Raw genomic sequence first — 57,671 nt, forward strand, 5'->3', positions numbered from 1 at the left:
TTTAATTGTGCGTGCCCAAGGCACATTACTCCAATTTATCTTGTGACCTAGGCGGGCGATGACTTCATTGATGACTGCGGCACCTGGGCCTTTGCACTCACCATTTTCGACATAAATAACAGGATGCCTATCGCGGCAGTGTGCTTGCCAGACAACGGCAGAGGTTTCTGCCCTTGCTTGGGGCAGAAATAAGCATGAAATGACAATGATCAGTATCAGCCTCATACATCTTGCCTATTAAAATGCTCAGTTTTAATTATCGGGCTGGACAGTTAATTCGACTAGGTTTTATTTTTGAGTCGTTTAGCTGCGCAGGTTTGGTCAATAATTGATTGTAGTGCTTATACATCCACTGTGCTTTTTAAGTAATTATAAATTCACTCTATTTTGTAACCAAACGGTTTGGCCTGTTAAATCTGACCAAACCTTTTCTGGGGCTCATTCGCTGCTAGGAAACTTACCTATCCGACTCAAGATAGGGCGTTAATTGGGTTTCAATAGCCTCAATTTGAGTTTCGGCGTAGGCAAGTTCGGATTCGGTTAAACATGATTTTGCGGTGTTTTGATGGAGTCGTTGAGCGCTATTCATCCCGTATTTACCAAAATGACGTAGCAATAAACTAGACCAAATAAACATTTGTATAGGTTTATTTAATTGTTCTGCGCCGTAAATATTGACCAGCTCCCGCATAGCAATTTCATGACCTAGCTCTGCCGATTTGACGTACCAAGCTTCTGCCGCTTGTAGAGCCTCTTGAGTGGTTTTTTCACCACTTAAAAATGATTCAGCCTTATAGAAATAAAAATATTGTTGTTGCTCAGCGGGGATTGGATGCTGATGCAAGAAACTGTCACGTAGACGCTCAGCCTCTCTTATCTCTAAGGTACCTAGTTGCTGACTGAATCTGGCTAATTCTTTTAGGTGATCTGCTCTATTGCTCATGGCCGCGAGCTGGTAATACATTAACGCTTTAATTGGTTGGCGACTCACGCCTAAACCTTGCTCATAAATCTTGCCTAAGCCTAGCAGTGCGTCTTCATTCCACTTAAGTGCGAATTCTTCAAAGTCAATTTTAGCCTGTTGGTAATCACTTTCATTTTGTGGCGCTTTCAGTAAAAGATGAGCAAATTCAATCTTAGCGAAGTCATTACCTCTAGCGACAGATTGGCTTAACCAATGGCGCGCCTTGTCATAGTCGACAGCAAAATCTTCACCGTAGAGGAAACGTTTACCAAGATAATACTGGCGGAAATCATCGTCTGCGGCGCGCTCGCTAAGTAATGCCTCTGCACGCGCTAAATCTTTAGGTCCACCTTGGCCTGCAGCAAGCATATGCCCTAGATCATCTTTTGCTAATTCATAATCAGCGGCTGCGGATTTCTCAAAGTATTCACGTGCTTTGATATAGTCCGAAGTGACGCGCTCATCATGCCAGTAGAGTGTGGCTAAATGGTAATAGGCTCTTTGGTTTTCTTGTGCGGCGGCTTTTTCGAACCAGTAAATTGCTTGGCTAGCATCGGGATCGAGAAAGGGCTGGCTTAGATACAAGTAAGCAAGCTCATATTGAAACTCGGCTTGCCCCGCTTCGGCATTAGGTTTGAGCTGTTCTGCCTGTGCGATTAACTCATCGAGTGTTTGCGACTCAGAAGAGAGCAAATTAGGTAGTGTGAGCATGGGTAAATATTGAGGCTCTATTTCGGCGGCTTTTTTATACCAATCGTTAGATGCCTTGGGATCGGCGGGAACTTGTGGGAATCGACCGGAATAAAGTTCGGCCATAGCAATGGCGGCAACGGCTAAGCCTTTATCGACTGCCTGCTGAATATAATCTAGGCCAGAGTTGACTTCGCCTTGGTTAATCAGTGTTAAGCCATGATTGAGTAGCGCAGTAGGATCACCTGCGGCAAGTGCTTTAGCTTGCACTTGTTTTTTTTGATATTTAGCGAAAAAAATAAACAGTACAATAAAAGCAATAATTATGAGTATCAACAACATAGTAGTCCATCACTATCGATATTTGGGAGTATAGTAAACGTAAATTTTTACAAGAATGCAAGTTTACAATTTGGGCTAGGCTGATCGACTAAGCCGACCAATCCCATGGGCATTAGCGTTATTTATCTTGTAGATGGATCTCTCTAATGGGGCAGGCAATCTCGATTCCTGCCTGCTTAAGGGCGTTATAAAGAGCGAGGTTCACCTTATATTTATGCTGAAAATAGCTTTGTGTGGGCACCCAGTAACGAACCCCCATTTCAATTCCATTAGCATTAAAACCATTGATGCCAATATTAGGTGTGGTCTCTTGATAAACATAGGGATTATTGCTTAATAACTCAGTAATCACACTAATGGCTCGTTCGGGATCTGTGTTGTAACTGAGATTGAACTGGGTTTCGACTAGCTTATTGCTGAAGGAGTTGTGCAGGATTTCGCCGACGATATGCTTATTAGGAATGCTGATTTGCTCACCTTCCTCATTGGTCAGTATGGTCATGCCTAAGTGGATACGTTTAACAACGCCGCTTTCCCCTTTAATTTCGATAGTATTGCCTACCACAAAAGGGCGGGTGACGATAATAGTCACGCCTGCGGCATAGTTCGCTAGCATGCCTTGTAAGGCTAAACCTGCACCGAGGGAGGCGGCACCAATTGCCGCAACCATAGGGGTAATACTGATGCCGATCTTGCCGAGGGCGATAATCCCGACCATGACTATGATCAAAATGCGGATAAGATTGCTGACAAAATTGCTTAGGGTGATATCGATATTGTGTTTGTCGAATTGCTTAGCGATTAATCGTGATACTTTACTGGCTACCCATAAACCTAACAAAAAGATCAGCAAAGCACCTACGAGTTGAAAGCTATAGGTGACTAAAAACTCGGTGATGAGTTGATAAACGCCTTGTAGTTGCTGCAATTCTTGATCGAGTCCAGGTGTTATCATTATGATATCCTTGTAATAAAATTAACTGTGCGATTATAGCGTAGAAATTCCACCAAATACTTTTCGCCCTTCATGTGTGAAGCGTATCATGTAATCGTGGTTGGTTTAATGAGTCGATAGGGGGAGTCAGGTATGCTGTTCGCCTATCCAATAATGGAGTCGAGTGTTTATGAAAACGCTGTTGTTATGTTTGTCTTGTCTGTTAACCCCAATCTGGGCGTATGCTGCGAGTTATGTTGCCGGAGATGCGATTAATCCCATTTCACTTCTCGACCAAAATGATAAAACCATTAATGTGACTGATGAGACTCAAGTGCTGCTCTTTAGTCGCAGCATGAAAGGCGGTGATGTGATTAAGGATGCACTTACGCCCTTGAGCGCGACTCAAATGCCAACGGGTTTAGTTTATGTTGCCGATATCAGTGGTATGCCTTCTTTGATCGCTAAATTTGTGGCTGTGCCACAGATGCAAGATTTACCTTTTGCGATTGGGTTAGATAGGGATGGTGAGATCAGTCGTTTATTACCTGATAACAAAGATATGGCCACTATGATATTACTCAAGCAGCGTAACATTCTGGACATTGCCTATTTTGATTCCAGTGAAGCCTTGAACCAAGCCCTCGCAAAACTCAATCAGCCGCAGTAACAACTCGATTTAACGGACGTATTTTAAGGCATCCATTCGTCTTCTTTTCGCTGTGTGATTGTTACTTCAAGATAACTGTTTTTAGATGGATATTTTGGCTCCAGCCAGTCTATCCATCTCCCTTCCGATAACGTCGTAAAAAATTCACTTTTTATTCTGATAATGAACACAAATTTACCTTAGGGTTTGTGTGCATAATTATTTGTTTTATAGCGCCTTTTTTTGATGGTTCAGCTCCTTAAAGAGTTGGGGCATAAAAAGTTATTAATTCAGCATAAAAATTCGTTGCGTAAAGCGAAAAAATATCGTTTACTGCGCACGTTTTTACTACATCACACTTACTGTTATCTATCTGACCCAAAGGAGACTCTGGCCCAATGAGCCAATTTCAATCTATTGATGTTGCTGACTATTATGATATGGACACATTCAAGCGTATTGAAGCGTTTGCCAAAGACAAAGCAACCCCGTTCGTAGTGATCGATACAAGTATCATAGCGAAACAATACGATGACATGGTTAATAGTTTTCCTTACGCCAACGTTTATTATGCAGTTAAGGCAAACCCCGCGGCCGAGATCTTATCTTTACTAAAAGATAAAGGGTCAAACTTTGATATTGCCTCGATTTATGAGCTAGATATGGTCATGAATGTCGGTGTGACAACCGATCGAGTCAGCTATGGTAATACAATTAAAAAGCGTCAAGATGTGCGTGCATTTTATGAGCGTGGCGTGCGTATGTATGCATCTGACTCAGAAGCTGATTTGCGAATGATCGCTGAAGAAGCACCGGGTTCACGTATTTATGTGCGCATTCTGACCGAAGGTACAGATACCGCTGATTGGCCGTTATCCCGTAAATTCGGCTGCCAAAACGAAATGGCCTATGAGCTATTAGTATTGGCACAGGAATTAGGCTTAGAGCCTTTTGGTATTTCTTTCCATGTGGGTTCTCAGCAACGTGACATAGGTGCTTGGGATTCCGCTATTGGTAAAGTGAAAAGCATTTTTGACCGTCTGCGTGATGAGCACAATATCACCCTGAAGATGATCAACATGGGTGGCGGTTTCCCTGCTAACTATATTGATAAAACCAATCAATTGGGTGTGTATGCCGAGCAAATCACTCACTTCCTGAAGGAAGATTTTGGTGATGATTTACCACAAATTATTTTGGAACCAGGTCGTTCGTTGATCTCTAACGCGGGGATTTTAGTGTCTGAAGTGGTACTGATCAGCAAAAAATCTTACACAGCGTTAGAGCGTTGGGTGTTTACCGATGTGGGTAAATTCTCTGGCTTGATTGAAACGATGGACGAGGCGATTAAGTTCCCGATTTATACTGAGCGTCAAGGCGAGCTGGATAAATGCGTGATTGCCGGCCCAACCTGTGACAGTGCAGATATCATGTATGAGCACTATAGCTATGGCTTACCAAATGACTTAGCCATTGGCGACCGTATGTATTGGTTAACCGCAGGGGCTTATACGACGACGTATTCAGCAGTATGCTTTAACGGTTTCCCACCGCTGAAGGATTACTATCTGTAAGCGATTGTGGTGACATTAATAAGGGCGCTTAGGCGCCCTTATTTGTCTTTAGAGTAATAGCGGGATTACTCGTGGGATTTGAGGATCTGATAAATTTCCTCTTTTAAGTGTAACTTTCTGCTTTTGAGTTCTTTCACAGTGGGGTTGAAATCACTGGCGACACGTTTTTCCAGTTGTTTGATTTCCTCGTCTAACTGATTATGCTCATTAAACTTACGTTGAAAATGAGCATCTTGGGTTTTCAGGGTGGAAATTAATTCTCTGTACTCTGGAAACATCGGCATTCTCCTTGTCGTCATTTACTACACTTCAGGTTACGCCTTAACCCTAACCTTATACTAAGTCGTTAAACGTGACTTAGATCACTTTTAGCGGTCACTTAGATTAATACTAATGGATGATTTATTTTAATCTATTTTAAATCAGTATCTTAGGCGTTTGTTGCCACAACCTCTGGCATGAGTTCAGGATCTGGTTCACACTTTGTTTGGTATAAATCAGACTGACATTCGAAATATGGGCAAATTTGCTATCTTGTGAGCAGATGCTGGTGTAGTTGGTAATTTCATTACGACTAAACAATTACTTCTTGCCGATAATTCTGTGATCAAGTTAACCTTCACCGCTTCGATACTAGGTTAAAGTCGATTTTATAAGAATTTAATTATCAAAAATGAAAGGGGTTTTCACAATGGCTGATGTATTTCATTTAGGTTTGACCAAAGCGATGCTCGATGGTGCAACCTTAGCAATCGTTCCTGGTGATCCAGAGCGTGTAAAACGTATTGCCGAACTAATGGACAATGCGACGTTTCTTGCTAGCCACCGCGAGTATACAAGCTATTTAGCGTATGCCGATGGCAAGCCAGTAGTCGTGTGTTCAACCGGTATTGGTGGTCCATCTACTTCTATCGCAGTAGAAGAACTTGCACAATTAGGTGTGAATACCTTCCTGCGTGTAGGGACTACAGGCGCAATCCAACCTCATGTTAATGTGGGTGATGTGATTGTTACTCAAGCTTCAGTACGTTTAGATGGCGCGAGCTTACATTTTGCACCTATGGAATATCCAGCGGTTGCAAACTTTGAATGTACCACAGCTATGGTTGCAGCGTGTCGCGATGCTGGCGTTGAGCCACACATTGGCGTAACAGCTTCTTCTGATACTTTCTACCCAGGCCAAGAGCGTTATGACACTGTCACAGGCCGTGTAACGCGTCGTTTCGCGGGTTCAATGAAAGAATGGCAAGATATGGGCGTACTGAACTATGAGATGGAGTCTTCCACTTTGTTCACTATGTGTGCCACTCAAGGTTGGCGTGCAGCCTGCGTTGCTGGTGTGATTGTAAACCGCACCCAACAAGAAATTCCTAATGAAGCCACAATGAAGAAAACTGAAGTGAGTGCGGTTTCTATCGTGGTTGCAGCAGCGAAAAAATTGTTAGCTTAATTTTTAGTAAGCTAAGCAACACTCCCTTGCAAAGTGAGTGCTCAGAATAAAAAAGGTGCCAATGGCACCTTTTTTGTTGCTTTAAAACTATGCCGATACCGATTAGAAATGGTATTGAGCAATCACAGAGTAAGTGTCTTGATCGACGCCTTTCACACCGTATTTATTGGTCCACAGATCGTATTCGATACCCACCAATAATTTATTGGCTTGATGATCACCGAACAGGCTCTTACCGAGATCGTATTTTAGCTGTGGGTTGAAATGGAAGTTTTCCTCGTAGCCGTTATCGTCGGTGGCAAATACCCAGTCGATAAAGCCATCGAGTACTATGTTGGCAGATCCAACAGGGATATCGATACGAAATACAGGAGTGAACTGCCAGCCGTCACTATTGTTACCAGTGCTCATACCATCGCGGCGATAGGTATTAAAGTTAAGATAAGTGAAGTATGGTACTGCTACGTCAACCCCTAAACCGTAAAGTAAGCTGTGGACTGGGCCTTCACCTTCTTCATAGGTTAACGCTAGAGACAAGTCTGTTATTGGGCCAAAGGCGATTTTATCGCCAAGAATTTTACTGGCACTAAAACGTGGCGAAATTTCACCATAGGTAGTGCTTTCCATGCCTGTATCGTTACCTTTGAAATAGATAAAATCTTGGAAGGCAAACCAATCACCGTATTTCCAGCCGCCAGCCGTTTCTAGGGTGATAGTGGCTTGTTTATCTGATGGCGCTAAATCGTAGTCTTCGCCATAGAGGGCTGTTGCACTGAAATCCCACCACTGTACTAAGTCACCCGCAAATGCTTGAGGAGAAAGCATTAGTGCTAGGCATAGGCATGTTTTTTTCATTGTTATTTCCTGTTGTATAGGTCGAAGTTAATTCGTGTCTTACTCAATCCGCTCTCTGACCTATGGCATGGTTTGATGGGTAAGTTCAAACCTAGCGCGAGTGTACGTCAAAGGACTTGCTCAAAAGTGGGGGCAATATATGCAAAAATTTACATTTATTCAAAGTTTTTATCGAATGTTGTTGTCAAAATCACATAATCATTAGTGAAGGATTTTATTTTTAGATAATTGATTTTTAATGTTTTTTATTGTTATTGCGCCGCTTGTGGATTGGGAGCTTGCTATCTTTTTGAATTGATTGTGCTTAATTTTAAAACAACCTAACGGCTTTCGTGGGCGGATATGGGAGAATGAGGATTAAGTCATAGGTGGTTGAGTGTGCGTTTTGATAGGGTAAATTTTGACATATTATGTCGATTATCCGAAACTCTGCTGTTATAGTGCAGTAAAGGACACTCTCATTTCAGGGGGAAATATGGAGTTTTCAAATCCGATTTTAGTGTGGGCAGTGATTGGTTTAGTGTTAATGCTCGCCGAAATAGTGGTTCCAGGTGGCATAATAGTGTTGCTGGGTGCGGCTTGTTTAGTTGTGGCAGGTGCGTTAGGCATAGGACTGGTCGAAGGTGTCGTGCAGAGCATGACCCTGTGGTTTATCTCTGCCATTGTGTTGTTATTGGCTTTCAGACAAGTCACTCAGAAGCTCGTTGGTGGTGATTCCCATGTGGATAACACGGATGAAGCAATCGAACTATACAATCAAATTGTTCGCGTAAAGCAGACCATAGGTCCTGGGCAAACACCTGGGCGGGTGGAGTTTCAAGGTAGTGAATGGCCAGCGCTTGGCGATGGCAGCATTATTGAGGCGGGTACCGAAGTCAGAATTATTTGTCGTGAAAATATCGCTCTAGTCGTTGAGCCTATTTCAATAGAAGCTTCCAAAAACTAAAGGATGGAATCTATGTTTGTATTTACCTTAGTCATTTTATTTATCTTTTTTATTCTTTATAAGTTGATGTTAATTGTGCCGATGCGTGAAGTGCATGTCATTGAGCGTCTTGGCAAATTCCGCGCAGTATTAAGCCCTGGATTTCATTTTTTGATCCCTTTTTTCGATCGCGTCTCCTACCGTCACGATACCCGTGAGCAAGTATTAGATGTGCCGCCACAGAGTTGTATCTCCAAAGATAACACTCAACTTGAAGTGGACGGCTTGGTCTACCTAAAAGTGATGGATGGCAAATTGGCGAGTTATGGTATTGAAAACTACCGTAAAGCAGCGGTGAATTTAGCTCAGACCACTATGCGATCTGAAATCGGTAAGCTGAGTTTGAGTGAGACTTTCTCAGAACGTGATAGCTTAAATGAATCAATCGTGCGGGAAATAGATAAGGCTTCCGAGCCATGGGGAATCAAGGTATTGCGCTATGAAATTCGTAATATCACGCCTTCACGCCATGTGATCCACACTCTTGAGAAGCAGATGGAAGCTGAGCGTCGTAAACGTGCCGAAATTACCTTAGCGAATGCCGAAAAAGCCGCGATGATCAATATGTCTGAAGGTGAGCGCCAAGAGGCCATAAACCTGTCAGAAGGTCAAAAACAGAAACGGATTAATGAAGCTAAAGGTACAGGTCAGGAGATCGCTATCATAGCCAAAGCAAAATCCGAAGGTATGGCAATGATCTCGCAAGCATTAGCCGTCAATGGCGGTACAGATGCGATGAATATGCTATTAAAAGAACAGTTTATTGCTCAAGTTGGTAAGATCCTCAATGATGCACAAGTCTCTGTTGTTCCCGCTGAAATGGCAAAACTTGAAGGTTTCTTCGAAGGTATGGAGCAAGTCACTCAGACTATGAGTGGCCAGAATAATCTTGGCAAAGGAGCGCGATAATGAATATTCCAGTAGATACAGATTTGATTGTGATGGCGATTTGGGGCCTGATATTTGCCATTTTTGTGATTAAACTATTTCAATCGATCCGCCTAGTACCCACTAAATCGGCTTTTATTGTTGAGCGTTTAGGTAAGTATCACAGTACGTTAGATGCGGGGTTCCATACTTTGATCCCCTTTGTGGATAAAGTGGCTTTTATTCATGATTTGAAAGAAGAAACCATCGACGTACCGCCGCAGGAATGTTTCTCGAGCGACGAAGTAAACGTTGAAGTGGATGGGGTGATTTATATCTCTGTGACTGACCCTGTGAAGGCCAGCTATGGTATTACCGATTATCGTTATGCAGCAATTCAGTTGGCGCAAACGACGACGCGCTCTGTCATAGGGACACTTGATCTTGATCGTACGTTTGAAGAGCGTGATGTGATTTCAGCCAAGGTAGTGCAAGTCTTAGATCAAGCGGGTGCCCTGTGGGGAATACGTGTGCATCGTTATGAAATAAAAAATATCACACCACCTGAAACCGTTAAAAATGCCATGGAAATGCAAGTAAATGCCGAGCGTGAGCGCCGTGCATTATTGGCCAAGAGTGAAGGCGACAAACAGAGTAAAATTAACCGTTCTGAAGGGGTTAAAGCTGAAACGGTAAACCGTTCTGAAGGTGAGATGCAGCGCCGGATTAACGAAGCCGAAGGTAAGGCTGAGGAAATTTTAACCATTTCCCGTGCGACGGCGGAATCGATTGAGCGTTTAGCCTCTGTGATTGCCGCGCCGGGTGGTCACAATGCCCTGCGGATGCAACTCGGTGAGCAATACTTTAAACAGCTCGATGGCTTAAGCCAGAAGAATAGTCGAGTGGTGTTACCGGGTAATATGGTGGATTTCGATTATTGGATGAATAGCATAGGCTTAACGGAAGAAAAACCGAGCTAAGGCTGTGGTTAAAATCTGAAACTAGCTAGATCATTAAGGTCAAATACTCAGGTATTTGGCCTTATTTTTTGGCTCTAATTGGATGATATAACAGTTTGTGTTGCGAATTGCGGGGAGATCATACAGCTTCTGTTGAATGAACCGCCAGAAGCTGCAGTTGGGCATAGATAAATTTTTCATTGAATGGAAGGCTAATAAGCTAGGCGTTCATGAATTTGGGAATGGGCGTGGGTTTCAATGAGCTTGGCAATTTGGTTTTGTTCTAATTGCTGAAGCGCAGAAATTTCGTCATAAATCTTGTCTTGAACATCCAGCGGCATGCGCACATGTTCCATAAACATCCTAATTCCCAGCATGTCGCCACTCTTGAACAATTGGCTGAATTCGGTGGCTTCTATCTCGATTAATGCATTCATAATACTTCACCCTGAGGTTGGATTTGACACAGATACAGCGGTCTTGCTGTTAATTAAGAGATACGCCTAAGTTTGATCTAGGTCAATTAAACTGCATATTAATCTTTCTTAATAAAGGATTTTTTTGTTTACAAATAATGGGTTATAAATTTAGTAGATCAGCAAATTTGAAATGAGTTGTTGTTTAAAACTGAGTTTTTATGGGCAGGCAGAATCAATGAGTGAGTCATGTTATACGGATAAAAAAATAGCGACGAGCGATAAAACGCTGGCCGCTATTTATTCTTAATAGTCTATCAGGAGTAGGCTAAAGCCTTATTTAGGAATCGCCAGAATCTGGCAACCATTAATTCCCGCTTTTTGCAGTGTATGACGTTTACGCTCTGCATCACGTTTACGCTCGAAGGGGCCTAAAGCAACCTTGTACCATACGCCAGTCGTACCTTCGACTTGTCTCACTTGCGCCTCTAAACCTTGGAAAGCGATGACGGCTTTCATCTCGTTCGCCTGTGATTCTTGGCGGAAAGAAGCACACTGCAACTGATATTGCATCGGTGTTCTGCTCGCAACAATATCGGGAATATCGACCTCAACATGCTTATTTTCAAGCTCGTTGAGATAGGTCCATTCTTCCTTTGGTTGTGGTGGCAGAGCATTAGGATCCTTCTTTGGCGGAACAATAAGCTCAGCAGTTTCAGTTGTCTCTACTGGGATAACGACCGCTTGGCGTTCAGGTTCTTTGACCTTAGGAGTGAGCACTGCTGTCTCTTGAGGCTTAACTTGTACTTCCGTTTTTTTGGTTGGAGCGGGTATCGGCTTCACTTCTTGCTTAGCATTATCTTTAATGCTTGACAGGAAATAGACGAAACAACCCACAGCGAGTATGACAAAGCCTATCAAGGTCAGCGGCAGCTTCTTACGCGGCGCCGATTTAGATTGTGAAGGCTTTGCTCGAGTTGGGCGAGTCGCGCGGATTGGGCGCGGTTTAGCGCCCGACTGCGGCCTTCTATTGGCATAATCGCGATTACTCATAGCTTACATCCGCTCTAAGGTTTCAATACCGAGTAGATTTAGGCCTTTTTGTAACGTACGAGCCGTCAGTTGCGCGAGTAATAAACGGCTGTTCTTTTGCGCGTCATTATTGGCGGCAAGCACTGGACAAGCTTCGTAAAAGCTAGAGAAAGCACCCGCTAATTCATATAAATAAGCACACAGTACGTGCGGCTGACCTTTATCGACAACACGATTGAGGATCTCACCGAACTGCGCCAACTTATTACCGAGATCTTTCTCTTTTTCATGCTCAAGCACGATTTTCGCTTGGCTGAGATCCAGATCGGTTACTCGCTTGAATATGCCCGCAACACGGGTGTAGGCGTACAGCAGGTAAGGTGCGGTATTGCCTTCGAAGCTGAGCATTTGTTCAAAGCTGAAAATGTAATCGCTGGTGCGGTTTTTCGACAAGTCAGCATATTTAACGGCGCTGATCCCAACGACACGGGCAATTTCAGTCAGCGTGGCCTCATCCATATCAGGATTTTTGCTACGAACGAGTTCTAGCGCGCGCACATTGGCTTCTTCTAACAGGTCAACTAACTTAACTACACCGCCGCTACGAGTTTTGAATGGACGGCCATCTTCGCCGTTCATAGTGCCAAAACCTAAGTGTTCTAACGACATATCTTCACGGACAAACTTAGCCAGTTTCGCTAGGCTAAAGACTTGTTGGAAATGCAGTGCTTGACGTAGGTCAACAAAATACAGGACGCGATCGGCCTTTAACACGTTCGAGCGGTAGCGCATTGCCGCAAGATCTGAGGTGGCATACAAATAGCCGCCATCGGCTTTTTGGATGATAACAGGCAGTGGCTCACCTTCTTTGTTGCGGAAGGCTTCTTGGAATACGACTTTAGCGCCGTTACTTTCGGTTAATAAACCTTGGGCATCTAAATCTTTAACCACTTGCTCGAGATCGGCGTTATAAGCACTTTCACCGTGTACATCGGCGCGGGTCAGGCTCACACCTAAACGGGCGTAGACTTCATGGCAGTGGCTTAACGAAATGTCGTTAAATTCGCGCCACAGTTTGTTGCAATACTCGTCGCCAGATTGCAGTTCGACCACTAACTGACGAGCGCGGGTTGCGAATTCTGCTGATTCGTCGAAACGCAGTTTAGCGGCACGATAAAAGTTTTCTAAATCAGACAGTTCAAGTTGAGCTTCTTCACCATTTTTGGCACGCAGCTCTTCCATATAGGCCAGCAACATACCAAATTGTGTGCCCCAGTCGCCCACATGGTTTTGACGGATAACCTTGTGGCCTAGAAACTCCAATGCACGCACAACACTGTCACCAATGATGGTTGAACGCAGATGGCCTACATGCATTTCTTTGGCTAGGTTGGGTGAAGAGTAATCGACAACAACAGTTTGTGGTGTCGGTAACTTAATGCCTAAATGCTCATCGTTGACGGCATTTTGCAGTTGGTCCGCTAAGGCGCTGTCGTTGATGAAAAAGTTGATAAAGCCTGGTCCTGCAATTTCAACCTTAGCCACAAAAGCCGAAGCCGGTAAGGTATCTATGATCAGTTGGGCTAATTCACGTGGATTCTTGCCCGCGACCTTAGTCAGCATCATGGCTAAGTTGGTTGCCAAGTCGCCATGACTCTTATCCTTGGTTCGATCTACCTGAATGCGCGCTTCAAAGTCAGCAGGCACAATACCTTGTTGTTTAAAGGATTCTAGAGTTTGTTCAAGTAATGATTGGATATGTGATTTCATGGGTTCTAATCGGCACTAACTTTAAGAGTGAATACAGGGAATAACCGCATATTTTAGCCGTTTGTGGTTAACAATTGCTATCTTCCCGATGATTTTTTATCAAATGGCGCTTAAATACTTATCAAATACTCGACTCAGAGGAGATCCTGCGGATCTCTGTCTAAGCTCCATCGGCAGCGTTTAGCTTCGATAAGTTGTTCTACAAGCGGATGAATACGTTCAAACTCTTGCTGCAGACGGTTGCGGTTTTTCGCTTGGAATAGCAGTTGGCGGCGGAACTTGCCAGCTTTTTTATCTAAAGGTGCAGGCATAGGGCCAATCACCTCAAATTCTTTATCTTGGGGCAAGAGCGCGGCGAAGGCGTTGAGAAAATTATCGGCATCACTGGCTAAATGCGCTTCGGCGCGCACCAACACCATGTGCCATGCTGGCGGCAGCAGTGCCTGTTGACGCTCTTTGAGCTGGCTGCGAGCAAACTCGCCATAACCGCGGTGCAGTAAATCCCGCAAAATGGGATTGTCGCTCTGGTGAGTTTGCAATAATACTGTGCCGGGTTTACTGGCGCGCCCTGCACGACCTGCAACTTGGGTATAGAGTTGCCCAAAACGCTCAGGTGCGCGGAAGTCGGCACTAAATAAGGCGCCATCGACATCGAGTAACCCAACAAGCGTCACATCAGGGAAGTGGTGGCCTTTAGCCAGCATTTGCGTGCCGACGAGGATTTTATATTCCCCCTTATGAATCGCATTTAAGTGGGTTTCTAATGAACCTTTAAGGCGGGTCGTATCACGGTCGATGCGCACTACTGGATGTTTAGGAAACTCCTGTTGCAGCGCTTCGGCGAGCTGTTCTGTGCCTATGCCTTGGCCCATCAACATAGTGCTGCCACATTTGTGACACTGCTTGGGGATAGCGTATTGATTGCCACAATGGTGACAGCAAATTTCGCCAAGGGATTGATGTACTGTGAAAAACGCGTCGCAGCGGTCGCATTCGTGTAAGTGCCCACACTCGTGGCAAAGCAGGGCTGGTGCGAAGCCGCGGCGATTGAGAAACAACAAGACTTGGTTGCCTGCGTCTAAATGCAGGCGGATTTCGTTCAGTAACGGCACTGACATACCGGCTTTCAGCGGCATATTTTTAATATCGATAATGCCTTGGCGCACTTTTTTAGCCGCACCTGCGCGTTCACCCAGTTGTAAATGATGGTAACGGCCGCTTAAGGCATTTTGTAGACTTTCGAGTGAGGGTGTCGCTGTGCCCAAAATCACCGGAATCGCTTCTAAATGGCCGCGCATGACTGCCAAGTCGCGGGCATGATAACCAACGCCTTCCTGTTGTTTGAAGCTACTGTCGTGTTCTTCATCGAGTATGATGATGCCGGGATACGCCATAGGTGTGAACAAGGCTGAACGCGTGCCGATAATGATTGCAGCCTGACCACAGCGGGCTTGGCGCCATGCTTCGAGTCTCTGATTGTCGGTTAACCCTGAATGCAAAATGGCAACATTGACTTTGAAACGGCGCTTAAAGCGATTGATTGTCTGGGGTGTTAAGCCGATTTCAGGCACTAAAATTAACGCTTGTTTGCCTTGCTTGAGGATTTCTTCGAGTACAGCAAGATAGACTTCCGTTTTACCCGAACCGGTAATGCCTTCTAATAAAGTACAGTGATATCCTTGTTGCAGATTTAAAGTGGCAACGGCGACGGCTTGTTCTTTATTGAGTTTATGTGGCGTTTCGTCCATTTCGAGTGTGGTGCGCCAGTCGAGGTTAAGCTCGGCAATTTTTTCATGGCGTGCCACCCAGCCTTTATCTTCTAGGGCTTTAAGCGCCGCTTTACTGATGTCTAAGCTGATAACCTCTTCTTGGGTTAAGCTGGCGGTTTTGAGTAACTCGAGTAGTTTTTTCTGTGCGGGTGCGCGTTTAACCGCTTCGGGCGCAATATTTTGGCCTATTTCAGTTAATTGCCAGAATTGGATTTTTTGTGGCGCGGCATCGAGCCCTTTACGCAGGGCCACAGGTAAGGCTTGGGTTAGCATCTGCCCTTGGCTGCAAAAATAGTATCTCGCAGCCCAAAGAGTTAATTTATAAAGTGATTCAGGCAGTAAAGGTTTATCGTCGATAAACTCGAGCACAGACTTAATTTGCTTTGGGGCTAAGCTGCAAGACTCAGTGATACCTGTGACTAACCCGATCAATTGTTGACGACCGAAGGGAACTTTAACGCGCACACCTATTTGCGGTGTACTAGGATAGGATTCGGGTACGCGGTAGCTAAAGGTTTGCCGCATAGGCACAGGTAACGCAACTTCGACAAACAATGACATATGCAGGCAAGTCTTAGACAAGAATGTGGTTTAGTGTACTCAGCGCGGCTGGCTAGGGCTAGCCCTAATGATGGTTTACCAAGGATAGTTGAGAGTAAATAAATGGCTAATATAGTGAAATCATTAGGTCTACTTGCTTTGGTGTGCAGTGCACCTAGCATGGCACAAGTCTCCCATGTGAGTATTAATAGCCGGATGTTTGAATTAGGCGCTTACCCTAAACTCAGGGTGAATGTGATCGCAGACAATCAAGATATGTCGCGCTTAGAGTTTGTCGTGCAGCAAGCTAGCGGCGAAGAAAGGTTAATGGTTGAGGAGATTAATCGCTTTTTAGTTTTACTCACTGGCGTTGAAGATGTGAAGGATAGCAGCGCTAAACTCTTAGTGAGAGAGTATCGCCTTGACCGATGGTATGACGTCAAAAGTATCAATTTATTCGGCGCGGCTAAACCTGCTTCTGCCGCGTTAACGACAAAAGCGGTTTCGGATTCGAAAAATACCACCACAGCAGGCGCCCCCCAAAGTGCGGATAAAGTGGGCATTAAGCCTGTAACAGTGGTGACAGAATCAAAGCCACTTGAAGAGGTAACGCCCGCAGCGACTGTTGCTACTGCTGCAAATACCCAATCCAAAGTACCAACGGTAGAAGTGGTGACTGGCTTTAAATTTCCTGAAGCCGCGAATAAACAAAATACGTCTGCTACTGAGATAAACGCCTTCGCTAAAACCTCTGAGACGATTGCTGTTGAAAAAGGGGCTGTTGAAAACGCTGCAACTGAAACTGTGGTTCCAGAAATAGTGAAAACGGCAAATAATGAGCAAAAACAGAATATTGCTGAAACAGCCTCACAGACGCCCGAACATTGCCAGTTAACGTATCTTGCTGGCGAGACGTTGTGGCGTATCGCCAATCGATATGCCAAGGATTGGGATGTGAGTGTATATGGCGCTATGTTGGCGATTTACGAGGCAAATCCTGTGGCTTTCTCGAAGAATAGAATCAATGCACTCAAGAGCAATGCGGTGCTATCTTGTCCTTCGAAAATGATTTTGGATCAGCATTCTGATGCTAAAGAGGCGCGGGCGGTATTTGAGGCTAAAGAAGCGGGAAAATAAGCCGCTTAACTAAAGTCAAAGTAGACACAGATTAACCGGCAAACGCTCAGATAATCTACTTGTATCCCTTGTAGGTATGCTGTACCATTCTGCGCCCTAAACATATTGTTATTAACATGCATGTGGTGTCCGACTACGGGTTGGAAGAGCGACATGGCCTTACACTTTTGAGGTAACCCCAATGAAACCAGGTATCCACCCAACATACGCTATCATCACTGCAAACTGTACTTGTGGTAACGTTATCAAAGTAAACTCTACTGCTGGTAAAGATCTGCATTTAGACGTATGTGGTGCTTGTCACCCATTCTACACTGGTACACAAAAGGTTGTTGATACCGGCGGTCGTATCGACAAATTCAACAAGCGCTTCGCAGTGCTTGCAAAGAAATAATTGCGATTGCATTGTTTCTAGAAAAGGCGCCTATGGCGCCTTTTTGCTTTTTGTTATTCGTCGATTTTCTTTATTCCGCTTATTCTACATATCTAGCTGGTACGACTTCACTCAATAAATCGTCAACTTATTCAGTATTGAGAGTTCAAGTGTATAATTCGACTTATTTATAGCAATTAACTATAAGATAAATATGCTAGTCGCCATATATTGTAATTTAACCAACATTTTTGAGATTAAGTCGCTACAACTAGCGCAGTAACTACAAAATATATGTTTGTTTCCTACAAAACATATTAAGAAATGCAGCTTTATTATAGGAGATAAGTTTATAAAACTAAGCTTAGAGGGTCTATTTGTCGGCTAAAGTGAAATTTATGAATCTCTTATTTATAAATTCCCCTTATTGGCGTATCTTACCCCGACCAGCCAGACTATTAACATCACCCTTTGGTGAGACTAGATGTGTGTTGGTAGGTCTTACTCTCATAAATTATAAATGTCGCATTTCAGGATTTTAAAATGTCAGATATTCGTCAACAAGCACTCGATTATCATGAATTTCCCATACCAGGCAAAACCGCAGTTTGCCTTACCAAACCCGCCGAAACGAGTCACGATCTCGCCCTAGCTTATAGTCCTGGTGTGGCTGAGCCAGTACGCGAAATCGCTGCAGATCCTGACAATGCGTATCGTTATACCAATAAAGGTAATACGGTTGCCGTGATTACCAATGGTACGGCTATCTTAGGTTTAGGGAATTTGGGCCCTTTGGCTTCTAAACCTGTAATGGAAGGTAAAGCATTATTGTTCAAGCATTTTGCGAATATCGATTCGACAGATATTGAGATTACGCATAATACGCCTGAGGAATTTATTAATACTGTTGCTGCGATTGCTGACACCTTTGGTGGTATCAATCTTGAAGATATTAAAGCGCCCGAATGCTTTGTTATCGAACGTGAATTGATTGCTCGTTGTAAAGTACCTGTATTCCATGATGATCAACACGGCACCGCAATCGTGACTGCGGCGGGTATGATCAATGCGCTGGAAATTCAAGGTAAGTTGATAAGCGACGCGACTTTTGTGTGTATGGGCGCGGGTGCTGCTGCCATCGCTTGTATGACTATGCTGGTAAAATGCGGTGCGAATCGCGCCAACATTTACATGCTAGATACTAAAGGTGTTATTCATTCTGGCCGTACAGATCTTAATGAATATAAAGCACTCTTTGCGAATGATACCGAAAAACGCACGCTTCTTGATGTTATTAAAGGTGCAGACGTATTTTTAGGTCTATCAGGTCCTGACGTCATTGGTGCAGAAGAAGTCGCGCTGATGGCCGATAAGCCAGTGATTTTTGCGTGTTCTAACCCAGATCCTGAAATCAAACCTGCACTTGCTCATGCAACGCGTAGTGATTTGATCATGGGTACGGGTCGTAGCGACTATCCAAACCAAGTGAATAACGTATTGTGTTTCCCGTTTATTTTCCGTGGTGCATTGGATGTGCGTGCGTCTTGCATTAATGATGAGATGAAAATTGCGGCAGTTCATGCAATTGCATCACTGGCGAAAGAGCCTGTGCCTGCGAGTGTATTGAAGGCTTATCCTAATGTGACGTCGCTGAGTTTTGGCCCTGAATATGTGCTGCCAAAACCTATGGACCCACGTTTATTGCCAAATGTTGCCCGTGCGGTTGCACAAGCGGCTATCGACTCTGGTGTGGCTGCGATCACCACTTTACCTAAATACGCCGACTAGGCTAAAAGTGGTAAAAACATTAAAAAGAGGCTAATTAGCCTCTTTTTTGTTTTTAAGTGGACATTAAAGTCACAGCGTCTTAGTTGCCTTTTAGGTTATGCTACTGAATAATCAACGGACAACTTTGTTGTACTCCTGTTAAAATCGCACAAATAATTATAATAATCCTGCAGGATAGCGGATAGATGAAATTCACCCGAATGTTAACTACAAAATTAACCAGCTTTTGGTTAATGTCATTAGCCGCTATCGCCTTCGTATTTTTGCTGAGCGCTATGATGAGTTTCGTGCAGCTGACCTATAAATTTCAGCAGCAAAAAGTAGCTGAACTCGAAACTATGTTAGTCGATCAGTTCCAACACCAACCTGATTGGGAGCTAGAGGCTTGGCTACCGCCCATGCTGCTTGCTTACAATGCCGTTAATTTTCGGTTGACCTTGAAAGATGAAGTGTTATTTGCCTATGAAGGCAACCTTTCTACGCAAAATGCGATGGTGTATGACCATGTGCTAGAGCCGACATCAGGCTTGCGTATGCAGTTAACCTTGACTCAGCCCTTTGAACATTACACTTTCAGTTGGTATGAAATTCTGATTTTGTTGGTCGGTATCTTAGCCGTGGCTGCCTTAGTGCGTTTTGGTTATTTATGGTTTTCACAGCAGCTCGATGGCATTGAAGAATTAGCCTTACGCAGTCGATTGATTCTGCAAGGTAAGCATGAGCAAGCACTCGCTACCCCTGGAAATGGTAAACCAAGGCTGATTAACCGTGCTTTGACTAAGTTGTTAGAAGAGTTACAGGACGCACAAAAGGAGCGTGGGCGTTTCGACAAGTTCATCCGTTCTAATACCTTTCTTGATGCGGAAACGCGCATTGGTAACCGACTCTTTTTGAATAATCGTCTCGACGCCCTTAGTCATAATCAGGCTATGCTTGCCCATGGGGTAATCTATTTATTAGAAATGGATGATCTGGATTTATTGCAGCAATCCCAAGGTGAAGCAGTGACGAAAGAGCTATTAAACTCGACTGTTAATGCAATAAGTCAATTGCTGCAAACTCAAGCTAATAGTATTTTTGCCCGTCGTTCCCATAATCAATTTGCCATAGTCGTGCCGCAAATCTCCTTAATTGAAGCGGATCAATTTGCCAGCAAATTACTCAAGATATGTCTAAGCCAGCCTTTGCCTGATGTTGAGAATAGCGATAACTTTTTCCACCTCGGATGCGCTTATTTTACCGCAGGCGATAATGCGGCTCAGTTAATTGAAGAAGCCGATATGGCTTTGAGGGCGGCACAATTACAGGGTAATAGTAATTGGTTTATGTACGACAAAGGCGCGATTGATGAAGAATTTGCCAAAGGCTCAGTGCGTTGGCGTAGTTTTTTAGAAAATGCGTTAGTGCAAAGGCGATTCTTCCCCTTTAGCCAGCCGATAATTGATTCAGATGGTAATGAGCACCATAAAGAGATATTTACGCGGGCTCGGGATAATCAGGGGGCGTTAATCCGTGCCACACTGTTTATTCCAATGGCGAATAAATGTGGCTTAATGCCACAGGTTGAACGGCAAATTATTGAGCGGGTATTGTTATTATTGTCGAATGAATTAGCAGACGGCGTATCGAATGCTCAAACAGTTAAGAAATCAGCGCCGCAGATATACAGTATTAATCTGAGTTTGGATTCGCTAATGAGCCGAGCCTTCACTCAATGGCTAAAAACGACGCTATTAGAATATCGCCATCTAACTACGCGACTGATTTTCGAAGTGTCTGAAGATATCGTTATTCAACATCAAGAAAAGTTGCAGCCTAAATTAGATATGATCCGTAAAATGGGCGCGAGATTATGTGTCGATCATGTGGGTCAGCAGGTTGTTGGTACTTATTACATTCGCGAATGCCATTTTGATTTAATTAAGTTACACAGATCCATTGTGCGTCATATTCATTTACGACCAGAAAACCAATTATTTATTCGCAGTTTGATTGGCGGTTTATATCGAACGGAAGTACAAGTCTGCGCCGAAGGGGTAGAAGTCTTTGAAGAGTGGCAGACACTGCAAATCCTCGGTGTTGGCGCAGCGCAGGGAATGTATTTCAGTGAACCCATAGAGGCTAAGTAAGGGAAGTTCAGTGTTTGGGTGATTAATGTCGTCTTAGAGACAAATAGATCCTATTATTCACGTATTTATCTATAAAATACGAGCATTTGCGGCTAAACTAGCCAGTGCCAAAAATATGACGTTTGCGTTTTTTATTCTGTATCGAGCAGGTCATAGGTCAAGGAGCACTGGAGAGTGGAGTGACAGGAAGTTTGTGCAAAAGAGACTACTCAAGCTTTTAAATTCAGTTGGTTATAGGCATCTTTATGGAAAAAAGTCTTATAGGTCGATTAGCCTTTTGGCAGAAGAGAACAGAACCGACTAGCCTTGGTGTCTATGTCTGCGCCGATAAATTATGGGTTTACGCACCTGCCCAAAAAGAAAATGCTGAGCAGTGGTTACCCTTTGAGCTGAAAGATGAGCACTGGTCATTGGCGTTTGCTGCTGTGGCTAAATCCTTTCCCAATGCACAGTTACAGCTGATTTTGGCTTCAGGCCTTTATCAATTACTGCTGACCGATAAACCGAATGTCGATACTGTCGAATTATCCCAAGCCTTGCTATGGTCAATTAAAGACATGGTCACGCTACCTGTACCGCAAATCCATTTGGATTACTTTGAGTCACCCATTCCGAGTAATAAAATCAACGTTGTGGTGGTGGATAAAGCTAAGTTAGTGAGCATGGTGCAGGCCATTCATGAACAAGATTTACAACTTTTCGGTATTAGTATCGAAGAGTTAGCCGTAACTAACCTATTTAATGATGACAACCAAGCGCGTCTGGTGGTGAGCCATAATCCCGGTCAAGAATTGCTACTGACTGTGGTTAAGCAAGGTCAGCTGTATATGCAGCGTCGCGTGCGCGGATTTACTCAATTGGATAAGACTCAAGCGGATGAGTTAAGTTATGGCATGGCAGACAATTTAAGCTTAGAAATTCAGCGTTCTATGGATTATTTTGAAAGTCAATTGAGACAGGCTCCGGTATCTTCTATCGAACTCCTCGCCGATGGTGCCGTGGATACTTTAGCTAAGTTAGTCTCGGCAAACTTCAATCAAGCTGTGAATGTCATTGATAAAAGCTGTGTTGGCGCGCGAATGGCGGGATTAGCCTTTGCTGAATTTTATCGAGGTACTGAGTGATTAAATACCGAGTCAATCTTTACACTCCTTCATTATTACCCCCGAAGCAAAGATTAACCTTTGCGCGTTTAAGTGCTTACGCCTTGGTTTTTGCGATCTTATTTGCGGTTTTAGGTGGTTATAGCTACTGGCAAGTCAGTGAGTTACAACAGGCCCAGCAGTTGGCTGCCCAACAAAAGCAGCAATTCGATACCCAAAAACAGGCATTAGAAGCACAAATTGCTGCGCGTAAACCCGATGCCGATCTTGTTGCGCGAGTCGATTTAGCGGAACAACAGTTAGAGCTGAAGCAATTACTCATGGGAGAATTGAGTCTTAGGACTTCTTTAACTAGCCGTGGTTTTGCGCCAGTTCTTAAAGATTTAGCCGTCGTGTCGGATGCGAGTGTTTGGCTTAGTCATATCGTCATTAATGAGCAAGATTTTATGTTCGAAGGTTTTGCCGACCATCCTCAAAGCATTCCGCAGTGGATTGGCAAACTCAAAACTACGCAGACTTTAAAGGGGCAAGCTTTCTCGTCGATGAGCATGGATCGCGGTGAAGATAAACCTTTGGCCTTTACCTTGAAAAGCGATAACAAGGAGGAAGCCGCGCAATGAAGCAAAAGTTAGCCCAATTAGGACAACAGTTTGATGCGCTAAGTCGCCGTGAGCGAGTGTTGATCTCCGTCGCCATTCTGGCCGTGGTCGGCATGCTGAGTTATTTACCTTTAGAGTCCCTGTGGAAAACCCATGTGGCTGTTTCACAACAGCTAAAAGCCTTAGAGCAGGAAAACGCGATTTCGGCTCAGCAGATTGACTTGTATCAGCAACGTTTAGCGTTAGATCCCAATCAAGATTACCAACAGCGTTTAGTGCTGTTGCAGCAACAGAATCAAGCCCTAGATGCCCAGCTCGATGAGCAGATGGTGGATATGGTGCCGGCAGACTATATGCCGCAGTTGCTGGGTAATTTACTAGGACAAGTGCAAGGGATTAAATTAATTAAGTTTATGTCGATAGCGCCCATCCCTTTATTACCTGTGGGTGAAGAGAAAAAACTCAATCTATATAGTCATGGTATTCGTTTGAGTCTAGAGGGTGATTATTTTTCTGTGTTGCGCTTTGTGGAAGCCGTTGAGGCCATGCCAGATAAACTTTATTGGAAGCGTCTCGACTATAAAGTTGCGGAATATCCAAAAGCGACCGTTGAGATTGAACTTTATACCTTGAGTATTAATAAGGACTTTATCAGTGTTTCTAAATAAGTCTTATATTATCAGTGTGTTGTTATTGGTTAGTAGCACTATGGTGTCTGCTGAATCGCTGCGCGATCCGACTTTGCCCGGTAAAGGCTTTGCTGTGCAGAGTAATGTGAGTCAAACGCAGGATCAGGCGCTTGTACTTAACAGCATAGTAAGCTCAGGAAACACGGCTTATGCTGTGATAAATAACAAGATATTGTCTGTTGGCGACAGCGTTCAGGGGCTGAGTATCGTTAAAATTACCCCCACTTATGTATCGCTGTCCGATGGACGGAAATTGACATTGTTTCAAGCAATAACAGAGAGATAGGGAATACACCTCAGATGAAAGCGATTAAATACTTTACACCTCTGCTCTCACTTTGCCTTGTGGCGTGTCAGACCACAAATAGGCCACAGCCGGAGGCGAGTAAGGCGGAATTAGCGGCCTCAATGGCGACGGCAACGGCATCAACGACGCCACCGCCTGCGACTATGCCGGATGCGGTTCAGCGGGAATTGAATTCAGGCGCATTGCTATCAGGTTTGACCCCCACGTTGGAAACTGAGCGTCGTTTCGATGTATCAGCCCACGATGTTGATGCTAAAGTATTTTTTCCAAGCTTAGTCCAAGGTACACCGCTGAGTGTTGCCGTACATCCTGACGTGCAAGGTACGATTTCATTATCCCTTAAAGGTGTGACGTTAACTGAAGCAATTCAAGTGGTTGAAGATATCTACGGCTACGAAGTCAGTCGCGAAGGGCGCATCCTAAGAGTGTTTCCTGCTGGAATGCGTACCGAGACGTTTCCGCTGAATTATCTCTACATGGAACGCGATGGCTTATCTGTGACGTCAGTGAGTTCAGGACGGATTTCGGATAGCAATAATTCCAATAGTAATTCGAACAATAACAATTCAAACAATAGCGGCTCGAATAATAACAATAACTCGAACAGCAGTAATGGCAATAACTCGAGTAGTAATGGCGGTAGCGATAGTAGCAACGGTACTTTTATCCGTTCGCGTACTAAGACAGATTTTTGGGGAGAGTTGAAAGAGACATTATCCTCGATAATCGGCGAAACGGGTGGCGGTCGTCAGGTTGTTGTTACGCCGCAGGCGGGTTTAGTCACTATTCGTGCTTTTCCTAGTGAATTACGCCAAGTGCGTACTTTCTTAAATTCCGCAGAAAGTCATTTGCAACGCCAAGTGATTTTAGAAGCGAAGATCCTTGAAGTCACATTATCCGATGGTTATCAGCAAGGTATTCAATGGGACAATGTGCTGGGACATGTTGGCAATACTAATGTGAATTTTGGTACATCAGCGGGCCCTGGTTTAAGTGATAAAATCACCTCGGCGATTGGTGGTGTGACCTCGCTGAGTATTAAAGGTTCTGACTTTACGACCATGATCAACCTATTAGACACCCAAGGTGATGTGGATGTATTGTCTAGCCCAAGGGTGACTGCATCGAATAACCAAAAAGCGGTGATCAAAGTCGGTACTGATGAGTACTTTGTCACCGACGTTTCATCGACCACAGTTGCGGGTACAACGCCTGTGACCACTCCACAAGTCGAGCTTACGCCATTTTTCTCGGGCATTGCCTTAGACGTTACGCCGCAAATTGATAGTGACGGCAATGTGTTATTGCACGTGCATCCATCCGTTATCGATGTGAAAGAGCAGACTAAAGACATCAAAGTGAGTGACGCTTCGTTGGAGCTACCTTTAGCGCAGAGTGAAATTCGTGAGTCTGATACTGTCATCCGCGCCGCCTCCGGTGACGTAGTCATCATCGGTGGCTTGATGAAGAGTGAAAATATTGAAGTGGTATCGCAAGTGCCTTTGTTGGGTGATATTCCTTTCCTCGGTGAATTGTTTAAAAACCGTAGTAAGCAGAAGAAGAAAACCGAGCTTATTATTCTGTTAAAACCTACGGTAGTTGGCGTTGATACCTGGAAAACTGAGCTACAACGTTCTAAGACCTTATTAGATCGTTGGTATCCGGAGACAAAGTAAGCTTCTATGTATCAGAAGCATTTTGGCCTAAGCCAACCTCCATTTTCACTGACACCCAATACCGGATTTTTTTTCGGCCTGTCGCCACACGTGGAAGCCTTGCAAGTCTTGCAAACCGCGCTGCAAACGGGCGAGGGCTTTATCAAGGTGACTGGGGAAGTGGGGACTGGTAAAACGTTGATTTGCCGCAAGCTTATCAACGAATTGCCGAGTCAGTTTCATTGCGCATATTTGCCTAATCCTTATCTCACGCCAGCTGAATTACGCTGGGCGGTAGCGAGTGAGCTGGGCCTTAAATACACCAGCAATATCGACCAGCAGCAACTCACAGGACTTATTCAACAGCAGCTTTTAGCCTTGAGCGCCCATGGTCACGCCATCGTATTGGTACTCGATGAAGCGCAGGCATTGCCGGACGACAGTCTTGAGGCGCTGCGGTTATTCACTAATCTGGAAACCGAGACACGCAAATTATTACAGGTAGTGTTATTTGGGCAACCCGAGCTCGATGACAGGCTTAAACGCCAAGAATTTAGGCAATTAAGACAGCGTATTACTTTTAGCTACAACCTTCGCCCACTGACATGGGATGAAACCGACGCTTATCTTCGCCACCGATTAGCCATAGCAGGGCGTGCGGGCGAACCACTCTTTACATCACGGGAAACACGTCAGATAGCCTATGCGTCCCGAGGGATCCCCAGATTGATCAATATTCTTGCCCATAAAGCCTTGTTACTGAGTTTCGGCGAAGGTGCTATTCGTGTGCAAACCTCCCACGTTAAAGCCGCAATTCAAGACACCGAAGATGCAAGTGTTCGCCGATTATTATCGTGGAAATGGTTGCCTTTTTTCACTTTGATGACAGTGGCTTTCGGTTTGGGATTACAACACTTTTTCAGGGGTGTTGTATGAGCGTGATCAACAAGATGCTGCAGGATCTCGACAAGCGTCAGCAGGGGCATGAGCTCAGCAACGTGGCTCAGCCACAGGTGCAATATTTAGCGCGCAGGCGGGCTCCGTTTAACGGGCTGCTGCTCTGTGGTGTGTCATTGCTATTCGGTGGCGCTCTGGTTTATGGCTGGCAACTTTTCATGGCAAAGCCTGCTGAAGCGACTATTTCGGCTCAAACAAATGGGCAAAATGAATCTACTCAGACTCAAATCGAGTCTGTTCAGATAGACAAGATTACCTCGAGACAGTCTCCAGCAAGCGTCGAAGTCGTCGAAGAACCGCTTAAAGTTGCGACTATGCAGGAGTTTACGACTAAGAGTGAAGAGCTTGAACCCAGTGTCGACGACGTTGTACTTAATCAGCCGCAAGAATTTGAATCAGAACATGATGTTGAACAAGAGTCACAACGGCAACAAGATGAGAGCTCAGCACTCGCAGATGACCTAGTCGATACGTCAAGCGAGCCAAGCCATTCACAGTCAAATCGTGTGACATCGAGTGTGCGAAGCGCCGAGGTCACTGCTGCCACACCCTCAGCATTAATGATGTTAGAACGTGCCAGTGTTGCCGCCGATAATGAACTTAACGCGAGCAATGAGCTTAAAGTACAAGAAGTTAAAGCAGATGCTGGCACTAATCGACTCACGCCCCAACAGCAAGGGCAAATGGCGATTACTGAGGTGAAGTTGACCCCAAAGCAGCTGGCGCAGAAGCGGTTCACATTAGCGAATGAGGCTGAAAGGGATGGCAAACTCAAAGATGCCATTAGTTATTATGAGCAAACATTAGGCTTTGATCCCAGTATGCATGAAGCGCGCAAGCAGTTAGCTGCGCTGCATTATGGGCAAGGTCAATTAGCCAAAGCCAGTGAAGTGTTACAGCAAGGCATGCTGTTATTCCCACAGCAGTTAGACTTTGCCTTATTGCTTGCTCGGGTTCAGCAAGCCTCAGGTCAGGCTGATCTCGCATTAGCGACGTTAGCCAACATACCTGACACGCATCCGCTGGCGAGACAAAAGTGGATGGCACAATCGGATTTGGCGCAAAAGCTAGGACAGTTTTCGTTGTCAGAACAAGCCTATAGACAATTATTGCAACAAGAACCTCAACAGGCTAAATGGTGGATGGGGCTGGCCTATGCGCTCGATTCGCAGCAGCAATTTCCCCAAGCACGCCAAGCCTATCGGACTGCATTAGGCCATAGAGGCTTATCGGCGCAGGCGAGTGCCTTTATCGAACAACGTTTGACTCAGCTAGGAGATAGCCAATGAAACCCAGATTAAAAATGCGTTTGGGCGATCTGTTAGTTCAAGAAGCCATTATTACTGAAGCGCAGTTGCAACAGGCGTTGGCCGAGCAGCGCAATACGGGCAAAAAACTGGGTCGTACTCTGATTGATTTGCAATCGATTACTGAACATCAGTTACTGCAGTTCTTGTCGCAACAATTGAATGTGCCTTTGCTGGATATCAGTAAAATGCCAATCCCTGCGGAAGTGGTGCATCTTATTCCTGAGGTGCAAGCACGACGTTTCCGCGCTTTAGCGGTTGAAGACAGGGGCGATAGCGTATTGGTTGCAATGAGCGACCCCGCGGATTTGCAGGCGCTCGATCACCTCGAAATGCTTATCGCACCTAAGCGTTTGAAGTTAGCGGTAGCGCCCGAGCAGCAACTGCTGCAAGCGTTTGATAACTTATATCGCCGTACAGACCAAATTGCACAGATTGCCGGTAAGCTCGAAGAAGAATACGCCGCCGATGAGATGTTCGATTTAGCCAGCCTCACGTCGGGCGACAGTGACAATGAAACCACAGTGGTTAAGTTGCTGCAGTCGATTTTTGAAGATGCGGTGCAAATGCGCGCCTCGGATATTCATATCGAACCCGGTGATAAAGCCTTACGTATTCGCCAGCGTATCGATGGTCAGCTACATGAAACGATTCTGAATGAAGTTAATATTGCTGCCGCTTTAGTATTACGACTTAAGTTGATGGCGGGTCTCGATATTTCCGAAAAACGTTTGCCGCAGGATGGTCGTTTCCATATGGAAATCAAAGGTCATCATATCGATGTGCGTATGTCGACTATGCCGATTTACCACGGCGAATCTGTGGTGATGCGTTTACTCGATCAATCGGCGGGTTTATTGACCTTAAACGAAACCGGTATGCCGCCTGCTATTTTGGCGCGTATTCGTAAACAGATTAAACGTCCCCACGGCATGCTACTGGTCACAGGTCCAACGGGTAGCGGCAAAACGACCACCTTGTACGGTATTTTGAGCGAGCTCAATACCGCCGACCGTAAGATCATCACGGTGGAAGATCCGGTCGAGTATCAATTGCCGCGGATCAACCAAGTACAAGTTAACCATAAGATTGGCTTGAACTTTTCCAACGTATTGCGCACCACCTTACGTCAAGACCCCGATATCATCATGGTGGGGGAAATGCGTGATCAAGAAACCGTGGAGATTGGTCTTAGGGGCGCATTGACGGGTCACTTTGTGCTATCGACCTTGCATACCAACGATGCGGTCACCAGTGCGCTGCGTTTACTCGATATGGGCGCTGCGAGTTATTTAGTTGCTAGTGCCTTAAGGGTGATTATTGCCCAGCGTTTAGTGCGCCGTGTCTGCCATAACTGTGGGGTAGAGTATCAACCGACACCGCAGGAAAAAGCCTGGCTGAGTAGTGTGAGCCGCAAAGATTTTACCCATGCGAATTTTAGGATTGGCACGGGTTGCCAGAGTTGTAATGGCAGTGGTTATCGCGGGCGGATCGGTATTTTTGAAATCCTCGAGCTAGACGAAAAGATGATCGATGCTATGCGTACTGGTAATCCGCAGGATTTTGCCAGAGCCGCGTTGCAGAGCCCTAACTTCACCCCACTCGCTGAGTCAGCTTTGCAATATCTGAGCGAAGGCATGACGACGATTGAAGAGGTTGCTAAGTTGGTGGAAGACGTGAGTGAATCTCAGATACCTTTGTCGAAGGATATTATCAGCCAACAAGGCGTTGAGGCGTAATTATGCCAATTTATCAATACCGTGGACGCAGTGGTCAAGGTCAATCCGTTACGGGACAATTGGATGCCGCGTCGGAAAGTGTCGCTGCTGACATGCTATTGGCGCGTGGCATTATCCCCCTTGAAGTCAAAGTCGCCAAAGTGGCTAAGTCGTTCTCACTGACTAAGTTATTTGGTGGCAAAGTCGCGTTAGAAGAATTACAGATTTTTACTCGACAAATGTACTCCTTGACCCGTTCTGGCATTCCTATTTTGCGGGCGATTGCAGGCTTATCTGAAACGGCGCATTCCCAGCGAATGAAAGATGCGCTTAATGATATTTCTGAGCAGCTCACCGCAGGGCGACCCTTGTCATCATCCATGAATCAACATCCCGATGTGTTTGATTCTTTGTTTGTTTCTATGGTGCACGTGGGGGAGAACACGGGTAAGTTAGAAGATGCCTTCATTCAACTTTCAGGTTATATCGAGCGTGAGCAAGAGACGCGGCGACGAATTAAATCGGCCATGCGTTATCCCATGTTTGTATTGATTGCGATTGCGCTCGCTATGGTGATCCTCAATATCATGGTGATCCCTAAGTTTGCCGAGATGTTTTCTCGCTTTGGCGCCGACTTGCCGTGGGCGACAAAAGTGTTGATTGGTACATCAAATCTATTCGTGAATTATTGGGCGCTGATGTTGGTGGCGCTGATTGGCACTATTATTGGCATTCGTTACTGGCACCATACGGAAAAAGGCGAGAAGCAGTGGGATAAGTGGAAGTTACACATTCCCGCCGTAGGGTCGATTATTGAGCGTTCGACGTTAGCCCGTTATTGTCGCAGTTTCTCTATGATGCTCAGTGCGGGCGTACCGATGACGCAGGCCTTAAGTTTAGTGGCCGACGCGGTAGATAATGCCTACATGCACGACAAGATAGTCGGTATGCGCCGTGGCATAGAGTCTGGCGACTCTATGCTGAGGGTATCGAATCAGAGCAAGTTATTTACGCCACTAGTGCTGCAAATGGTGGCTGTGGGGGAAGAAACGGGGCAAATCGATCAATTACTCAATGATGCGGCAGATTTCTATGAGGGTGAAGTAGACTATGATTTAAAGAACCTCACCGCGAAATTGGAGCCAATTTTGATCGGTTTTGTGGCCGTGATTGTCTTAGTGTTGGCCTTGGGGATATACCTACCAATGTGGGATATGCTCAATGTGGTCAAAGGTGGTAAGTAAGCGATATGGATAATATTTATTTCCTATCTTATACGTGGGACTGAGGTTAAATGCAGACTCAGCAAAAGGCTGAAAGCGATCTATTACGTATCTATGGACGTATGATCGCCATTGGAATTGTATTGGTTATCATGGCGGTGATCGGAGCTAAGTATTTTTTTACGCTACCGCAAATAGCGGCTCGTGGATTGGAAGTGGAACACGCCCGTTTTTTAAATGTGCTGGTGATGGTGCGTTCCCAGTGGTTGTCTTTGGGTAAGCCGGCGCAATTGCAGTTGAACTGGGAGGTATTTGATAATCCCTCCCTAGAAACTGAGTCGAGTGTTGTCGATATCAATGATTTAGGATGGCCACAACCTAAGCACCTAAATGATCAAGGCTGCCAAGATTTGTGGCAACAGTTAATGGGCGCTGAAACTGATAATTTAGGTCTAGAGGCGGATTATTTGGCTAAGGATAATAGCTGCCACTATCGGTCTAAAAATGGCGATAGTTTAGGCTATCAACTGAACTCTGGCAGGGTCATTTTTTTGACTGCTCCGTAAAATATTGTTAACTCAATGGCTTTTTAAAATTGATTTAACTGTTAGAATAAAATTTCTGAGGTCTGGGGACATATATATGAAAACTAAGCAAACAGGGTTCTCATTAATCGAACTTGTGATTGTGATTGTGATTTTGGGTTTACTCGCCGCAACTGCGATCCCACGATTCTTAAATGTCACCGATGATGCTGAAGATGCCAGTGTTGACGGTGTTGCGGGTGGTTTATCGACTGCAGTCAGCTTTGTGCGTTCTCAGTGGGAAGTCGATGGGCGTCAAAATAGCAGTGTTATCCTCGACGGTAACACAGTAAATGTCGATACACGTTTTGGCTATCCAACGGGAACTTCAGTAACCAGTGCGACAGCTATGACAAATGCCAGTTGCCAAGAAGTGTTTAACACTGTGTTGCAGAGTGCTCCACGTAACGTATTATTTAACCAAGATGCACGTAATCAACGTTATACCGCTCGTGTTATTAACGCCGCAGGCGGCAGTGCTAACTCAATTACTGGTGCAGTCGTCGCAGGTTTAGATTTATGTGTTTATCACCAAGTGGCTTCACTGGTGCTAAATCAAACGAATGGTGTACCCACTCCTGCCCCTGATTTAACAACGGTAGGTGCTAAGGGAATAGTGTATAACCCAGGCACAGGCAGAGTATTAAGCTTCACCCAAACGCCATTTGTACCATAGAAACTAAAGCGTCATGCTTAAGTTAATCAACTTTTTTGTAAAGTTATTGAATAGGTAATTAAGAATGAAAAGACAACAAGGTTTTACCTTAATAGAATTAGTAGTAGTGATCATCATCTTAGGTATTCTTGCTGTCACAGCGGCACCTAAGTTTATCAATCTTCAATCTGATGCACGTAAATCGACAGTTGAGGGTGTTAAAGCCGCCTTACAAGGTGCGAATACTCTGATTTATTCAAAGGCTGCTCTAGCTGGTAAAGAAAAAGCCACAGGTCAGACTGTAACTATTGCAACAGGTGTTGATGTCACGACTGATTATGGTTATCTCAATAGTGCTACGAGTTCTGCTGCTGTGAAAACTAACCTTGAAAATGCCTTGGATATGAAATTTGATGCATTGGCGACAGATACTGTAGGTACAGTGAATGATTTTGGTGTCGTGTATAAGAGTGCAACATCTTTCATTATTGTTCCTAAGGGAAAGAAAGACACTGACGCTTGCCGTTTAGAATATACACCTGCAACTAGCACTACATTACCTGTGTATTCAGTTGTAGCTACCGCGTGTTAATGGAGTCTTACAGAATGAAAAAGCAAAGTGGTTTTACATTAATTGAATTAGTAGTTGTTATTATTATTTTAGGGATTTTGGCTGTTACCGCCGCGCCTAAGTTTATTAATTTGCAAGGTGATGCCCGTCTTTCTGCTCTAAATGGTTTGAAAGCCTCCTTGCAAGGAGGTAACACTTTGTTGTATTCAAAAGCAGCTCTTCAAGGAGAGGAGGGTAATAATGGTGGAACTACTAAGAATATTGACTTAAACGGTGATGGTACTGATGATGTTATTGGAGTTTTTGGTTACGTTAAAGCAACTCAAGCTGACATCCAAGCAATATTAGATATCACTTTTGATGTAGGTACAACTCCGACTGTTACTGGAACAAACGAGTGGATTATAGATACTACTACTGCAACTACGCCTGCTGGGGGGGTCACTTTCTATCAGCGTGGGGCACCAGCTACTTGTAAATTCAGTTATGTTGCTCCGACAGTAAAAGGCACTCAACCAATATATACAGCATTACCTACTGCCGATAAATGTTAGTTTTACTTAATTAGAAGGCCTGCCTAGCAGGCCTTTTTTTTAGATAAAATACGGTTCTTGCATGATGTTAAATAAATGAGCCAGCCAAGGGTTTTCCGACATTTATTTGCGTTAATCATATCGTTGGCAGAAACTGAACCTAGTACATGAAATCAGCAATTAACGCGAGTGATGCTTAAATTCTCTATGTCAAAACAGGCCGGATTTACTTTAGTAGAATTAGTAACGACCATCATCTTGATTTCAATTCTTGCTGTGGTTGTACTGCCACGCCTGTTTACTCAGTCTTCCTACAGTGCTTATAGCTTGCGCAATGAGTTCATTAGCGAGCTGCGTCAAGTACAGCAAAAAGCGCTCAATAATACCGACAGGTGTTTTCGTGTAACCGTCTCTGGCACTGGTTATCAAGTGAGTCAATTCTCTGCCCGAAATGGGGCGGTTTGTTCTGGTACCGCATTATCGCCAAACCCGCTTTATACCCAAGCTTTTCAAGGTGGTGCTCAATTAGTGCTAGTGAGCACTAACAGCAGCAACTTTACCCTTGATTTCGATATCAATGGCCGACTTTTTCCAAGCTGTAATGGTGATTGTATTCGCGTGACCGCAAATGACACTGTGATGATTAATATATCCTCCGAGGGCTATATTTATGCGAATTAATCCTCGGTTGCTATTGGGCAAAGTATCAGTAAAAGCATCCAAAAAAGCCAAACCACAGAAGGGTTTTACCCTTATCGAATTAGTGATTGGCATGCTGGTGATTGGCATTGCAATAGTGATGCTAACCAGCATGTTATTCCCCCAAGCTGATCGTGCGGCCAGTACCTTACATAGAGTACGCAGTGCTGAGCTTGCACATTCGGTGATGAATGAAATCTGGGGTAAACGTTACGATCAAAACACCAATGCCAATGGTGGCACGCCAGCCTGTGGTAGTCCGCTAGGGAGTAATTGTTCAACGTCATTAGGCCCTGAGTTCGGTGAGAGTCGAAACAACTTTAACGATGTGGATGATTACAACGGCTTAAATGAAACCGCGACTATGCTCAATTCGACCCAAACCTATGCAAATGCTTATCCTAACTATCGCTTAAGCGTCACAGTTGCCTATGGCGCAGTGTCCAATACTAAGCTAGTGACGATTAATGTGACTACGCCCGACAACGAAGTGATTACTTACAATATGGTGAGGAGTAATTACTGATGGCCTCACCTTTATCTACGGTTAATAAAAAATCCACACTAGGTTTTACCTTGGTCGAGATGGTCACTGTTATCTTGATTCTGGGGATTCTCGTGGTCGGGGTAAGTAGTTTTATTATTTTTGGTACGCGGATTTTTGTTGAGTCGAGTTCAGTCGATCAAGTGCTAAGTCAGAGCCGTTTTGCTGTTGAGCGAGTGACCCGTGAGTTGCGTAGTGCCTTGCCTAATAGCCTGCGAGTTAATACCGATTCGCTAACCTATCAATGTATTGAATTTGTGCCTATCGAAGCCAGCACGACTTATCTAACCATGCCAATTGTGCCTGCTGCTGCCGCGAGCACTGGGATAGTTATTCTAGATAATACGGTGAGTGCGATTCGTGTGAATCAATTCGCTTGGATCTATCCCTTGATTGATGCCGATGTGTATAGCAGCGCGAGACAAAAGCGAGCGCAGGTTAAAACGATTGCTACTGCGCCTTCCCCTTTGGAGCATCAAGTGACGCTGACTTTTACTGCGCCAACACGTTTTGCAGAAGCATCACCACGGCAAAGGATCTATTTTGGTTCGAGTCCAGTGAGCTATTGCTTTGAAAAGGGGCCAAGCGGCAATGAATTACAATTATTGCGTTATGCTGGTTATAACTTTAATGCCGTTCAGCCAAATCCTGCCGCTATGCCTGCCACTATGGGCACGGGCGTGCTAATGGCGCAAAGTGTGGCAAATGTTTTAAATAATGGTGCTGATTTACCGCTGATTTTAACGCCATCTAGCCTAGTGAATAATGCTATGGTGCATTTACAACTGCGGTTTAATGTAAATGGTGAGACGTTCCAATATCGACATCAAGTGCAGGTGATCAATGTCCCTTAATTCACATTGTCGCTCGGTAGGGCGTAACTCAGCATCCAGATCATCACTATCAAGATCGTCCTCTCACGCTCTGCCTGCGCGTCAACACGGCAGTGCATTGATTATTGGCGTATTTGTGATCACTGTGATGTTTCTACTGGCGTCAGCTCTGATCAATATAGTGGAAGACGGGGATACTGGATTAACCCAAGAAGTGTGGGGCACGCGAGCCTTCGCCGCTGCGAACAGTGGCGCCGATGCCGCATTGGCAACATTATTCCCATTAAATGGTTCAGTTGGCATTTGCCCTGCAACGAGCACTTGGAATCCTCCTAATGTAACAGGTTTCCATGCCTGCACTGTGACCTTGACGTGCAAAGCCTATGCGGTAGGTACCACCACCCAATATCGAATCAACAGTAAAGCGGTATGTGAAAGCGGCGAGACCCGTGTTAGCCGACAAGTTGAGGTAGAAGCCCGTGGGAACTAAGTTATCAAAAATGGTATTTAACAAAATAATGGCCAAATTCCCATTAATCCTTTTACTCCTAATCACGGCATTTACATCCCATTTGGCAAAAGCAGATTGGACTAAAACCTTTATAGAAGGTGTAAACAATTACGATAGAAACGGTTCAATTACCTTCAACAGTTCTTATTTATACAATGCCCCTAATAATGCAGGTCGTTGGTATAGTGACTTGCCAACTTATAACTATTTTCAAGGAGGAAACAGCTTTGACAATTTGTGTGTAACATCTAACAACTCTTATCGTTGGTGTCGTTCTGGAGACTATATTGCAACTTTACCTTCTAATCGTGTTGATTTTTCTCAGTGCACTTCTTCAAGCCCTGACAATGTTGGGCCCCCCACGTGGGATAATACGCGAATTAATGTAACTGAAGGTGAGTATAATAATATTGTTCTTGATGGAGGTTCAGATAAAACAATTCGGTTCGTTAGCAATAATGGCGTGTATAAGATGAAGTCGCTTACTGCTACTTCGGGCCGTATTGAGCTGGCTGCTGGACAATATTGGATTGAGAATTTATCTATTAATGACGGTGTAACTCTGGTATTCCCATCAACTGGTACCGTGTCATTTTTTATTAAAAATAACTATAGGCATTACAACTTAAACACAGTTGGGCAACCAGAAAAATTTCTCATTTATAGCTACTCAAATTTCACTCTCAATGGAGGGGCATATCTTAAATCCTATGTTGTTGCTGAAGGGAATGCGGTGCTAGAGGGGAGTTCCTCTTTGGAAGGAGCTATTACTGCTAGAAATATTAGTTTAGGTGGCAATAGTAGTATTAAATTTGACGATAATGCAGCAAAGATTGATGTTGTTCCAAATTGTAATCCTGCACCTGTTTTACAATGCTTTAACGATAATTTCTCCCAAAGCACTTTGAGTAATGACTGGGTTGTTTCTAAAAGTAGTGGAGGATTTACCCCTTCTATCCAAGGCGGTCGATTACGCTTAACCGAAGCTAAATCTGACCAATCTACGGCATCTACCTATCAAAGACTCTTTCCTGGAAAAGCTAACTTAGTGGAGATCCAGTTTGATCACTATGCCTATGGTGGCAATGGTGCCGACGGCATTGCGGTAGTGTTATCGGATGCTTCTATAACGCCGCAGCCTGGCGCCTTTGGCGGTCCATTGGGTTACGGTTATAAACCTGGTATTAATGGGTTCGCGGGTGGTTGGCTTGGGTTTGGTATTGATGAGTTCGGTAACTTCTCCGGTGAAGGCGGTAGTTCTAATGTCGGCCAGCGACGCCAGTCCGTTGCGGTTCGCGGTTCGGGTGTCGGCACGTCAGGATATAATTATTTACGCGGCGCTTGTAGTAATGGCACTACTAATACGAACGGTAGTTGCTTATCGCCTGCGGTAGACGGCAATAATGTGTCGCCTGCGCACAGGTATAAAATCACAATTGATTCGCAAGCCGCGAATCAATCTATTGTGAAAATTGAGCGTAATACAGGTTCGGGTTTTGTGACTTTAGTTCCCGCATTTAACGCCGCAGCACAAAATGGTCAGGCGGCCATTCCAAGTGATTTTTTATTGTCTTTAACGGGCTCAACGGGGGGCTCAAATAACAACCACGAAATCGATAACGTGCAAATTTGTGCTTTAAAATCAAATCCTATTGGTGCTCAGATCGATCATTTTGAGTTTGATCATACGGGTCAAGGTCTGACCTGTAATGCTGAGACGGTAACGATTAGAGCCTGTGCCAATGCCAATTGTAGTCAACTCTTTACTGCACCTCTTAGCGCAACCTTATTACCTGATTCTGCGGCAGATGGCGTATGGGTTGGCGGTAATCAAGTGAGCTTTAGCGGTGGCACGGCGCAACTGCAACTGAGGCGAAATACTCCTGGTGTAGTGACTTTAGGCGTGAAGGGCTCTAATCCCACCACTAAACCATTAAGCAAAACCCTTTGCCGTATTGGTAATGGTGGTTTGAGTGAAAACAATTGTTCACTCACCTTTGCCGACAGTGGTTTTGTATTCGATGTACCCGATAAGCGTGCGAATCGCCCCGAGCAAGTGTTAGTCAAAGCGGTGAAAAAATCCGATGTGACGAAGCAGTGTGTCCCAAGCTTCCAAAGCCAGACCAAAACGCTGAATTTCTGGAGCAGTTACCAAACGCCAAGCGCGCCTATCTCGCCTAAAGCCGTCACCATCAACAATATGGTAATTGGCACCTCGAGTGCCTCGCCTACGGCGGTGAACCTGCTGTTTGATACCAACGGACAAGCAAGCATTTCAGTCAATTACCCTGATGCAGGTAAATTACAACTAGATGCAAAATATACAGGGACAGGTGATGAACAGGGCTTAGTCATGGCAGGTTCAGACCAATTTGTCAGCGTACCAGCGGGATTGTGTGTTAAGTCTGTAGATGCCAATGCTAGCTGCTCAAACGCGAATATGACGTGTAATGTTTATCGTAAAGCGGGTCAAACCTTTGGCATGACAGTACAAGCGATGGCATGGGAAAAAGATGGCGATCCGGACTTTTGTTCGGGCAACTTACCCACGCCTAACTTTAGTGATGTGCAGATGAAGCTTGCCAGTAAAGTCGTTGCGCCAAGCATTGCCAACGGCGGACTTGATGGGGCGTTAGGCGTGGCATCCTACAGCCACTCGGCGCAGGCCAATAATCTCAATACCATCAGCAATCAGACCATCAGCGAAGTTGGAGTATTCCAAATTGCAGCGCAGGCTAGCCCAAATTATTTAGGGACGGCAAGCAGCTTAAATATTCCAATTGGATATTCAGCTAATATTGGCCGTTTTGTGCCCGATAGATTTTTAATCAGTAACGTATCGGTCATACCTGCCTGTGGCGGCTTTAGCTATATGGATCAGCTGTTCCCTATGTCGATGGAGCTCAGTGCTTTAAATATCGCGGGGGATATAACGAAAAACTATTTCCCGCCATTTTCCCTTGCCACGGCAAAACTGGTGGGAGAAAACAACAATAATGGTGTTGATTTACAGAGTCGCTTAAGTGCCTTACCTATAAAGGCTGATAGTTGGAATCAAGGTGTGGCGACGGTCGATGCTTCTTACCAAGCTAACTTTAGTCGGGTGACCCCAAATGTGGCGACGAATCTGTATCAGGATGGCCCCTTTGAGCTGCTCGATATTGGCGTGCAATTGATGGATAACGATCCTCGGCCGAATGGGCTTTACAGCTATGTGGCCTCACCAGACATGGATGCGGCATCAACAGGTACTTGCACTAACTGTAATGCTAAGAAAATCAGCACTCAAACCCTTCGTCATGGCCGTGTAGTGATGGATAACACCTATGGTCCTGAGACGGAAATACTGCGTATGCCGACACGGGCCGAATTTTGGAATGGCAGCAGCTGGGCCTTAAATACTGCCGATAACTGCACAACGGCAGTGTATGCTTTGGGTTCGCAGGTTGATCATTCCGCTCTTGGTTACAATTTTGATCCCGACTTAGTGGCGGGACAAAGTGTTGTGCGTTCTGGCGGGACTGCAACATTCCAAGCTGGCCAATTTGAGTTACTCTGGCAAGCCGTTACAACAAGTGGGTTGCCATACCGCGGCCAAGTGACGGCGCCCTTGGATGTGCCGACATGGCTAGAATGGTACTGGAATTGGAATGGCGTATCGCCAACAGCGGTCACTGAACCGCGGGCAAGTGCGTATTTTGGTCGTTATCGAGGGCATGACAAAATAATCTATTGGCGTGAGGTAAACTAATCTGAGTTATTTCTCTCATTAAATTGAACTCAGGCTTTCCCTTGAAATGGGCTGCCATTTCACTTATTGGAAGTCGACGAAAACGCTTGTAACAGATTCTAAATGCAATGCCTTAGTTTTATATTTGTTGCTGAATTGTATGTTCACTCGTTTTTTGTTGCTGATATTTTCGTCAATAAACAGTATTTTCCGCTTAAATACTGTTTTTTACGTGGCGATTTGAAAAAAAATCACTTCATTAGCGATTGTTAACCTCCTCGGTCTTGTGGAATCAGGGTGGCATTGATAAAGTTAGCTGATTTTTCTTTTCTTCTGACTCCACAGAATACAGGCTAGTTACATGTTTAAGAAGCTACGCGGCATTTTTTCTAATGATCTATCGATCGATTTGGGTACAGCTAACACATTAATTTATGTTCGTGGCGAAGGCATAGTCCTCAATGAGCCTTCTGTTGTTGCTATACGTGGTGAGCGTAGTGGCTCCGGTCAGAAATCTGTTGCCGCGGTCGGCACAGAAGCTAAACAAATGCTAGGCAGAACGCCTGGCAATATCCAAGCTATCCGCCCAATGAAGGACGGTGTTATTGCAGATTTTTATGTGACGGAGAAAATGTTGCAGCACTTTATTAAACAAGTGCACAACAATAGTTTTTTTCGTCCAAGTCCACGCGTGCTTGTGTGTGTGCCCGTTGGTGCTACTCAAGTAGAACGCCGTGCTATTCGTGAATCAGCCATGGGCGCTGGTGCTCGCGAAGTGTATTTAATTGAAGAACCAATGGCAGCTGCGATTGGTGCGGGTTTACCGGTATCTGAAGCGACCGGCTCTATGGTGGTGGATATCGGTGGTGGTACCACTGAAGTCGCGATTATTTCACTTAATGGTGTAGTGTATTCGTCTTCGGTACGTATCGGCGGTGATAAGTTTGATGATGCGATCATCAACTATGTCCGCCGTAATTACGGGAGTTTGATTGGTGAAGCCACGGCTGAGCGTATCAAGCACACTATCGGCACTGCTTATCCTGGCGATGAAGTGCTCGAGATCGAAGTCCGCGGCCGTAATTTGGCAGAAGGTGTACCTCGTAGCTTTACACTGAACAGCAATGAAATTTTAGAAGCCTTACAAGAGCCATTATCTGGCATCGTAAGTGCTGTGATGGTGGCGTTAGAACAATCTCCACCAGAATTAGCTTCAGATATTTCTGAGCGCGGTATGGTGTTAACTGGCGGCGGCGCTTTATTGCGTGATTTAGACCGTTTATTAATGCAAGAAACCGGAATTCCTGTAATGGTGGCGGACGATCCATTGACCTGCGTAGCACGTGGCGGTGGTAAAGCCCTCGAAATGATTGATATGCACGGCGGCGATCTGTTCTCCGAAGAAACCTAATTTAACTTCGGTATGGGGCGGTTAATCACCGCCTTAGCTTTCCTATGAAGCCAATTTTTGTTCGTGGTATTTCAAACCAATTCCGTCTGACACTGGCAATTATTTTGTCGGTGGCTTTGCTCGTGGCTAATCATCGCCTCGATCCTGTACGGCAATCGTTATCCTCTTTTTTTAGTCCATTGCAGTATTTAGCGAGCGTGCCCGGTGTTGCGCTTGACTGGTCGTCTGAAAGTTTTGCCACCCGCAATATGTTAGCGTTGCAGAATAAAGAGCTGCTCAGGCAGCAACTGCTGATGAGTGAACGCTTACAGCGTTTCGAACACTTACGCCAAGAAAATGAACGTTTACGCGCACTGTTGGGCTCACCAGCCTACCTTGATTCGCGCAAAATGGTGGCTGAAGTATTGGAGGTTGCTAGCGATCCTTTCCATCACTATGCGGTGTTAAACCATGGTTCACGCAGTGGTGTATTTGTTGGGCAGCCTGTGGTCGACGCCCAAGGGGTTGTTGGCCAAGTGGTACAAGTCAGTGAAATGACCAGTAGGGTGTTATTGCTCTCCGATGTATCACACGGATTACCTGTGCGTATCACCCGTAATGATGTGCGCCTTGTTGCCAATGGTACGGGTGAGCTAGATGAAATAGAGCTGCGCCATGTGGCCAAGAGTACCGATATTCGTGTCGGCGATTTACTGGTCACCTCAGGTTTAGGGAATCGTTTCCCGGAAGGTTATCCGGTCGCGCGGGTAATGGAAGTGTTGACTGAAGATGGTCAAAGTTACGCTCGAGTTACCGCCCAGCCTTTAGCGGCGTTAGATCGTATTCGTTATTTATTGTTGATTTGGCCATCCCCCGATTCTGGTGTGACTTTACCGAGTCAGCCTACCGTGCCTGCTGCGGATCATTCATCGAGCGATAATGTACCAAAAGCAGATAGCGCTGTTCCTGCTGGCGGAAGTGTCACGCCAGCAGAGGCTTCTAAACCTGTGACCGCGCCTGCGACCAAACCGTCAACGGAAACCACTCCTCCTGTGGCTGAGGTGCATTAATGAGTTTTCAGGCCGCCAATGGGCGCTTTATTGTTTGGGTGACATTATTTATCGGCGTGATCAGCCAGATCATGCCTTTACCAAGTGCTGTTGATGCTTGGCGTCCAGACTGGCTATTAATGATTGTTCTCTATTGGTCTATCGCATTACCCCACAGATACAACATCTTAACCGCATGGGTTTTAGGCCTAGTATTAGATATTTTATTGGGAGCCACCTTAGGTGTGCGCTCTTTAGCCATGTCTTTGGTTATTTATATTGCTATCTTGCATTGCCAGCGTTTGCGAAACTTCCCTCAATGGCAACAGTCGTTAGTGATCATGCTACTGATTTGTATTTATCACTTAGTGATTTACTGGGTGGAATTTGTTATGCAAGAGGCTGTTTTCAAAACGGATCTATTTTTACCTGCGATTTCAGGATTAGTGATCTGGCCTTGGATATTTTGGATTTTACGTCGGGTTCGACGTCATTATAAGGTTCGTTAACTGTGGATTTAGTTTTAGCTTCAACTTCGCCACGTCGCAAAGAATTATTGGCACAGATTGGATTCGGTCGTCCTGAGTTTAGTTTCACGCAAGTGGCACCGGATATTGATGAAACTGTGCAACAGGGCGAAGCGCCAAGGGATTATGTACGACGTTTAGCTGCTGAAAAAGCCCAAGCTGGACTGGCATTATGCGCAGATATGTCACAGCCTGCTGTATTAGGTTCTGATACTATCGTAGTGCTTGAAAATCAAATATTAGGTAAACCGCTGGATGTGGCCGATGCTAAGCAAACGCTCAGTAAACTGTCTGGCCGAACGCATACTGTGATGACGGCTGTGGCACTGACCTACAAAGCAGGCGAGTCTGACTCAACCTTAAAAACTTCAGTGCGCTTAGTCGAAACACAAGTGCGTTTTTGCGCTTTATCGGCAGCTGACATTGAGGCTTATGTGGCTTCAAAAGAGCCCATGGATAAGGCGGGCAGTTATGGCATTCAAGGGCTCGGCGGGTGTTTTGTGGCTGCAATTGAAGGCAGTTATTCTGGCGTTGTAGGTTTACCTCTGGTTGAAACGCGTGAGTTGTTAGCCGAAGTTGGCTTTATTTAACTGCTGCTGGTTGCTTATATTGCGATTTTGGCTTGAGGTTAGAATGAACCTTATTGGCGTTTAGGGCTCTGAATCGAGTACTCCAATGACGTTGACCTTGTTCCTTTATTCGGTTTTCATGCTTAGAGAGTTTGTAACTTCGATTAATTAATCTAGTTTCCCGAATGGGGTGAGTCGTGAATACCAGTCGCTTAAATCCAAATAAAATACAGCGCAAGATGGGTTCAGAATTACTGATCAACGTAACTCCATCTGAGGCGCGCGTTGCTTTAGTTGAGCATGGTGTGCTGCAAGAAGTCCATATTGAACGCCGGATGAAACGGGGTTTAGTGGGGAATATTTACAAAGGTAAAATCAGCCGTGTGTTACCCGGTATGCAAGCCGCCTTTGTCGATATTGGCTTAGATAAAGCGGCTTTTTTACATGCGTCCGACATAGTACCGCACACTGAGTGTGTCGCCGATGTTGAGAAAGGCCATTTCGTTGTTCGTGATATCGCCGAGTTAGTCCGTCAAGGGCAAGACATTATGGTGCAAGTGGTTAAAGATCCGCTGGGCACCAAGGGCGCACGCCTAACGACCGATATCACGCTGCCTTCCCGTTATTTAGTCTTTATGCCAGGTTCTAGCCATGTTGGTGTTTCCCAGCGTATTGAACTAGAAGAAGAACGCAGTCGCCTCAAACAAATTACTTTGCCCTATGTTGATGATGACGGTGGTTTTATTATCCGCACCGCCGCCGAAGGCGTAGGGGAAGATGAGTTATCCCAAGATGCGGCATTTTTACGCCGAGTTTGGTCAAAGGTGAGTGAGCGACGTAAACGCAGTGGTGTGTCGCTCCTGTATCAAGATTTAGCCTTACCTGTGCGCATTGTGCGTGATTTTGTCGGTACTGAGCTGGACCGTATTCAAGTGGATTCTCGCCGCACTTTTGCCGAGTTGCAGTCTTTTGCGCAGGAGTTTATGCCAGAGATTGCCGATAAGATTGAGCATTATTCAGGACCTGCGCCTATTTTTGATCTCTACGATGTGGAGAACGAAATTCAACGTGCACTCGGCCGTAAAGTCGAGCTCAAGTCTGGTGGCTATTTGATCATAGATCAAACCGAAGCCATGACGACTGTGGATATCAATACCGGCGCCTTTGTGGGGCACAGGAATCTTGAAGAAACCATTTTTAATACCAACCTCGAAGCGACCCAAGCGATAGCGAGGCAGTTACGTCTGCGTAATCTCGGCGGCATCATTATTATCGATTTTATCGACATGATGACGGCGGATCATAAGGCTCGTGTTCTTAGTAGCTTAACCAGCGCTTTGTCTAAGGATAGGGTGAAAACCAATGTGAGTGGTTTTTCGGGGTTAGGTCTAGTCGAAATGACCCGTAAGCGTACCCGAGAAAGTTTAGAGCATGTCGTCTGCGGCGAATGTCCGGCCTGCCATGGCACGGGGAGCATGAAGACAGTCGAGACGGTTTCCTATGAGGTCTTTCGCGAAATAATCCGTTTAAACCGTGCCTACGATGCTGATGAGTTCCTGTTGTATTGTTCGCCTGCCGTGTATCAAAGTCTGCATACCGATGATAATCATCTTATTGCTGAACTTGAGGTTTACATAGGTAAGCGCATCCGTTTGCAAAATGAGCCTATGTACTCACAGCACAAATACGATGTGGTGATGATGTAGTGGCTACGCTTTTTACTGCAAAAAAATTTAGCCGTTTTTGTTGGCAATTTCTGGCGCTTATTTTGGTCTTGTTTGCGCTTGCCGTCAGTTTGATCCGTGGCTTATTACCGCAGGTTGATGAAGTTCGCCAGCAACTGGTTAATTACGTAAAAAGCGAATATAAAGTCGATGTGCAAGTGGGGGAGTTATCCGCCCATTGGCAGGCATTTGGCCCTGCAATTAACATCGATGACTTAGTGATCCCGCCACAGGAACAACTGCCTGTGACCTTGATGATCAAGAACGTACAAGTGAAGTTAGATTTTTGGCAATCGCTGCTCACACTCACCCCGCGAATCGAAGATGTCAATTTTGAGGGTGTCCATGTCGCTTTAGACATGGATAAGCTTACTGAAAACGATCCCGCCACAATTAATAAAGCCCCGCAACTCGATTGGCTTTATGCCCTGTTACTCAAACAACTCGATAGATTCTCCTTAACCAATGCCACTGTGCAATTGCTGAGCATGCACCAAGAGTTTCGCCCGATCCATATCCGTCATTTGAACTGGCGCAATCATGGTGAACGTCACCGCGGTGCGGGAGAGTTGTATCTTGATAGTCATGCCTCTGAGCATGAATCTCTCGGATTACAGTTAGATATCAAGGGCGATGGTGCAAATCCCGACAGTTTGACTGGGCAGATTTATTTGGCGGCTAACTCTTTGGATTTAGGTGAATGGGCTTCACGTCAGCCTAATCCCTATGATTCTACTCAAAAGTTACCCTTAGAAGGGGTTGTCAATCTTAAGGCTTGGCTTACGTTTGCCGACCGCAGCATCAGTTCTGCTATGGTTCATTTTGAGCCGAGCTGGCTGCAATGGACATTAAAGCAAGAGCCGCAGAGATTTGAAATTCAAGCGGGCGATATTGTTTGGCAGCCAAAGGCGACAGGTTGGGAAGTGCAAAGTTCAGGACTGGATTTTGTCACCAATGGTGAGCATTGGCCGGCGTTAACGCTGGCCGCGAAGCGTCAAAACGATGAATTATTTGCCTATGTGAATCAAGTTAATACTCAGAGTCTATTGCCGCTGCTGCCGCTATTTCCTGGAGTCGATAGAGCCGTATTACGTCAATGGCATGCGTTAGCTCCCGAGGCTAGTATTGGACCAATCCGCCTGTATCAAAAAGCCGACCAGCCTTTGCTCGCCAGTACCGAAGTGAAGCAGTTGCATTGGCAGAAGGTCGAGGGTATTCCCAATACTCATCCAATAGATGCAAGCCTGCGCTGGCAAGATAAGACGCTGTATTTCTCTCTACCTGAACAAGTGTACACCCTCGATTTTGGTGATGAATTTTCGGCGCCATTAGTGTTCAATGGGGCGCCAATTAATGGTCAATTCGATACTGAACATCTGAGTTTAAATGTGCCTCAGTTGCAGTTTGAAAACGAAGATATCGGCGTTGATGCGGCATTGAATTTGGACTTTAGCGGTGCTGCACACATGGCGCTGGCGGCCAATGTTCGTATCAACAATGTGGCCAATGCCGACAAGTATTTCCCTAATAAGGCGATGGGTGAATCACTGGCCGAGTATTTGGATACTGGGCTTAAAGCGGGTCAGACCCAAGATGCGCAAGTTGTTTGGCGTGGTCCGTTAAGTGGTTTTCCCTTCGATGATAATAGCGGCGTATTTCAGGCAGCATTTACCTTAACAGATGCTAAATTTCAGTTTCAACCCGACTGGCCTGCGGTAACAGATCTGTCCCTTAACGCTTTGTTTGAAAATACCCGCATGGATCTTTGGTTAAACCAAGGCAAGCTGATGAATGTGGATGCCACAGGTGCCCATGTATTTATTCCCGCCATTGGTGAACAGACGCTGCTGAGGATTGAAGCCGAACTTGCTACTCAAGGCAGTGCGGCGACTAAGGTGTTACAAGCCTCACCTTTGGCGAGCTCAGTAGGCAAAACCTTAGATGTCGTGCAAGTGCAAGGTGCTGTTACTGGCACTTTAGACATCAGCATTCCACTGTATGAAGGTGAAGCTGAAGATATTCGTGGTCAAATCCGTTTTGATAATACACCGGTATATATTGCTCAGCCAGGGCTTCAACTTCATGGCGTGACTGGTGTAGTCGACTTTGCGAATGAGGTTGTGACAGGAAAAGGCATTAAAGCGCGCTTGTTCGAACAACCGCTCAGTTTAACTTTCGACACTCAGCCTAAAGGTAAAGATTTTGGCCTTAATCTTTCGCTGAAAAGTCGTTGGGAGCTCAGCCGTCTCCCCGATGAATTGCACAATCCCTTGAGTGATTTTTATCAGGGAAAAATCAGTTGGGACGGTGCTATGACTATGCTATTTACTGAGCAAGGTTATCAAATCCAAGCCAAAGTAACTTCGGATATGCTGGGGACGCAACTGTTACTCCCAGGATACTTTGCTAAACCCGAAAATGAACCACGACCTTTAGTCGCTGAGTTTGTTGGCGATCAAGATGATGCGACGCTCGATGTCAAACTTGCCAGTCATGCCGAGTTTATCGGTGGTTTCGATGCCGATAAAGGCGCAAATTTTAGTTATTTTGACTTGTTATTGGGGCGTTTATTTGGTGAGGATGAAGCCAGAAATACGAAACAAGGTCATATTCAAATCGATCTCGGTAAGGCCAAATTAGCCGAATGGTTACCTGTGATTAATGCCTTTGTTGGTCAAGAGAAAATACCGAAAATGGGCATTTTAGTTGATGATATTCCACATAAAAGTTTATTTCCCGCGGTGGCGAGTATCGATTCTCATATCGGTCGGCTCGATCTTTTAGGGCAAGAACTGACGGAGCTTAGGCTTAATGCTAAGCCTAACGAGACGGGATGGCGTTTTAATACCGTTGCCAACGAATTTGACGGTTGGATCGATTTCTATCCAAATTGGAAAACTCAAGGTCTCAAAGTTGTGGCGAATAAATTCTATTTTTCACCTGAGTTAAAGCCGAACACGGATGCCGATTTTGCCAGTGATCAAGTGCTCACTAACTTGCCGCCAGTTGCAGTGAATGTGGAAGATTTTCGTTTCTTCGATAAATCCTTTGGAAAGCTCGTTTTGCAGGCGAGCCCACAAGCGGCAGGATATAAAATTCAAACATTGTCTTTGACTACGCCCAATGTCAATTTGCAGGGCAGTGGCATTTGGCAGCAACAGGCTGGACAGAATAAAACTGATCTCAGTGTTGAGTTAAATGCCACTCAGTTTAGTTATCTGTCTGCTCAATTGGGTATAGAGCCTGGCGTTAATGAAGCCCCCTTGAAGGTTAATGCGGACTTATCTTGGCAAGGTGCTCCCTATGCCTTCTCCCTCGAAACCTTAAATGGCAAGGTGAAATTCAACTTAGGCAAAGGCCACTTATCTCAGGTGAGTGACAAGGGCGCGCGGATTTTCTCCCTGTTCAGTTTAGATTCTCTGGTGCGTAAACTGTCGCTGGATTTCACCGATGTCTTCGGTCAGGGCATGTATTTCAACTCTTTCAATGGCAATCTGCAGATTGATAATGGCGTGGTGAAAACCACAGACACTGAAATGGATGCCATCGCGGGTAATATGAAGGTGCGTGGCTATACGGATCTCACCACTGAAAGTTTGAATTACGATATCCGCTTTGTGCCACAATTGGCCTCAAGTGTGCCGACTGTCGTATTGCTCAGTACCAGCGCGTGGACACTGGGTCTGGGGGCCTTTGCCCTGACAAAAGTGCTTGAGCCTGTGATTGAAGTGATTTCAGAAATTCGTTTTCGGGTGACTGGGACTATGGCTGAGCCCGTGGTCGAAGAGTTAGAGCGAAAGAGTAAAGAGATTGAAATTCCAGAATCTATTTTACCTGTGGTTGGCGTTGAGCGCCCAGCGGTGCCGACCGAAGCCGCGAGTCATAACGCCGATATCACTCAGCCGGTAGAGACTAAATCGACCGAGGCTCAATTAACAGGAGCTAAGCCAACTGAAACTAAGTTAACTGAAGCTCAGTCAACTGAAGTCAAACCAAGCAACGCTAAATCTGAGCCACAGCTTCAAGCAACACAACCAGAAGTGCTCGAGCCACAAGACGTTAAGCCTGAAGAGGCCAGATCTGAAGAATCAAAGTCAGAAGAGCTAAAGCCAGCAACAGATCAAATTAAAGCGCTCGATTTAAAGCGGGAGCAACCTCAAGCGACGCCTTCGCCTGAAGCGCCAAACACGCCTGCCACACCAGAGAATCAGCCAGCAGTAGAACCGATTAAGCAAATTCAGGGAGAGCTGAATGCACATCAGCCTGTTGCAATGTCAGAGCAGTCGCGACGTCAGCGCCAATCTGCAGTTTATCGAATCGCAGCTTAACGAACTCAAACGGGATGCCGATGCGCCCCACTTAGTCGTGTTACCCGAATGTAGTTTATTGTTTGGTGGCCACGAAAGTCAGCAACTTGCCTATGCGGGTGATGTCCATCAGAGTCCGCTCAAATTGGCGTTAAGTGAACTGGCCGCCAAGTATCGGGTGTTTATGGTCGCGGGGACTATTCCGGCGTTGGCTGAGGATGGTCGTGTCTATAGTCGCAGTTATCTGTTTGATGATAAAGGTGATACTTTAGGGCATTACGATAAACTGCACCTTTTTGATGTGGATGTTGCCGATGGTACAAAACAATATCGCGAGAGCGAAACCTTCTGCCCCGGTGATCACATTAGCGTTATCGATACACCTTTTGGCAAAATTGGCTTAACCATCTGTTATGATTTACGCTTTCCCGACTTGTTTAGGGCGATGCGTCTTGCGGGTGCCGAGATTATTACTGTCCCTTCTGCCTTCACCAAGGTGACGGGGGAATCCCATTGGCAAGTATTGCTACAGGCCAGAGCGATTGAAACCCAATGCGTTATTCTTGCTGCAGCTCAGTGGGGACAGCATAACGAAGGCAGCCGTGAAACTTGGGGGCAGAGCATGATAGTCGGTCCTTGGGGGAATATTTTGGCTGAACTCAAAACCGGTACAGGTTGGGTACAGGCTGAGGTCGACTTAACCGAACTGCACAGTATTCGCAGTAAAATGCCCGTCATGCAGCATAATCGTTTCCTTGAACCAAGCTTGAAATAATGTGCCAGTAGCCAGCAGACGAGTTGAAATGCTGAATTTGCGCTTGAGTCGATACGCAGCATTAACACATAGAATTAGTACACCGAATTTACACTCAGAATATCAAGATCCCTTGGGGTCAAAGAGAGCATAGATGCCATTTTTAGCACAAGTAGAGCAAAGTTTATTGAAGAATGGGTTAGCGTTAGATGGCCTGCAAACCTATCTAAACACCATACATCAGCACAAAATCGATTATTCCGATCTCTATTTTCAAGGTAGTCGCCACGAATCTTGGGTGCTGGAAGACGGCATCATCAAAGACGGTAGTTTCCATATTGAACGCGGTGTGGGCGTGCGGGCCATCAGCGGTGAAAAAACCGGTTTCGCCTATGCCGACGACATCACTCCTGCCGCCTTAAGCGCTGCAGTACAGGCTGCCCGTGGCATTGCTAGTGCGGGTGAGCAGACTCAAGTACAAGCCTTTAAACGTCAAAAAGCATTGGCGTTATACGACAGCTTAGATCCGATTGCGGCGATGGAAGAAGTCAAAAAAATCAACCTGCTGAAAGAAGCCGATGCTTTTATTCGCAGTCTAGATAGCCGGATTATTCAAGTGGTGGTTAGCCTTGCTGGTGTGCACGAAGAAATCCTCGTTGCTGCGAGTGATGGCACTCTTGCGGCCGATATCCGTCCTCTGGTGCGTTTTAACTGTAGCGTGATTTTGGAAGAAAACGGTAAACGTGAACGTGGCGGCGCTGGTGGTGGTGGTCGTCATGACTACGGTGTTTTAATGGCAAGCGATGACACAGGTTTACCTATGTGTTTCGCCTTTGCCCGCGAAGCCGTGCGTCAAGCGCAGGTCAATCTAAATGCCATCGATGCGCCAGCGGGTGAAATGCCAGTGGTGTTAGGTAATGGTTGGCCCGGCGTATTGCTGCATGAAGCGGTTGGACATGGTTTAGAAGGCGACTTTAACCGTAAGGGCAGCAGTGCCTTTAGCGGCAAAGTCGGCCAGCAGGTTGCGTCTAAGTTAGTGACTGTGGTCGACGATGGCACCTTGCCTAATCGTCGTGGTTCACTGAGTATCGACGATGAAGGTGTACAAACCCAAAGAACCGTATTGATTGAAGACGGTATTTTAAAGGGTTACATCCAAGACAAACTCAATGCTCGCTTAATGGGTGTTGCGCCAACGGGTAACGGTCGCCGCGAATCCTACGCACATTTGCCTATGCCACGTATGACCAATACTTATATGACGGCCGGTGAGTCAGATCCCAGTGAGATTATTAAGTCAGTGAAGAAGGGAATTTACGCCCCTAACTTTGGCGGTGGTCAAGTCGATATCACTTCGGGTAAGTTTGTGTTCTCAGCATCCGAAGCCTATTTGATCGAAAATGGTGAAGTGACTCAAGCCATTAAAGGCGCTACTTTAATCGGTAATGGCCCTGAGGCTATGAGCCAGATTTCTATGGTCGGTAACGATATGGCTTTAGATCAAGGAGTGGGCGTTTGTGGTAAAGATGGTCAAAGTGTGCCTGTGGGTGTGGGTCAACCGACCCTAAAACTCGATAAGCTCACCGTGGGCGGAACAGCATAAAACCTAGAACCTTACGCTTATGGGTTCTAGTCGCTACCCACCATGAATGTTATCATTCGCAAAGGAAATTAGAGTAACTACTCTAGAGGTGTTAATGAAACTATCACGTGTAGTATGGCTGTGCCTATTATCATTGCCTTCGGCTGGCTATGCTCAGCCGATTAGCTTTACTGATGCTTGGCAGCAAGTGCTGAAGGTGAGCGACAAGTTGCAAGCACAATCGCAGGAAGTTAACCGCGCTAAGGGGGAACAAGAGGCGGGCGAGAGCTTAAATTTGCCCTCATTAGACATTCGCGGTAACTATATTCATTTGGATAAACCGATTGAGTTTGATCTGAAAGAATTAAATTCTGTGATTTCTATCCCGCCATCGCTTGGCGGCATTATTGCGGGTATTCCGCCGCTGCCCTTAAGTGAACAAGATATTTTTAGCGCCAGCTTACAGGCAATGTGGCCGATTTATACGGGCGGACAGATCACTGCGGCTCAAGGTATACACGCGGCTATGGTGGCCGAGAAGCAACAAGAATTACAATTGGCTACTCGTGATTTATTTACCCTGCTGGTGGATAGATATTACGCTGTCGATGTGACGTTGGCATTGGTGAATACTCAGACTGATCTGGTTGGCTCGTTAACTAAGCATGTTGATCATGCTTTAGCACTAGAGCGCGAAGGGCAAATTGCTAAGGTTGAGCGCCTCAATGCTCAGGTCGCCCTAGACAATGCTAAAGTCAATTTAGGCAGTGCTCGTCGGCAACACGAAATGGCAGTGATCGCGCTGGCACGTATGCTACAGCAAAGTCAGGTGAGCACAAATTCTCCCTTATTTGTACTGCCACAGGCTCCTTCATTCGCTCAACTCAGCCAAATTACCCTGAGCCAACATCCGGCGCTCAAATTGCTCGAAGCGAAAGAAACGCAAGCGAACGGTTTAATAGCGTTGGAAAAAGGTAAATACCATCCAACGGTTTTCCTCTTCGGTAACTACACCTTGTATGAAGAGGACACACTCTTGACGAGCATCACACCTGACTGGATGGTTGGGGTTGGGGTCAATGTACCACTGATCAGCCGCGATGGCCGTAGCGGTAAGGTCGAAGCGGCGAAAAGTGCACTCTTACAAGCTCGTTATACCAAGGCACAAACTAAACAAGACTTGAGCCTGCTGGTGGATCAAAGCTATCGCCAATTATTACAGGCCGAGGAAGAAGTGACGGCGCTCGATACTTCGCTCGAACTTGCTATTGAAAACCTGCGTCTTAGGGAAATCGCCTTTAATCAAGGGCTTTCAACCTCTATCGACAGAGTCGATGCGGAGCTGAAACTGAGCGCAGTGAAAACTCAGCAATTGGCTGCCCGTTATCGTTATGTGCAAGCCTATGCCAGATTAATGGCCATCAGTGGTCAATTAGATGAATTTATCGGTCGTACCACAGCCCCTACCCAAGTGCAGGAGACAAACAATGCGCGCTAACAGAATACTTGCCCTTGTGGCGTTGGTCGCATTAGGCCTTATCTTAGCCTATGGACTCAAGCTCGCTTATAGCCCGCAGCCGAGTTTGTTGCAGGGCCAGATTGAAGCCCGTGAGTACAATGTTTCGTCCAAGGTGCCAGGCAGAGTCGAGCAAGTGCTCGTGCGCCGCGGTGATAGTGTGGCCCAAGGGGATTTATTATTTGCGATCCGCAGTCCTGAGCTAGATGCAAAGTTAATGCAGGCCGAAGGTGGCCGTGATGCCGCTAAGGCGATGCAGCTAGAAGCCAACAACGGTGCTCGCAGTCAAGAAGTGATGGCAGCCAAGGAGCAATGGCTCAAGGCGCAGGCGGCGGCAACGCTCGCTAAAACCACTTATACCCGAGTCGAAAATTTATTTAACGAAGGTGTGGCGGCAAGACAAAAACGCGATGAAGCCTTTACCCAATGGCAAGCTGCAAAATACACAGAACAAGCGGCCTTAGCCATGTACCAAATGGCCGAGGAAGGTGCGCGGGCGGAAACCAAAGTGGCTGCGGCAGGTAATGCCCGTAAGGCTGAAGGTGCAGTGAAAGAAGTTAGCGCCATTATGGAAGATAGCCAAATGCGCGCACCTAAATCGGGTGAGATCAGCGACGTGCTGTTACAGGCGGGTGAATTGGCTCCCAGTGGTTTTCCGATTGTTAGTTTGATTGATATGCAGGATGCTTGGGCCGTGTTCCAAGTGCGAGAAGACCAACTTAAACGTTTCAAAAAAGGTCAAACAATTCAATTAACGATTCCGGCACTCGGGCAGGATGTGGATTTTACTGTGTCCCATATCAGTGTGATGGGTGAGTTTGCCACTTGGCGTTCGACCGAAAGTGGCCATGATTTTGATATGCGAACCTTTGAAGTGGAATTGCGTCCAAACCAGCCGATTACCGATCTGCGTGTCGGCATGTCTGTGCTGCTGCGTAGTGAGTAAAAGTCGTGACTGAACGTACGCCTCACGCCAACGCGGCGGACAAGATTAAGGGCGAATCACAGCCATCGAGCATAAGCTTTATGGCGTTGCTCACAGCGTTAGTTCGCCGTGAGCTGCGTGCCCTATGGCATGACCCTTGGCAGTTAGCGCTGATAAGTTATATTCCACTACTGGGGATTTTATGCTTATGGTGGTTGTTCAGTGCAGGTCTGCCAAGGCAACTGCCCGTGGCGATTGTCGACCAAGATCATAGTCAATTGAGCCGCATGTTGACTCGTCAGCTTAAGGCAAATCCAGTTACCGATCCGCAAAGTTTTACCGACTTATCCTCGGCGATAAGCGCGATGCAACAGGCGAAAGTCTACGCTATTGTGGTTTTTCCCTATGATATGAAAAAGGATTTACTTACAGGCCATAAACCTACAATTGATGTGCGCTACAACAGTCAATTTTTGCTGGTGGGTAAGTTACTTTCAAGCCAAATTCAGCTGAGTTTAGGCGACGGATTACAGCAAGTGGCGGGTTTAAAGCAGCTCGCAAATGGTACACCGAAATCCCAAGTCACAGTGAATTTAAGCCCAGTCAAAAGCCAAACAACAGCCCTGTTTAACCGAAATAACAATTACATAGGTTTCTTAGTACCGCCAGTGCTGATTGCGCTGTGGCAGTTGTTATCTATGTTAGTGATGGCAAACAGCTTAAATCGAGAGCTGCATTTAGCGCCTACCACTCAGGCCGATGGCATGTCGAATCTCTTAACTGAACATTTTTGGCCTAAGGTGTGGGCGAAAATGGTGCTGTTTACGCCGATATTGATGCTGCAGGGCGGCTTTATTTTAGCTTGGCTGTATTTGTATCTTGCTCTGCCGATGGCGGGGAGTTTAGCCCTATTATTGCTCGCGCAATTAGTCATGTTATTGGCAGTCTGGAGCTTAGTGTTATTAATATTTGTAGTGATGCGTGACAGTGCGCGGGTTATCAGCTTTTGTACCGCTTTATTTGCGCCAGCGTTTGCCTTTATGGGCATTACTTTTCCGACTCACGAAATGCCGCAATTAGCCCAGTGGTGGCGACTTATCATGCCATCGAGCCATTATATTGAGTCCCATGTTAGTATCGTGAGTTATGGCGCCACTTGGCCAAGTGTAGCGAGCCAAATCACCAGCTATTGGGGCTTTATCTGTCTGATACCTTTGATATATTTCCTGTCGCGTAAATTACTGCCTATCACAGTTAACACCAATGCTTCAGTGACGGTTTATGACTCGGACGCAGCTATATCTGCGAAGGGGCAATAGGATGAATTTATCCAATAGCGAACACGCAAACACACCACGTCAGCTCAGTCTGTGGCGACTGATCCTCACTGAATTTAAGGCCATTATTAGCGATAAAGCGATTGCTGTGACTTTATTTGGCGGTGTACTGTTTTATTCGGTTTTGTATCCTTTGCCCTATCTGAATCAAGTGCCGACCGAGCAACAACTGATCGTGGTGGACTTAGACCATTCTTCCCTAAGCCGTCAATTGATCCGTCATGCCGATGCCAGCGCAAAAATTCAAGTCATAGGTCAAGTCGGTTCGATTACCGAGGCGAAGCGTTTTATTGAGACGCGTAAGGCCCACGGCTTACTCGTGATCCCAGAAGGATTCCGCCGCGATTTATTGCTTGGTAAAGGTGTGACGCTAAGCTATGGCGGTGATGCTAGTTACTTTTTGATTTATTCCGCGGTTGTTGAAGGCTTAGTTAGCGCTGGAATGGATGCGGGAAAACAAGTGCAATTGATTGGCATGCTTGCTCAAGGACAAAATCCTAAGCAGGCCCAAGAGAGTTTAAACTCGCTTCATCTTAACAGTGTACCTGCCTTTAACCAGAGCCTAGGTTATACGCCCTATGTGGTACCTGGACTGTTCTTGCTGATTTTGCACCAAACCTTACTCATAGGTACTGGCATTTTAGGGGCTGGGCAATGGCGGCATAAAGGGTATTGGCAGCAGGTGTCACCGGTGCAATTAGTCTGTGGTCGTATTCTTGCTTTCATGTTGATTTATATCTTCTTTACCAGCTTTTATGTGGGCTATTGTTATCACTGGTATAACGTGAGTATTCAAGCGAGCCTTGGTTTAGTTGCGCTGTGGTTATTGCCGTTTTTACTGGCTACCGCCGCCGCAGGTATTGCCATGAGCACCTTGTTCACCCGCCGCGATTTACCCACCCAAGTGCTACTGCTGATCTCTATGCCTATTCTATTCGTGTCAGGTTTTGTGTGGCCGATAGCACTGATCCCAGAACCTTTAGTACTCGGCTCACAGTTTATTCCCGCGGTACCCGCGATTATGGGCATGCTAGAACTCAATCAAATGGGCGCAAGTTGGGCGAGTGTGATGCCAAAATGGCTGCAACTCTGGGGCTTATTTGCGGTATTTTTCGGCCTAGCGATGTTGGGGATTAAGCGAAGAACGAAGTTGTTGCTGATTGGTACCCATTAGTTTTTAGCGATCCCTTAGATTTATATTTATTGGCGAGTGTTAATCGTTTACTGAGGACGTAATGACGTTTTACCCACCCCCTCATAAAAGTTGCTGTTCATATTATCCAAATCTTGCTCAATCCACTGCATTTAACCCTGTTGTTATTTAACCCACCGTAAAAACTGGGCATCTGAAAGCGCACTCGCTACAATCGCCGCAATTGTGATTATAGGAGTCGACATGAGTACATCTTTACTTAACGTACCAACGGGTTTGCAGGCACGAGTGATTAGCTTGGTTGAGCAAAACTGGTTTGGTCATTTTATTTTGACATTGATTTTAATCAACGCGGTGCAGTTAGGTATGGAAACCTCAGCCAGCCTGATGGCGCAATACGGTACTTTGTTGATGAGTCTTGATAAGGTGCTGCTGAGTGTATTTGTCGTGGAGTTATTGCTGCGGATTTATGCTTATAGGGGGAAATTTTTTAAAGACCCTTGGAGTGTGTTCGATTTTACCGTGATAGTGATTGCACTGATCCCTGCATCTGGGCCTCTGGCTGTACTGCGTTCGCTACGGGTGTTGCGGGTGCTGAGAGTGTTAACAATTGTGCCATCAATGAAACGGGTCGTGTCAGCTCTGTTGGGATCACTTCCAGGATTGGCATCGATCGCCACGGTATTACTGTTGATTTATTATGTGTTTGCGGTGATCGCCACCAAAATCTTTGGGGGTACGTTTCCGGAATGGTTTGGCACCATTGCTGATTCGTTTTATACCCTATTTCAAATAATGACGCTTGAAAGCTGGTCTATGGGAATTTCGCGGCCAGTGATGGAAGTTTACCCTTATGCTTGGGTATTTTTCGTGCCATTTATTCTGGTGGCTACTTTCACTATGCTAAATTTGTTTATTGCGATTATCGTCAATACCATGCAAACCTTCAGTGACGAAGAGCATGCATTAGAGCGTGAGCAGGACAAACAAGTCTTGGAGCAGGAACAAAGACAAATGCACGAGGAGTTGAAAGCCATCAGACTCGAGCTGCAACAATTACAAACCTTGCTGCGCAGTGCTGCTGGTGATTCTTCTAATGTATCGACAAAGGGAGATATTGGTTCTGATTAAAGCAGATTGAGGATCGTGAGCTGATATCAAGTCTTGTACTTGGATTCTGTCGTTTTTCACTAAGCCATCACAGATTGCGGATCACTTAATATTTTTATTGGGTTGTCTTCTTATTGGTTTTGGGGGAGAATGCGCGCCGAAAAAATAACCGAGATACTCAGTATCTCGGTTATTTTTTATTTATGACGTATGTGTTTTAAAACAATTGAGGCCGGTAAACATCCGGAAATGATATGAGGTTCAGTTGAACCTATTTTACTGAGGAA

At 45.5% G+C, this 57,671-nt stretch carries 50 protein-coding genes (1 of these 50 running past the window's edge); 41 read left to right on the top strand and 9 right to left on the bottom strand.

Annotation, left to right across the window (positions count from 1 at the left end; translation table 11 throughout):
- The 3 genes from KO537_RS11145 to KO537_RS11155 form a co-directional block, all read right to left on the bottom strand.
- Positions 1-225 carry the 5' end (the start) of a transporter substrate-binding domain-containing protein gene (locus KO537_RS11145; RefSeq protein ID WP_173247210.1) on the bottom strand. It extends 552 nt beyond the left edge of the window, so only the first 225 of its 777 coding nucleotides appear in the window; it begins with the start codon at positions 223-225; the stop codon falls past the left edge of the window.
- A gap of 232 nt (positions 226-457) precedes the next feature.
- On the bottom strand, positions 458-1,996 hold the full coding sequence (locus KO537_RS11150; RefSeq protein ID WP_219234494.1) for a tetratricopeptide repeat protein: 1,539 nt from the start codon (positions 1,994-1,996) through the stop codon (positions 458-460).
- Between the two features lie 118 nt (positions 1,997-2,114).
- The gene (locus KO537_RS11155) at positions 2,115-2,951 is read right to left on the bottom strand and encodes a mechanosensitive ion channel family protein (RefSeq protein WP_219234495.1); all 837 of its coding nucleotides are present in this window, start codon (positions 2,949-2,951) and stop codon (positions 2,115-2,117) included.
- Positions 2,952-3,120: 169 nt separating this feature from the next.
- Here KO537_RS11155 and KO537_RS11160 point away from each other — a divergent pair, with 169 nt between their 5' ends.
- Positions 3,121-3,600: a hypothetical protein gene (locus KO537_RS11160; RefSeq protein WP_105251255.1), complete on the top strand. Its 480-nt coding sequence runs from the start codon at positions 3,121-3,123 to the stop codon at positions 3,598-3,600.
- Between the two features lie 377 nt (positions 3,601-3,977).
- Positions 3,978-5,153, top strand: coding sequence for a type III PLP-dependent enzyme (locus tag KO537_RS11165; RefSeq protein ID WP_105251256.1), 1,176 nt, complete (start codon positions 3,978-3,980; stop codon positions 5,151-5,153).
- A 65-nt stretch (positions 5,154-5,218) separates the two neighbouring features.
- On the opposite strand, the gene KO537_RS11170 is transcribed toward KO537_RS11165, so the two are convergent.
- On the bottom strand, positions 5,219-5,431 hold the full coding sequence (locus KO537_RS11170) for a YdcH family protein (protein WP_006083288.1): 213 nt from the start codon (positions 5,429-5,431) through the stop codon (positions 5,219-5,221).
- Between the two features lie 413 nt (positions 5,432-5,844).
- Here KO537_RS11170 and udp point away from each other — a divergent pair, with 413 nt between their 5' ends.
- The gene (udp, locus tag KO537_RS11175; RefSeq protein ID WP_105251257.1) at positions 5,845-6,603 is read left to right on the top strand and encodes a uridine phosphorylase; all 759 of its coding nucleotides are present in this window, start codon (positions 5,845-5,847) and stop codon (positions 6,601-6,603) included.
- 102 nt (positions 6,604-6,705) lie between these two features.
- Here udp and KO537_RS11180 read toward each other — a convergent pair whose 3' ends face one another.
- Positions 6,706-7,458, bottom strand: coding sequence for an outer membrane protein OmpK (locus KO537_RS11180; RefSeq protein ID WP_219234496.1), 753 nt, complete (start codon positions 7,456-7,458; stop codon positions 6,706-6,708).
- A gap of 475 nt (positions 7,459-7,933) precedes the next feature.
- Between KO537_RS11180 and KO537_RS11185 the strand changes: the two genes are divergently transcribed.
- Genes KO537_RS11185 through KO537_RS11195 form a run of 3 tightly spaced genes read left to right on the top strand, consistent with a single transcriptional unit; the run spans position 7,934 to position 10,290 of the window.
- Positions 7,934-8,404 (top strand): NfeD family protein, encoded by a 471-nt coding sequence (locus KO537_RS11185; protein ID WP_219234497.1) that lies wholly within the window; start codon positions 7,934-7,936, stop codon positions 8,402-8,404.
- 12 nt (positions 8,405-8,416) lie between these two features.
- On the top strand, positions 8,417-9,352 hold the full coding sequence (locus tag KO537_RS11190) for a slipin family protein (RefSeq protein WP_105251260.1): 936 nt from the start codon (positions 8,417-8,419) through the stop codon (positions 9,350-9,352).
- The gene (locus tag KO537_RS11195) at positions 9,352-10,290 is read left to right on the top strand and encodes a stomatin-like protein (RefSeq protein WP_168825701.1); all 939 of its coding nucleotides are present in this window, start codon (positions 9,352-9,354) and stop codon (positions 10,288-10,290) included. The genes KO537_RS11190 and KO537_RS11195 overlap by 1 nt, the downstream gene beginning before the upstream one ends.
- 191 nt (positions 10,291-10,481) lie before the next feature.
- On the opposite strand, the gene KO537_RS11200 is transcribed toward KO537_RS11195, so the two are convergent.
- From KO537_RS11200 to priA, 4 genes are all read right to left on the bottom strand, one after another.
- The gene (locus KO537_RS11200) at positions 10,482-10,706 is read right to left on the bottom strand and encodes a hypothetical protein (RefSeq protein WP_006083282.1); all 225 of its coding nucleotides are present in this window, start codon (positions 10,704-10,706) and stop codon (positions 10,482-10,484) included.
- Between the two features lie 315 nt (positions 10,707-11,021).
- The gene (locus tag KO537_RS11205) at positions 11,022-11,738 is read right to left on the bottom strand and encodes an SPOR domain-containing protein (protein WP_105251262.1); all 717 of its coding nucleotides are present in this window, start codon (positions 11,736-11,738) and stop codon (positions 11,022-11,024) included.
- A gap of 3 nt (positions 11,739-11,741) precedes the next feature.
- Entirely contained in the window at positions 11,742-13,487 is a 1,746-nt protein-coding gene (gene argS / locus KO537_RS11210) for an arginine--tRNA ligase (protein ID WP_219234498.1), read from the bottom strand.
- A 134-nt stretch (positions 13,488-13,621) separates the two neighbouring features.
- On the bottom strand, positions 13,622-15,817 hold the full coding sequence (gene priA, locus KO537_RS11215; RefSeq protein WP_113940093.1) for a primosomal protein N': 2,196 nt from the start codon (positions 15,815-15,817) through the stop codon (positions 13,622-13,624).
- Positions 15,818-15,919: 102 nt separating this feature from the next.
- On the opposite strand from priA, the gene KO537_RS11220 reads away from it, so the two are divergent.
- The 35 genes from KO537_RS11220 (at position 15,920) to KO537_RS11390 (ending at position 57,405) form a co-directional block, all read left to right on the top strand.
- Positions 15,920-16,933: a FimV/HubP family polar landmark protein gene (locus KO537_RS11220; protein ID WP_173247196.1), complete on the top strand. Its 1,014-nt coding sequence runs from the start codon at positions 15,920-15,922 to the stop codon at positions 16,931-16,933.
- A gap of 181 nt (positions 16,934-17,114) precedes the next feature.
- A complete protein-coding gene (rpmE, locus tag KO537_RS11225) occupies positions 17,115-17,327 on the top strand; it encodes a 50S ribosomal protein L31 (protein ID WP_063883331.1) in 213 nt (70 codons plus the stop codon).
- A gap of 522 nt (positions 17,328-17,849) precedes the next feature.
- Complete coding sequence (locus KO537_RS11230; protein WP_105251266.1) at positions 17,850-19,094, top strand: malic enzyme-like NAD(P)-binding protein; 1,245 nt, start codon at positions 17,850-17,852, stop codon at positions 19,092-19,094.
- 185 nt (positions 19,095-19,279) lie between these two features.
- A complete protein-coding gene (gene csrD, locus KO537_RS11235) occupies positions 19,280-21,223 on the top strand; it encodes an RNase E specificity factor CsrD (protein ID WP_173247194.1) in 1,944 nt (647 codons plus the stop codon).
- Positions 21,224-21,468: 245 nt separating this feature from the next.
- On the top strand, positions 21,469-22,347 hold the full coding sequence (locus KO537_RS11240) for an MSHA biogenesis protein MshI (protein WP_105251268.1): 879 nt from the start codon (positions 21,469-21,471) through the stop codon (positions 22,345-22,347).
- Entirely contained in the window at positions 22,344-22,946 is a 603-nt protein-coding gene (locus KO537_RS11245; protein ID WP_113940089.1) for a fimbrial assembly protein, read from the top strand. Before KO537_RS11240 ends, KO537_RS11245 begins: the two co-directional genes overlap by 4 nt.
- A complete protein-coding gene (locus tag KO537_RS11250) occupies positions 22,943-23,593 on the top strand; it encodes an MSHA biogenesis protein MshJ (RefSeq protein ID WP_131523452.1) in 651 nt (216 codons plus the stop codon). The genes KO537_RS11245 and KO537_RS11250 overlap by 4 nt, the downstream gene beginning before the upstream one ends.
- Complete coding sequence (locus KO537_RS11255; RefSeq protein WP_219234499.1) at positions 23,580-23,900, top strand: MSHA biogenesis protein MshK; 321 nt, start codon at positions 23,580-23,582, stop codon at positions 23,898-23,900. The genes KO537_RS11250 and KO537_RS11255 overlap by 14 nt, the downstream gene beginning before the upstream one ends.
- A 14-nt stretch (positions 23,901-23,914) precedes the next feature.
- Entirely contained in the window at positions 23,915-25,597 is a 1,683-nt protein-coding gene (mshL, locus tag KO537_RS11260; protein WP_219234500.1) for a pilus (MSHA type) biogenesis protein MshL, read from the top strand.
- 6 nt (positions 25,598-25,603) lie between these two features.
- Positions 25,604-26,512 carry an AAA family ATPase gene (locus tag KO537_RS11265; protein WP_219234501.1) on the top strand — a complete coding sequence of 303 codons (909 nt, stop codon included), beginning with the start codon at positions 25,604-25,606 and terminating at the stop codon, positions 26,510-26,512.
- Complete coding sequence (locus KO537_RS11270; RefSeq protein WP_219234502.1) at positions 26,509-27,822, top strand: tetratricopeptide repeat protein; 1,314 nt, start codon at positions 26,509-26,511, stop codon at positions 27,820-27,822. Before KO537_RS11265 ends, KO537_RS11270 begins: the two co-directional genes overlap by 4 nt.
- Positions 27,819-29,579, top strand: a complete 1,761-nt coding sequence (locus tag KO537_RS11275) for a GspE/PulE family protein (RefSeq protein ID WP_113940085.1) — start codon at positions 27,819-27,821, stop codon at positions 29,577-29,579. Before KO537_RS11270 ends, KO537_RS11275 begins: the two co-directional genes overlap by 4 nt.
- Positions 29,580-29,581: 2 nt before the next feature.
- Entirely contained in the window at positions 29,582-30,802 is a 1,221-nt protein-coding gene (locus KO537_RS11280) for a type II secretion system F family protein (RefSeq protein WP_219234503.1), read from the top strand.
- 50 nt (positions 30,803-30,852) lie between these two features.
- Positions 30,853-31,347 (top strand): MSHA biogenesis protein MshF, encoded by a 495-nt coding sequence (locus KO537_RS11285; RefSeq protein ID WP_173247175.1) that lies wholly within the window; start codon positions 30,853-30,855, stop codon positions 31,345-31,347.
- A gap of 76 nt (positions 31,348-31,423) precedes the next feature.
- Positions 31,424-32,041, top strand: coding sequence for a type II secretion system protein (locus tag KO537_RS11290; protein WP_105251278.1), 618 nt, complete (start codon positions 31,424-31,426; stop codon positions 32,039-32,041).
- Positions 32,042-32,105: 64 nt separating this feature from the next.
- A complete protein-coding gene (locus KO537_RS11295; RefSeq protein WP_113940083.1) occupies positions 32,106-32,612 on the top strand; it encodes a type II secretion system protein in 507 nt (168 codons plus the stop codon).
- 14 nt (positions 32,613-32,626) lie between these two features.
- Positions 32,627-33,145: a prepilin-type N-terminal cleavage/methylation domain-containing protein gene (locus tag KO537_RS11300; RefSeq protein WP_113940082.1), complete on the top strand. Its 519-nt coding sequence runs from the start codon at positions 32,627-32,629 to the stop codon at positions 33,143-33,145.
- A gap of 171 nt (positions 33,146-33,316) precedes the next feature.
- The gene (locus KO537_RS11305) at positions 33,317-33,805 is read left to right on the top strand and encodes a type II secretion system protein (protein ID WP_173248708.1); all 489 of its coding nucleotides are present in this window, start codon (positions 33,317-33,319) and stop codon (positions 33,803-33,805) included.
- Complete coding sequence (locus KO537_RS11310) at positions 33,795-34,349, top strand: type II secretion system protein (RefSeq protein WP_173247172.1); 555 nt, start codon at positions 33,795-33,797, stop codon at positions 34,347-34,349. The genes KO537_RS11305 and KO537_RS11310 overlap by 11 nt, the downstream gene beginning before the upstream one ends.
- Entirely contained in the window at positions 34,349-35,221 is an 873-nt protein-coding gene (locus KO537_RS11315) for a type II secretion system protein (RefSeq protein ID WP_173247169.1), read from the top strand. The genes KO537_RS11310 and KO537_RS11315 overlap by 1 nt, the downstream gene beginning before the upstream one ends.
- Positions 35,211-35,690, top strand: coding sequence for an MSHA biogenesis protein MshP (locus KO537_RS11320; RefSeq protein WP_173247166.1), 480 nt, complete (start codon positions 35,211-35,213; stop codon positions 35,688-35,690). The genes KO537_RS11315 and KO537_RS11320 overlap by 11 nt, the downstream gene beginning before the upstream one ends.
- A gap of 28 nt (positions 35,691-35,718) precedes the next feature.
- Complete coding sequence (locus tag KO537_RS11325) at positions 35,719-39,462, top strand: DUF6701 domain-containing protein (RefSeq protein WP_219234543.1); 3,744 nt, start codon at positions 35,719-35,721, stop codon at positions 39,460-39,462.
- 340 nt (positions 39,463-39,802) lie between these two features.
- Positions 39,803-40,852 (top strand): rod shape-determining protein, encoded by a 1,050-nt coding sequence (locus tag KO537_RS11330; protein WP_105251284.1) that lies wholly within the window; start codon positions 39,803-39,805, stop codon positions 40,850-40,852.
- Positions 40,853-40,896: 44 nt separating this feature from the next.
- Positions 40,897-41,901 (top strand): rod shape-determining protein MreC, encoded by a 1,005-nt coding sequence (gene mreC / locus KO537_RS11335; protein WP_173247163.1) that lies wholly within the window; start codon positions 40,897-40,899, stop codon positions 41,899-41,901.
- On the top strand, positions 41,901-42,389 hold the full coding sequence (gene mreD, locus KO537_RS11340; protein ID WP_105251286.1) for a rod shape-determining protein MreD: 489 nt from the start codon (positions 41,901-41,903) through the stop codon (positions 42,387-42,389). The genes mreC and mreD overlap by 1 nt, the downstream gene beginning before the upstream one ends.
- Before the next feature lie 2 nt (positions 42,390-42,391).
- On the top strand, positions 42,392-42,997 hold the full coding sequence (locus KO537_RS11345; protein ID WP_173247158.1) for a Maf family protein: 606 nt from the start codon (positions 42,392-42,394) through the stop codon (positions 42,995-42,997).
- Positions 42,998-43,215: 218 nt separating this feature from the next.
- Complete coding sequence (gene rng, locus KO537_RS11350; RefSeq protein WP_168825804.1) at positions 43,216-44,682, top strand: ribonuclease G; 1,467 nt, start codon at positions 43,216-43,218, stop codon at positions 44,680-44,682.
- The gene (locus KO537_RS11355; protein WP_219234504.1) at positions 44,682-49,028 is read left to right on the top strand and encodes a YhdP family protein; all 4,347 of its coding nucleotides are present in this window, start codon (positions 44,682-44,684) and stop codon (positions 49,026-49,028) included. Before rng ends, KO537_RS11355 begins: the two co-directional genes overlap by 1 nt.
- Positions 48,952-49,782 (top strand): carbon-nitrogen hydrolase family protein, encoded by an 831-nt coding sequence (locus KO537_RS11360; protein ID WP_173247154.1) that lies wholly within the window; start codon positions 48,952-48,954, stop codon positions 49,780-49,782. The genes KO537_RS11355 and KO537_RS11360 overlap by 77 nt, the downstream gene beginning before the upstream one ends.
- 133 nt (positions 49,783-49,915) lie before the next feature.
- Complete coding sequence (gene tldD / locus KO537_RS11365; protein ID WP_113940074.1) at positions 49,916-51,364, top strand: metalloprotease TldD; 1,449 nt, start codon at positions 49,916-49,918, stop codon at positions 51,362-51,364.
- Positions 51,365-51,458: 94 nt separating this feature from the next.
- Positions 51,459-52,841 carry a TolC family protein gene (locus KO537_RS11370; RefSeq protein WP_173247152.1) on the top strand — a complete coding sequence of 461 codons (1,383 nt, stop codon included), beginning with the start codon at positions 51,459-51,461 and terminating at the stop codon, positions 52,839-52,841.
- On the top strand, positions 52,831-53,805 hold the full coding sequence (locus tag KO537_RS11375) for an efflux RND transporter periplasmic adaptor subunit (protein ID WP_173247150.1): 975 nt from the start codon (positions 52,831-52,833) through the stop codon (positions 53,803-53,805). The genes KO537_RS11370 and KO537_RS11375 overlap by 11 nt, the downstream gene beginning before the upstream one ends.
- Positions 53,806-53,885: 80 nt before the next feature.
- Positions 53,886-55,103: an ABC transporter permease gene (locus KO537_RS11380; protein ID WP_173248704.1), complete on the top strand. Its 1,218-nt coding sequence runs from the start codon at positions 53,886-53,888 to the stop codon at positions 55,101-55,103.
- A gap of 1 nt (position 55,104) precedes the next feature.
- Positions 55,105-56,295 (top strand): ABC transporter permease, encoded by a 1,191-nt coding sequence (locus tag KO537_RS11385; RefSeq protein WP_219234505.1) that lies wholly within the window; start codon positions 55,105-55,107, stop codon positions 56,293-56,295.
- A gap of 222 nt (positions 56,296-56,517) precedes the next feature.
- The gene (locus tag KO537_RS11390) at positions 56,518-57,405 is read left to right on the top strand and encodes an ion transporter (RefSeq protein ID WP_219234506.1); all 888 of its coding nucleotides are present in this window, start codon (positions 56,518-56,520) and stop codon (positions 57,403-57,405) included.
- The last annotated feature ends 266 nt before the right edge of the window (positions 57,406-57,671 follow it).

The organism is Shewanella sp. NKUCC01_JLK, assembly GCF_019345615.1.
GTDB classification, from domain to species: Bacteria; Pseudomonadota; Gammaproteobacteria; order Enterobacterales; family Shewanellaceae; genus Shewanella; species Shewanella oncorhynchi.

Bases quoted from the DNA above. Each gene is read 5' to 3' on its own strand.
- rng (WP_168825804.1), top strand. From the start codon at position 43,216: ATGGGTTCAGAATTACTGATCAACGTAACTCCATCTGAGGCGCGCGTT.
- mshL (WP_219234500.1), top strand. From the start codon at position 23,915: ATGAAAGCGATTAAATACTTTACACCTCTGCTCTCACTTTGCCTTGTG.
- priA (WP_113940093.1), bottom strand. From the start codon at position 15,817: ATGTCATTGTTTGTCGAAGTTGCGTTACCTGTGCCTATGCGGCAAACC.
- rpmE (WP_063883331.1), top strand. From the start codon at position 17,115: ATGAAACCAGGTATCCACCCAACATACGCTATCATCACTGCAAACTGT.
- KO537_RS11290 (WP_105251278.1), top strand. From the start codon at position 31,424: ATGAAAACTAAGCAAACAGGGTTCTCATTAATCGAACTTGTGATTGTG.
- csrD (WP_173247194.1), top strand. From the start codon at position 19,280: ATGAAATTCACCCGAATGTTAACTACAAAATTAACCAGCTTTTGGTTA.
- KO537_RS11180 (WP_219234496.1), bottom strand. From the start codon at position 7,458: ATGAAAAAAACATGCCTATGCCTAGCACTAATGCTTTCTCCTCAAGCA.
- KO537_RS11190 (WP_105251260.1), top strand. From the start codon at position 8,417: ATGTTTGTATTTACCTTAGTCATTTTATTTATCTTTTTTATTCTTTAT.
- KO537_RS11305 (WP_173248708.1), top strand. From the start codon at position 33,317: ATGCTTAAATTCTCTATGTCAAAACAGGCCGGATTTACTTTAGTAGAA.
- KO537_RS11310 (WP_173247172.1), top strand. From the start codon at position 33,795: ATGCGAATTAATCCTCGGTTGCTATTGGGCAAAGTATCAGTAAAAGCA.
- udp (WP_105251257.1), top strand. From the start codon at position 5,845: ATGGCTGATGTATTTCATTTAGGTTTGACCAAAGCGATGCTCGATGGT.
- KO537_RS11240 (WP_105251268.1), top strand. From the start codon at position 21,469: ATGGAAAAAAGTCTTATAGGTCGATTAGCCTTTTGGCAGAAGAGAACA.
- KO537_RS11390 (WP_219234506.1), top strand. From the start codon at position 56,518: ATGAGTACATCTTTACTTAACGTACCAACGGGTTTGCAGGCACGAGTG.
- KO537_RS11270 (WP_219234502.1), top strand. From the start codon at position 26,509: ATGAGCGTGATCAACAAGATGCTGCAGGATCTCGACAAGCGTCAGCAG.
- KO537_RS11295 (WP_113940083.1), top strand. From the start codon at position 32,106: ATGAAAAGACAACAAGGTTTTACCTTAATAGAATTAGTAGTAGTGATC.
- KO537_RS11160 (WP_105251255.1), top strand. From the start codon at position 3,121: ATGAAAACGCTGTTGTTATGTTTGTCTTGTCTGTTAACCCCAATCTGG.
- KO537_RS11370 (WP_173247152.1), top strand. From the start codon at position 51,459: ATGAAACTATCACGTGTAGTATGGCTGTGCCTATTATCATTGCCTTCG.
- KO537_RS11155 (WP_219234495.1), bottom strand. From the start codon at position 2,951: ATGATAACACCTGGACTCGATCAAGAATTGCAGCAACTACAAGGCGTT.
- KO537_RS11330 (WP_105251284.1), top strand. From the start codon at position 39,803: ATGTTTAAGAAGCTACGCGGCATTTTTTCTAATGATCTATCGATCGAT.
- KO537_RS11375 (WP_173247150.1), top strand. From the start codon at position 52,831: ATGCGCGCTAACAGAATACTTGCCCTTGTGGCGTTGGTCGCATTAGGC.
- tldD (WP_113940074.1), top strand. From the start codon at position 49,916: ATGCCATTTTTAGCACAAGTAGAGCAAAGTTTATTGAAGAATGGGTTA.
- KO537_RS11385 (WP_219234505.1), top strand. From the start codon at position 55,105: ATGAATTTATCCAATAGCGAACACGCAAACACACCACGTCAGCTCAGT.
- argS (WP_219234498.1), bottom strand. From the start codon at position 13,487: ATGAAATCACATATCCAATCATTACTTGAACAAACTCTAGAATCCTTT.
- KO537_RS11360 (WP_173247154.1), top strand. From the start codon at position 48,952: ATGCACATCAGCCTGTTGCAATGTCAGAGCAGTCGCGACGTCAGCGCC.
- KO537_RS11265 (WP_219234501.1), top strand. From the start codon at position 25,604: ATGTATCAGAAGCATTTTGGCCTAAGCCAACCTCCATTTTCACTGACA.
- KO537_RS11275 (WP_113940085.1), top strand. From the start codon at position 27,819: ATGAAACCCAGATTAAAAATGCGTTTGGGCGATCTGTTAGTTCAAGAA.
- KO537_RS11220 (WP_173247196.1), top strand. From the start codon at position 15,920: ATGGCTAATATAGTGAAATCATTAGGTCTACTTGCTTTGGTGTGCAGT.
- KO537_RS11200 (WP_006083282.1), bottom strand. From the start codon at position 10,706: ATGAATGCATTAATCGAGATAGAAGCCACCGAATTCAGCCAATTGTTC.
- KO537_RS11170 (WP_006083288.1), bottom strand. From the start codon at position 5,431: ATGTTTCCAGAGTACAGAGAATTAATTTCCACCCTGAAAACCCAAGAT.
- KO537_RS11195 (WP_168825701.1), top strand. From the start codon at position 9,352: ATGAATATTCCAGTAGATACAGATTTGATTGTGATGGCGATTTGGGGC.
- KO537_RS11320 (WP_173247166.1), top strand. From the start codon at position 35,211: ATGTCCCTTAATTCACATTGTCGCTCGGTAGGGCGTAACTCAGCATCC.
- KO537_RS11280 (WP_219234503.1), top strand. From the start codon at position 29,582: ATGCCAATTTATCAATACCGTGGACGCAGTGGTCAAGGTCAATCCGTT.
- KO537_RS11185 (WP_219234497.1), top strand. From the start codon at position 7,934: ATGGAGTTTTCAAATCCGATTTTAGTGTGGGCAGTGATTGGTTTAGTG.
- KO537_RS11165 (WP_105251256.1), top strand. From the start codon at position 3,978: ATGAGCCAATTTCAATCTATTGATGTTGCTGACTATTATGATATGGAC.
- KO537_RS11205 (WP_105251262.1), bottom strand. From the start codon at position 11,738: ATGAGTAATCGCGATTATGCCAATAGAAGGCCGCAGTCGGGCGCTAAA.
- KO537_RS11300 (WP_113940082.1), top strand. From the start codon at position 32,627: ATGAAAAAGCAAAGTGGTTTTACATTAATTGAATTAGTAGTTGTTATT.
- mreD (WP_105251286.1), top strand. From the start codon at position 41,901: ATGAGTTTTCAGGCCGCCAATGGGCGCTTTATTGTTTGGGTGACATTA.
- KO537_RS11250 (WP_131523452.1), top strand. From the start codon at position 22,943: ATGAAGCAAAAGTTAGCCCAATTAGGACAACAGTTTGATGCGCTAAGT.
- KO537_RS11380 (WP_173248704.1), top strand. From the start codon at position 53,886: ATGGCGTTGCTCACAGCGTTAGTTCGCCGTGAGCTGCGTGCCCTATGG.
- KO537_RS11285 (WP_173247175.1), top strand. From the start codon at position 30,853: ATGCAGACTCAGCAAAAGGCTGAAAGCGATCTATTACGTATCTATGGA.
- KO537_RS11230 (WP_105251266.1), top strand. From the start codon at position 17,850: ATGTCAGATATTCGTCAACAAGCACTCGATTATCATGAATTTCCCATA.
- mreC (WP_173247163.1), top strand. From the start codon at position 40,897: ATGAAGCCAATTTTTGTTCGTGGTATTTCAAACCAATTCCGTCTGACA.
- KO537_RS11150 (WP_219234494.1), bottom strand. From the start codon at position 1,996: ATGTTGTTGATACTCATAATTATTGCTTTTATTGTACTGTTTATTTTT.
- KO537_RS11325 (WP_219234543.1), top strand. From the start codon at position 35,719: ATGGCCAAATTCCCATTAATCCTTTTACTCCTAATCACGGCATTTACA.
- KO537_RS11315 (WP_173247169.1), top strand. From the start codon at position 34,349: ATGGCCTCACCTTTATCTACGGTTAATAAAAAATCCACACTAGGTTTT.